Here is a 54,948-nt window from a genome sequence, read left to right as displayed (position 1 = left end):
CGGCAGCAGCATGGTGCGGGCCAGCCGCAGCCCGCCCGCCGTCCGTACCCGCGCGAGCAGCTTCAGGCCGGCGCGGACCGGAGGGAAGGGCGCGAACAGCGAGCCGAGCAGGGGCTCGCCCACCTGCTCCCACAGTCCGTACAGCTCCCGCCATGCCGCCCCGTCACCGGGCGCGAAGGCGTCCAGGTTCTCCGCGGTGTCGTCGAGGTCGCGGCTCAGCACCGCGCAGCGGCCGTCCGGCAGCGGGTGGGCGAGCACGGCCGGCGCGTGGCTCCAGCGCAGCCCCTCGTCCTCCAGGTGGAGCGCGGCCAGCGCGGGGGAGGCGGCGGCCAGCGGGTAGAAGGAGCTGAAGAGGTCGCTGACGAAGTCCGGGTCGACGCCCCGGTCGCTGCGCACCGCCCCGCCCGGCTCCGGCTGCTCCTCGATGACCTCCACGCTCCAGCCCGCGTCGGCCAGCACGTTCGCCGCGACCAGGCCGTTGGGCCCCGCTCCGATGACGACGGCGTCCGCCATCAGCCGGCCCCGCCGGGCTTCCTGGGGGTCGACTTCTCCACGACGTCGGCCAGCCGGTCGAGCATGCTGCGGTGCCGCAGCTGGAGGAAGGCGTCGACGGCGAGGTTGTGCAGCGACCCCGCGGCGCCGCGCAGCGGGTGCTCGTCGATGAGGACGAGGCTGTCCAGCTCGCCCCAGGGCCGGACCTCGATGGCGATCCTGGCCGTGCCGAGCGGACCGCTGTCCGCCTCCAGCTCCAGCAGGTGCGGCGGCTCGCAGCGCCGGACGATGGTGCGGCCACCGCCCCGCCACGGACCGAGTGCCACCTGGTATTCGAGATCCGCGCCCACCGCGGGCCAGCTGCCACGGCCGGGCTCGGAGCCGTCCACGCCGACCACCCAGTCGCTGAAGTGCGCAGGATCGGCCAGCAGGGACCAGACCTGCTGCGGGGACCGCTCGATGAGGTGGTGCCGTACCGCCATCGTTCCTCCAGGGAACTCCGTCCCGGTCAGAAGGGATGGCCGGGCCACGCTTCGGGCTTGCGCCCAGCCTAGGAAGGCTCGCCGGGCACCGCTCGCCGGGCCGATCGGCTCTCGCCCGGACGGGTGAGCCGGGGCGCACCGGTGCCGCGTGCGGCCTGTGCGGCAGACGGATGGCGGGTGCCCCCGACCACCAGGTCGGGGGCACCCGCCATCCGTCTGCGGGACCGCCGGTACTACCAGCGGTACCAGCGGCCGCGACTGCCGCTGGAGTGGGTGCCGCGCACCACGAATCCGAGCAGCCATACGACGAGTACGACCACCGCGATCCACCACAGGAGGTGGAGAGCGAAGCCCGCGCCGAACAGCAGCAGCGCGAGCAGAAGAACGATGAGCAACGGTCCCATGAGTATCAGCCTCCGAGGAGCCGCCTGCCCCCGAACCGAACACTCACGCGAGGTATTTTCCGCCGCCCTGGTCCCGGTCCGCCCGCCGCCCCTGCCGGCCCGGCGATCTCACCGGCCGGAGCGGCGAAGGGCCGCCCGCCGGCGGCGGACGGCCCTTCGCCCGGGTGCTGTCCCGGAGGGTCAGCCGTGGTGCTGCTGCCTCGGCAGGGACTGGGTGGCGCCGGGACGCGGCGGCATCGGCTGCGTCGCCGCCGTGGCCTGCGCAGCCAGGTTGGCCGCCGCGGTGGAGGCCTCGAACTGGGTGTTGGCCGGGGCCGGCTTGCGGTCGTGCAGGCGCAGGGCGCCGGTGAAGTCACCGAACGTCCGCCGCCGCCAGGTGCTGATCGGCGAGAACGTGACCGGTCCGTGGCCGGACAGGCCGCCGGCCGCGGTGATCGTCTCGATGAACTGCAGCCCGGAGGTGTGGTCGGAGACCTCGGAGAAGATCTTGCCGCCCACGGTCCACGGGGAGACGATGATACACGGCACCCGGAAGCCCGCGCCGACCGGCAGCCCGCCGCCCGGGGTGCCCTTCGGCGAGGGCAGGTCGATGAACTCCTCGGGGTACCTGGAGTGTTGCGGGACGGGCGGCGGGACGTGGTCGAAGAACCCGTCGTTCTCGTCGTAGTTGAGCACGAAGACTGTCGAGTTCCACAGGTCCTCGTTGGCGGCGAGCGCCTCCAGCTTGGACGCCACGTACTGCGCGCCGGCCGCGGGGAGGTTCGGCGGGTGCTCGTCGGCCTCGCTCGGCATGAACAGCCAGGACACGTCCGCGAGGACGCCGTTGGCGCAGTCCTCCTCGAAGCCGAGCGCCGGGTCCGCGGCCGGCGTCGGGCTGACCGGGTTGCCGACGCCGCCGGGCGCCCCGTCGCCGTACAGGGTGCCGCCGGTCATCACGGAGTTGTACAGCGAGACCGGCAGCGTCGTGGTGTCCTGGAAGTTCGCGAACCAGGAGAAGACGTTGAAGCCGCTGGTGGCGCCGGAGAAGTACGTCTTGACGCTGTATCCGGCGTCGTGGAGGATCTCCGCGGCCGAGGGGTAGGTCAGCGGGTTCGGCGTGACGGTCTCCAGCACCGGGCCGCCGTGCTTGCCCTGCGGGTCGTTGGTGCCGGACATCCACACCAGCCGGTTCGGGTCCGTCGGGCCCAGGACCGAGCAGTGGTAGTTGTCCAGCAGGGTGAAGGACTCGGCGAGCGCCCAGTGGAACGGGATGTCCTCGCGGGTGAAGTACCCCATTGTGTAGGACCCGTTGACCTCGCCGTCCGAGGCGAGGTGGGTGGACAGCCAGCCGTCCATCGCGCCCTGGTTCCACGAGGCGTGCTGGTCGCGCCAGTCGTGGGACAGCGAGGGGACCGCGGCGGCACCGGTGGTGATGGTGGACATGTGGAACGGTTCGAGATAGCCGTCGGGGTTGGCCGGATCGGGCTGCTGGAAGACCGAGTTGCCGTTCGGCAGCTTGACGGCGGTGCGGTCGCTGAAGCCGCGGGCACCGGGGAAGGTGCCGAAGTAGTGGTCGAAGGAGCGGTTCTCCATCATCACGTACACGACGTGCTTGATCTCGGACAGGCCGCCCTTGACCGGGCCGGCGGTCGCGGCCCGCGCGAGGTTCTCCGGCAGCACGCCGGCCATGCCCGCGGCACCGGCCAGCGCGGCCGCGGTGGTGACGAACCGGCGGCGGGATATGCCCGGGCGGGAGGATTCGGTGGTGCTCATCGTCTCTCTTCTTGGTCTCGTGGGCCGGGTCAGGACGTGCTGGGGGCCACCGGCCCCGCCGCGGCGCCGGACCGCGCGACGCCGAGCACCTGCGCCACGGCGTTGTTGTGCGTGTCGGCGAGGTAGAGGAAGTTCGTGGACGGGTCGACCGCCACCGCGTAGGGGGTGTTGAGCTTCGAGGCGGCGGGCGCCGCACCGCTGCTCTCCCCGCCGGGCGCGGCCGAGGAGTTCACCACGGTGGTGATGGTCCCGGCCGGGGTGATCCGGCGGATCGCGTTGTTCACGGTGTCGGCGACGAAGAGGTCGCCGGCGCCGTCCACGGCCACCCCCTGCGGGTCGTTGAGCCGCGCCGAGGTCGCCGGGCCGCCGTCGCCGGCGAAGGCGCCGAGGCCGTCGGACGCAATGCCCGCGGCGTAGTTGCCGGCCACCGTGGTGATGACCCCGGTCCTGGCGTCGACCCGGCGGATCACGTTGTTGGCCGAGTCGGCGATGTAGAGGTTGCCCCTGGCGTCCAGCGCCAGCCCGGTCGGCTGGTTCAGCCGCGCGTGCGAGGCCGCCTTGCCGTCCCCGGCGTAACCCGCGCTGCCGGTGCCGATCACGGCGATGACCAGCTTCCGCGGGGACACCTCGATCACCCGGTTGTTGCGGGTGTCGGCGATGTAGACGTCCTTGGCCGCGTCGACCGCCACCGCCGCGGGGCCGTCCAGCTGGACGGACCGGGCGATCAGGGACAGCCCGTGCCCCGCGGTGCCCGTTCCGGCGAACCGCTCGATCACGCCGTTCTGGGTGACCTCGCGGACGGCGTTGTCGCCGCTGTCCGCGATGAACAGGTCGCCGCCGGCGTCCGCCGCGGTGCCGGCGGGCTGGTACATCGTCGCCTCGTCGGCCTTGCCGTGGTCGCCCTTCTCGCCGGAGCCCTCCAGCGACCCGGCCAGGATCGAGGTGCCGCCGTTCCGCAGCTCGGCGACCACGTTGTCGCCGGTGTTCGACACGTAGACCGCGCCGCCGCCGACCGAGAGGCCGGCCGGGCGGTAGAGCGAGCCGGGGGTGACGTTGGGGACGACGGCGCCGGAGCCCGGGTCCACGTGGGTGCCCGTGTCGTCGCCCACCGACGCGTAGGGCATCGTCTGCAGGATCGGGCCGGCCGGTGCCGCGCTGGATCCGATCGTCAGGCTGACGTTGTCCGCCGCGCCGTCGCTGTTCGCGCCGCTGCTGACGCCGACCGTGGCGATCTTGACGACGATCCTGCCGGTGCCGGCCGGGACCGTGCCGTGCCAGGCCTGGTGGACCAGGCTTGAGACGTTGTTGCGCTGGCCCGCGGTGACCGGGCCGATGACGGCGGAGCCGAGGGTGGCGCCCTTGGCGTCCTGGAACGCGGCGGTGACCGTCGCGTAGTCGCCCTGGGTCGCGTAGCCGCCGAGGTCACCGGAGAGCAGGAACGGCTGGCCGCCGGTGGCCAGCGAGCCGACGTCGATCGACTGGGTGCCGGTGGTGGTGATGCCCGGGATCGAGACGGTGCTGGGGTTGGTGCCGCCGTAGAAGTCCCGGCTGCCGGTCACGCCGGGGTAGGTCGACGGCCGCGACTCCTGGGTGCCGTCCGGCGGGTTGAGCGGGGAGGCGCTGGTCCAGCAGTCGGCGACGGTCTGGTCGTCGCCCAGTGGGGCGCCGAGCGCGGTGGCCGCGGTGTAGTCCTCGGCGCCGGGGTTCTCGATCAGGTTGGCGTTCAGCGCCGGGGTGACCTGGTCGGCGGCCGGGCAGGGCGCGGTGTAGGACTGGCCGGCGGCCTGCCGGCCGATGGTCAGGTTCAGGTTGTCGGCGGTGCCGTCGCTGTCGGCGCCGCTGCTGACGGCCGCCGTGATGATCGTGACGAGGACCTTCCTGGTGCCGGCCGGGATCACCCCGTACGTACCGTCAGGAAGCAGCTCGGAGGCGCTGCCGCGCTGGGCGGCGGTGGCCGGGCCGATGCCCGCGGAGCCGAGGCCCGCGCCCTTGTCGTCCTCGAAGGTGGCGACGACCTGGGCGTAGTCGCCCTGTGCCGCGTAGCCGCCCACCTCACCGGTCAGCTTGAACGGCTGGCCGTCGGCGTTCAGCGAGCTGACGTCGATGAGCTGGGAACCCGTGGTGACCACGCCCGCGACCTGGACGGTGCCGGGGTTGGTGCCGCCGTAGAAGACCCGGCCGCCGGTCACGCCGGGGTAGGTCGACGGCCGCGACTCCTGGGTGCTGTCCGGCGCGCTCAGCGGGGAGGCGCTGGTCCAGCAGTCGGCGACGGTCTGGTCGTCGCCCGCCGGGGCGCCGAGCGCGGTGGCCGCGGCGTAGTCCTCGGCGCCGGGGTTCTCGATCAGGTTGGCGTTCAGCGCCGGGCTGACCTGGTCGGCGGCCGGGCAGGGCGCGCTGTAGCGCTGGCCCGTTCCGCTCGCGGCGATCGTCAGGTTCAGGTCGTCGGCGCGGCCGTCGATGCCGTAGCCGGCGCTGACGCCGGTCGACGCGACGGTGACGAGGATCCGCGCGGTGCCCGCCGGGACCGTGCCGACCGCGGCCTCGGGGACGAGGCTGGTGACGTTGCCGCGCTGGGCGGCGTTGACCGGGCCGATCACCGCGGAGCCGAGGGTGCCGCCGTCGGCGTCCTCGAAAGCGGCGGTGACCGTCGCGTAGTCGGTCTGGGTGGTGTAGCCGCCGATCGCGCCGGTCAGCGTGTACGACTTGCCGCCCGCGTCCAGCGAGCTGACGTCGATCATCTGGGTGGCGGTGGTGGTGACGCCCACGATCGAGACCTGCGGGGACTCGTAGTCGTAGCCGCCGTAGAAGCCCCGGCTGCCGGTCTGGCCGGGGACCTAGGAGGCGTACGACTCCAGGACGGCGCCCGGCGCGTCCATCGGGGAGCTCGCCTCCCAGCAGTCCGGTACGTACTGCGGGTCGCCGTCCGGCGCGCCGAGCGCGGTGGCCGCGGTGTAGTCCTCGGCGCCGGGGTTCCCGATCAGGTTGGTGTCCAGGGCCGGGCTCACCACGTCCGCCGCGGGGCATTCGGCGGCGTACCGCTGGCCGGTGCTGGCCGCCGCGGCGCTGCCGCCCCCGGTCTCGGCCCCCACCAGGCCGGCCACCGTGGCGGCCGCGGCGATCGCCGCCACGGCCGCCCAGCGGGCCTTCTTGTGAAGTTTCATGATCCTCATTGATGTACAGGGCAACGGATGCCATGAGGACCGCTACTGTCCGGCTGTCGACCGTCATGTGAACACTCGTCACATGGCCTGGCGCGGCCCGGGCGTTCGGTACGAATGCGGGGCGTATCAGCGGGCGGCGCCGCCGGCCCGGTGGAGTCTGCCGCTGGCCAGGTCGCGTTCGAGGCGCTGGCCCTCGATGTCCGGGTCGGGGATGTGCCGGTCGAACCACTGCGGGTGGTACCAGAGTCTGGCGCGGACGATCGCCATGACGGCCGGCACCAGGGTGAGGCGGACGACGAAGGCGTCAAGGAAGACGCCCGCCGCGAAGCTGAACCCGATCGCCTTGATGGTCGGGTCGTCGGTGAACATGAAGGCCACGAAGATGAAGAACATGATCAGTGCCGCGGCGGTGACCACCCGGGCCGACACCCCGGTGCCGCGCTCGACGGCACGCCGGGCGTCGCCGTTCTTGGTGTAGTCCTCCTTGACCCGGGAGACGACGAAGACCTCGTAGTCGCTGGACAGTCCGAAGATGATCGCCAGCATGATGATCGGCAGGAAGCTGATCGTCTCGGACGGGGTGATCCCGAAGACGTGGCGGCCCCAGCCCCACTGGAAGACCGCCACCTGCGCGCCGAGGGCCGCGGCCATCGACAGCAGGAAGCCCAGGATCGACTTGATCGGCACCAGGATGGTCCGGAAGGCGAAGGTCAGCAGGACGAAGGCGAGGCCGACCACCACGACGAGGAAGACCGGCAGCGCGCCGGAGAGCTTGGAGGAGACGTCGATGTTGGACGCGGTGGTGCCGCCGACCAGGATCGACGTGCCGGTGCCGTCCTCGATCGACGCCCGGTCGTGGCGCAGCCGGTGCACGAGCGAGGCGGTGGAGGGGTCGTTCGGCGCGGACCGTGGGATCAGCCGGATCAGCGACGTGGCGTTCTGCGCGGTCACCGGCGTCACCTGCTGGACGTCGGGCTCCTTCTTCAGCGCCGCCGCGACGCGCAGGGTGTCCGAGGGCTGCCTGACGTCCTGGACGACGATCAGCAGCGCACCGTTGAAGCCGGCGCCGAAGCCCTCGGTCGTCAGGTCGTACGCCTTGCGCTGGGTGTTGCTCGTCGGCTTCGAGGCGCCGCTGGGCAGGCCGAGCCTGATGCTGAGGGCCGGGATCGCCAGCACGCAGAGCAGCGCCACCCCGCCGACGAGCACGAGGATCCGGTGCCGCACGACGAAGCGGGCCCAGCGGGCGCCGGCCGGGCTGCCCGGATCGGCGGCGGACCTGCGGGCGACCCGCTCGACGTGCGAGCCGAGCAGCGGTACGCGGGTGAAGGTGGCCACCTTCATCCCGGCGAAGCCGAGCACCGCGGGCAGGAACGTCAGGGCGATGAGCAGCGCGACGGTGACCGAGGCCGCGGCGGCCAGGCCCATCACCGTCAGGAACGGGATGCCCACCACGGTCAGCCCGATCAGGGCGATGATGACCGTGAGCGCGGCGAAGACCACGGAGCTGCCCGCCGTGCCCATGGCCAGCGGCACCGACTCCTCCGGCGTCATGCCGTTGAGCAGGTTGGTGCGGTGGCGGTAGAGGATGAAGACGCCGTAGTCGATACCGCAGGACAGGCCGAGCATCAGGGCGACCGTGGTCGACGCGGAGGCGATCGTCACCACGGACGCGACGGCCGTGACGCCCATCAGCGTGGTGATCACGCCGATGATCGCGCCCAGGATGGGCATGCCGGCCGCCGCGAAGGCACCGAAGGTGATCATCAGGATGATGAACGCGACGATCAGCCCGGCCAGTTCGGGCAGCTCGGAGACCTCCAGCCGCCAGCCGGGAAAGACGCTGCCGTTGTACTCCACCTCGACGCCGGCGGCCTGCACCGGTTTCATGGCGTCCTTGACCTTGTCGAGATTCGCGTCCTTGACGTCGGCCGGCTGCGCCGTCCACTGCACCTGCCCGAGGGCGACCTGCCCGCTCTGCGAGACCAGACCGCTGCGGTACGGATCCACCACGGTGGAGACCTGCGGCACCGATCGCAGCCTGCTCAGGCCCTGGTCGATCACCGCCTTGAGCGGCGGGTCGGTGACTTTCGCGCTGCCGTGGGTGGCGAAGACGATCGTGCTCTGACCGCCGCCGAAGGCCGGCAGCTCGGCCTTGAGGACGTTGGAGGCGTTCTGCGACTCGGTGCCGGGGATGGTGAAGTTGTCGTTCGTCTTGCCCCCGCTGGCCTGGGCGATGGCGATCGCGGCCACGGCAGCTGCGAGCCATAGCGACAGGACCAGCCTCCGCCTCCGGAAGGCGAACTGGGCAAGTCGGTAGAGATAGCTCGACATGGGACATTTTTATACCGGGCCAGCGGCGGGCGGCCGCCCGCCGCCCCGGTCAGTGCCAGTCGCTGATCTTGACGTCCCGCGGGTCGGGGGCGCCTTCGCCGGTTTCCAGCAGCTGCTTGAGGCTCAGCAGGAAGGCCGCCCACTTGGTGCTGCAGTGATTCATGAACTCGACCGGCTCGCGCCAGCCTTCGTGCGTGAACAGCACGATCGTGTAGTCGCCGTCCTGCCTGAGGTCCCACTGCACGTGGGTGCCGATCCACTCCTGCGGACCCGCCACGACCTCCCAGCGGACCTGCCGTCCCGGGTCGAGGTCGACGACCTTCATGTCGAAGCCGCCGGGCCGGAAGCGGAGTTCGATCACGCCGCCCGGCTCGGTCGAGCCGGCCGTCTTCTCCGTCCACCAGCCGGCCAGGCCGTCCAGGGTGGTGAGCGCGTCGTAGACCTGCTCGGGTGAGACGTTCTCGACGCCGATGCGGTGCAGGATGTCTGCCATGGTCGGGATCCCTTCTGCAACATTTGGTTGCATGTCGGCCTAGCCCGATCAGGTTCTAAGTGCAACCTTTGAGTTGCGTCACCCTCCGTACCGGGCCGTCGCCGACCGGATCAGGGGATCCGCAGGGCCAGCAGGGCGATGTCGTCGTCGGCGTCGGCGCCCATGCTCCGCATCAGGTGGCCGACGACGTCCTCGGCCCGCGCCCCGGCCAGCGAGACCATGTCGCGCCGCAGCCGCGTCATGCCGCGGTCCAGGTGCTCGCCACGGCGTTCGACCAGCCCGTCGGTGTACAGCAGCAGCGTGGAGCCCGCGGGCAGCGGCGTCTCTGCGTCGCCGCGCGGGATCTCCTCGCCCACCCCCAGCAGCAGGCCGCCGGCCTCGTCCAGATAGCGGCTGTCGCCGTCGGCGGTCACCAGCAGCGGCGGCAGGTGGCCCGCCCGGGACCACTCCAGCGTCCACGGACCGTCCCCCTCGCCCTTGAGCAGGGCGTAGATGCAGGTCGCCGTGGCCGCCGGGTGGAGGGTGAAGTTGGCGCGGTCGAGCCGGGAGAGGATCTTGCCCGGCGGTTCCTGCCGGTCGCAGGCGATACCTCGGAGCATGTTCCGCAGCTGGCTCATCGTGACCGTGGCCTGCAGGTCGTGCCCCGAGACGTCGCCGATGATCAGCGCGATGTCGCCCTTCGGCAGGACGAACGAGTCGTACCAGTCACCGCCCACCTGGGCGGTGATCTGCGAGGGCTGGTAGCCCGAGGCGATCCCCACCGGCCCGAGGTCGGGCAGCACCGGCAGCAGCGAGCGCTGGAGGTGCTCGGCGATGCGCTGCGTCTGCCAGTGCAGCCGGGAGCTCTCCAGACCCAGGCCCAGGCGGTGGGCCAGGTCCTCCACGAGGGGCAGCTGGCCGGAGCTGAAGGCCGCGCGAGCGGCGCCGCGCCCGAGGGTCAGTGCCCCGAGCACCTCGCCGCCGGCCCGCAGTGGTGCCACCAGCAGCGAGTCGGTGTCGAACCGGGAGTACGGCGCCAGGTCGCCCGCGGCGGGGGAGGGGAGCTCGGCCCGCGCCACCAGCAGCGGGCCCTCGCCTCGCAGGGCCTGCGGCAGCGGACCCGTGCCCGAGGGGGGCACGGTCGGCAGCGCGCCGGCCTGGTCCTGGCCCGTGACGCGGTGCACCACGGAGACCTCACGGACGCCCCCGTCCTCCTCCACGGTGTGGATGGCGCACCAGTCCGCGAGCTGCGGCACCAGGGTGCGGCTGACCCTCCGCATTCCGGTGTCCGCGTCCAGGGTGCTGGCCAGCGCCGAGGTGGCCGCCGACAGCAGCGCCAGGCGGTCGAGCGCGTCTTGGAGGGCGCGCTGCGTGTCGCCGTCCGTGGGCTGTGGCCTGTCAGTTGCCATACCGTGCCTCCTGGCGCCCCGCGGCTCATCCGGCGGGGCCCTGCCGGGCCGGTCGGGGACGCTCTGCCGCGGGTCGCCGTCGCCGCTCGGGCGGTCGACAGCGGGCGGTCGGAGGCGGTCGGCGATCCCGACGCGCCTCCCCATCAATGGCTAACCGCCGCATGGCGAGGCAAACATGTATCCGCCGTTTCGGGATGATTTCTGCCCCGTGGGCAGGGTGCCGTACTCCGCGGGAGCGGTCAGGTGGCGTCGCCGTCGCGGCGCGGGCGCCGGGGCGCGGGTCCCGGGTCGGAAGCCGACCGGGGCGTACCGTCACGGTCGGGCCGCTCGGGCGTGGTGCCGGCGACCGGCAGGTCGGGCACCTCCACCACGGGCGGGAGGTCGGGGGTCATGGGTGTGTCGGACATGTCGCTTTTCCTACGAACACTCATGTCCTTACGCCTGCCCGTTCAGCCCGGTTCAATCAGTTCCGGGCCGGCTTTCGGGCACTTTCGGACAGCGGCGGGCGTGTCACTCCATCTGCCGTCGGTCCTCCTCGCTCCAGGCCCGGGTGTCGCGCGGCTGGACGTACGGCTCCTTGCCTCGCGGGTAGCCGCCGGCGACCGCCCGCTCGCGGGCCAGCTCCGCGTCGAACTCCAGCCCGAGGGTGATGGCCAGATTGGTGATCCACAGCCACACCAGGAAGACCGCCGCGCCGGCGAGCGTCCCGTACGTCTTGTTGTAGGACGCGAAATTCGCCACGTAGACGGCGAAGCCGGCCGACGCGGCCATCCAGATCACCAGGGCCAGCACGCTCCCCGGGGTGATCCAGCGGAAACCGCGCCCCTTGGCGTTGGGCGCCGCCCAGTACAGCAGGGCGATCATCAGCGTGGCGAGCACCACCAGCGCCGGCCACTTGGCGATCGACCAGACGGTCAGCGCGGTGTCCCCGAGCCCCACCCAGCCGCCGACCCGGCGGGCGAGACCGCCGGTGAAGACCGCGATGACGGTGCTCGCGATGGCCAGCACCAGCAGCAGCACGGTCACGCCGAGCCGGACCGGCAGCACCTTCCAGATCGGGCGCCCCTCGGGCATGTCGTAGACGACGTTGGCGGTACGGATGAAGGCCGCGACGTAGCTCGACGCCGACCAGAGCGCGACCAGCACGCCGACCACCGCGAGCAGCGAGCCGAGACCTGACCTGCCCTGGAGCTGGCGCACCGCCTGGATGAGGGTGTCCCGGGTCGGGCCCGGGGCGAGTTCCTGCAGGTCGACGATCGCCTTGTCGATGACCGACTGTCCGGCGAGGCCCAGCACCGAGACCATCACCAGCAGCGCGGGGAAGACGGACAGCACGCTGTAGTACGTGAGCGCGGCGGCCCGGTCGCTGAGCTCGTCGAGCTGGAACTCCCGGAACGTGCCGCGCACCGCCCGGAACCACGAGCGCGCCGGAAGCCTGGTCGGGCCTGCGGGCTGCTGCTCCACCACCCGTGCGCCGGGGCCGGGCTCCTCGTCGTCACGGGACCGCCGGCGGGCGCGGGTGTTCTCGGGATCGTGGGGTGCCATGGCATGCGGCTAACCGCGTACCGCCGGTCCATGCACCCGCCACCCCCGCCGCCTGCGGCAAGCGCCGCGGGTCACTTCCTGCGGTGCAGCAGGACGGCCGCGTCGGCGGCCGCGACGAGGAAGAGGAACGCGCACACCCCGGACAGCACGGCCAGTGCCGTCCTGCCGGGCGAGTCCCCCGGCCCGGATTCCGCCGCCCACCAGGCCAGCAGGCCGGTGCCCGCGAGGAAGAGCGGCGCGAAGAACAGCGAGAGCGTCAGCCGCAGGCCGAGCGCCGAGCGGGCACGGACCGGCTCGGTTCCTGAGCGGCGCCCACCAGGTGTGGTCACGGGGTACCTCCTCCGCTCCGGCGCCGGGACTCGTGCGGCGCCACGACCTTCGGCTTACCGCCAGGAAGGGCCGCAAAACGCCCGTATCACTGTTTTCCTCGTCTTCCGGTGGGCCGGTTGATCCCGTTAGGCACGAAATGCGGTGGGTAGGGGTGTGGACAGGTGGACAAGCGGGCTTGATGACCGCGGGTCGCCGCGCAGCTCCGTACCGAGGAGGCGTCTGATGCACGCAGCAGCTCGGCAGGCCGTCGATCTGGCGTCCTCGGCCGGCGAGGCCTGGGCCGTGATCTTCGGGCTCATCGTGCTCGCCGTGATCATCACCGCATTCTGGTGGGGCGGCAGGCTGGCCCGCCGCCGGCGGATGCCGCCGCGGTCGCCGCAGCGGCGGGCCGACTCGTGGCACCGGCCCGACAGGAGCGAGACCCGTCATTCGGCTCGCGCCGCCCGCCGCCGGTCGCAGCGCTGACCGGGCCACTCCCGCCGATCCGGCCGCGGTGCCGGGCGCTGACGCGCATGAGCGCCGGGAATCCGGAAAGAGGAGGGGCGGCAGTCGAGACGAAGTCGAGAGGAAGGGGACGACCATGGCGAAGGACGACCTGCGAGGTCGCCGGGTCCTGGCGGTGGTGACCAACTACGGGGTGGAACAGGACGAACTCGTCGTCCCCGTCGACCATCTCCGGGACAACGGCGCGGACGTCGACGTGGCGGCCGCCTCGGCCGACCCCGTCCAGACACTGGTCGGTGACAAGGACCCAGGCAAGAAGGTGCGGCCCACCCTGACGCTCGACGAGGTGGACCTGTCCCAGTACGACCTGCTGCTCGTGCCCGGCGGCACGCTGAACGCCGACACGCTGCGCCAGAACGCCACCGCGGTCGGCGCCGTCCAGGCCTTCGCGTCGTCGGAGCGGCCGGTGGCGGCGATCTGCCACGGCCCGTGGCTGCTGGTCGACGCGGACATCCTGCGCGGCAAGACGCTGACCTCCTACCCGTCCCTCAGGACCGACATCCGCAACGCGGGCGGCACCTGGGTGGACCGGCCGGTGGTCAGCGACAACGCGAACGGCTGGCGGCTGGTCACCTCGCGGACGCCGGACGACCTGGACGACTTCCTGCGCGAGGTCGAGGCGGCCCTCGTCACCTCGCCCTGACCGCGCGCCGCCAGGGCCGTCCCCGGAGTCGCGGCCATGGGCCCGGCCGGCGCGCCGCGCCGGCCGGGCCCTAGTTGGCCGCCGGGTGCGGATGTCCGAGGTAGGGGAACTCGGTCAGGACGTCCGAGTGCGGTGACAGGCCGGTGGGCGGGATGTCGCCCTTCGAGAGGAACGCGAGCCGGTGGTCGATGACGTCGTCGGTGAAGACGCGGCCGTTGGGATACCGGGCCGGCTTCGCGGGGTCGTAGGTCAGCATGTCCGGCAGCAGGCCGTCCGCGTCGATCGCCGCGATGGCCTCCTCCCGGCTGTAACCGCCGGTGTGGCCCATGATGTGGACGAACTGATCGGTCCACCGCGCGCGGTCGTTCACCGGCTCGCTCGCGTTGTACTCCTCCTTCGTCTCGTCGGTGTTGAAGAAGCTGCACACCGACGGGTGTCCGGCGCGGTCGACATGGACGAGCCGGCCGTCCTTGCGCACGCTGCACCGGCCCCACACGCGGATCGTGGGGTTGGCGCCGAGCTCGCTCGTCGGCAGTTCGAGCACCGTGGACATCACGTTGGCGCCGACGTTGGAGTCCACGCCGGTCCAGGGCGCCTTGCCGCCCATGTGCGGTGCGGTGAAGTTCCTCCCGCCGCTGGTGTCGAAGAGCTTGCTGACGCCGTCGAAGTCGAAGAAGAAGGCGTCACTGCGCGCGCCGGCGAAGAAGGTGTGGGAACCGGCGGTGACCCGGCCCGGCTCGGCGCCGAACGACACCTCGGCGTCGGTGACGACCTGCTCCCCGACGGCCTCGGCCGAACCGGCCGCCTCGTCGCCCCTGGCGACGAAGACGTTGAACGTCTGCCGGCCGTCCTGGGGCGGCGAGAAGACGTAGCTGATCGCGATGTCGGTGAGACCGTCGTCGTCGTTGTCGATGTTCAGCCGGTAGACGGCGTCGGGGTGCAGGGCGTCGGCGTTCGGGTTCGCATTGAGGATGAGCACCGTGCGCGACGGGTCGGCGGGGGCCTGGAAGGCGTAGAGGTCGCAGAGGTCGAGCCTCTGGTCCCCCATCGGTGCGCCCAGGTTGAGCCCGGTGAAGTGGTTCGACATCCTGCGTGTCCTTTCGCTGGCGGGGAGGGGGACCGTCCGCTCGCGGCCAGGGGATGGCGCCGGGGAGCGCGGGTGGCCCCGCCTGCGCCGCGAGGGTGCCGTCCCGCCGGACACTGAATCACAAATGCCAACAAACCGGCCGGAGGCGCGGCTTGGGGGGCACCGGGTCGGCCGGGCGAGCCGCCGGGGCGGCACCGCGGAGGGGCGGTCCGGCCGGACCGCCCCTCCACCACGGCCCCGCCGTCAGACGGTGCCGTCCTCCCACCACCAGGCGCGGCCCAGGTCCGCCCTGCTGTCGACGTGCTGGTGGTCCTCTGCGTAGGTCTCCAGGCCGGAGAAGCCGCAGGTCTCCGCCTTCTGGTAGACGGTCCTGTTGGCCACGCCGGGGACGTCGAGGTCGGCGGCGGTGCCGTACAGGTGCATGCTGTCGCTCGCGCCGCCCACGTCGGCGTTGTGCGCGATGCTGCGGAAGCCGGAGTTGACGGTGATGGGGACGTTGCCCAGCTTCTTGCGGAGTGCTTCGAGCTTGTACATCGCGCGCCGGGCGTTCTCCTTGGCGGCGGCCGCGCTGACCTTGCCGCCGGCGAACGTGCCGCTCACCCGGTCGGTGAACTCACTGAAGTCGAAGTGCACGGTCGAGCCGTCCGACTGCTGCAGGGCGTTGAGCTGGCTCTGCGTGGCGGGACCGGCGACGGCGTCGGACGACAGGCCGTAGGCGGACTGGAACAGCCGGACCGCGGTGGCGGTGCCGGGACCGAAGTCCCCGTCGACGGCCACCCGGGTGTGCCCGGCGCTGCCCGTCGCCCAGCCGCCGACCCTGATCTGCAGCTCGGTGACGTCGGCGCCGGTCATCCCCTGGGTGAGGGTCCGCGACCACGAGTACGCGTACGCAGACCCGGACAGCAGGAGCGGCCCGAGCGCGGCGCCGGTACCTGCGGCCAGCGTGCCGCGCAGCACGGTGCGGCGGTTGAAGGGGGACGAGGACGAAGTCATCGTTGTCCTTTCGGTTGCCGGCCGGGTCGGTGTCGGCCGCCGGTGCGGGGTCCCAGCATGCCGCCGTTACGGAAGGTGCTCAAGAGGCGGGGGAGTACCGACTCCACTCCCAAGTCCCGCCGTTTCCGGCCGTGTTGGGACGCTCGCCGGGCTCCTGTCCTGCGTACGCGGAGGTCCTGCCGGTGCGGTGTACTGCCACAACTCGGGGACGGCCCGGGCGATCACGGCCACCGTCACCGCGGTGAGCAGGCCGCCCGCGGCGATCACCGCACGCGGGCCGAAGGCCGACCCGGCCGACCCGTGCAGCAGATTCCCCACCTGCGGGCCGCCGATGGTCACTACGGTGAGGGAGCCCTGGATCCGGCCGCGCAGGGCGTCGTCGGTGAGCGCCTGGGTGATGACGTTGCGGAAGGTGCTCAGCACGAAGTTGACCGCTCCGCCGAGGGCGAGCGCCGTCAGCGCGAGCCACAGCCGGGAGGCCAGACCGAAGACCACGACGGTCGCGCCCCACGCCCCGGCGGCGGCCGCCAGCAGGGCGCCGTGCCGCCGGACGCGGGTGAAGGTGCCGGAGACCAGGCCGACCGCGAACACGCCGGCCGGGTAGGCGGCGTAGAGCAGCCCGAGCACCGGCCCGCCGCCCGCCGTACCGCCGTAGGTGCGCGCCGCCAACTCCGGGAGGAGGGCGGCCGGCATGCCGAACACCATCGCCGCGAGGTCCACCGCCACCACCGCCACCAGCAGCCGGCTGGCGGCCAGGTAACGGAAGCCGCCCAGCGCCCGGCGGAACGGGGACCCGCCGAGGGGCGACGGCGGCACCCGGGACGGGCGCGGCGGCAGCGGCGGCAGCCTGACGACCGCCCACAGCACCGCCAGTAGTGCGACGGAGTCCAGGAGGTACAGCGAGCCGAGCCCCACCACCGGGATCAGGACGCCGGCCAGCAGCGGCCCCAGGATCGACCCGGCGTACCGGACCAGCGAGCTGAGGCTGGTGGCCGCGGGAAGCAGGTCGGCGGGGACGAGCCGGGGCACCGCCGCGCCCATCGTCGTCATGACGGCGCCGAAGGACAGGCCCTGGCAGGCCACCAGCACCAGCAGGACCGGCACCGAGCGCCCGCCCAGCGCCGCCTGCGCCCACAGACCCGCGTAGGTCAGTGCGAGACCGCAGTAGCCGGCCAGCAGCACCGTCCGCCGGTCCCTGGCGTCGGCGGCCGCCCCCGTCCACAGCGCCGCGACGATCAGCGCGGCCAGCGACACCGCGGCGGACCCGCCCACGGCCGCCGACGAGCCGGTCACCGCGTACAGCTGCGCCGGGATCGCCACCACGCTGAAGGAACCGCCCACCGCGCCGACCACCGAGGCGATCCACAGCCGCCGGTACGCCGCGATGGCCAGCGGACGCCGGTCGAGGGTGTAGGCGCCCAGCGACCGCAGGCCCGGCCCGCTCACCGTCGCCCGCCGTCCTCGCGGCCGCCGGCCGGCACGGCGGGTGCTTCGAGAGCGACCACCTCGGCGACCACGCAGGCGATGTTGTCCGGTGCGCCGGCGGCGTACGCCCGGGCCAGCAGGGAGTCGAGCACCCGCTGCGGGCCGTCAGGCCTCGACAGCGCTTCGCGCAGCGCCTCGTCGGGGACGACGGTGGACAGGCCGTCGGAGCACAGCAGATAGCGGTCGCCGGCCGCCGCCGCGTGCAGCGACAGCTCCGGCCGGGCCCCGCCCGCCCCGCTCAGTGCCCGTACCAGCAGGGCGCGCTGCGGGTGCGAGGCCGCCTCCGCCACGGTCAGCCGGCCCTCGTCGACCAGCGACTGGACGTAGGTGTGGTCATGGGTGATACGGAACAGCTCACCGCCGCGCACCAGATACGCCCGGGTGTCACCGATGTGCACCAGCGCCAGCCGGGAACCCGACCACACCAGCGCGGTCAAGGTGGTCGCCGCCCCGCCCTCGGGTGTCGACGCGGCGATGTCCGCGATCGTCCGGTCCGCCGCGTCGACCGCGTCGGCGAGCACGCCTAGCAGGTCCCCGGCCGGCACGGCCAGCGTCTCCAGCGGCCTGAGCGCGGCGACGGCGGCCGCACTCGCCCGGTCACCGCCCGGGCCGCGGACCCCGTCGGCCACCGCGAGCAGCCGCGGGCCGGCGTAGGCGGTGTCCTCGTTGCTGGTGCGCACCAGCCCCGACTCGGCGCGGGCGGCGTAGCGGATCCCGAGCAGGGCCTCGGGCGCCTCCACCGAACTGCCGCTTCCCGTCAGGTAGTCGACGAGGAAGGTGGCCAGCCGCCCGCGCGCGGCGGTCTCGGCCTGCACCTGCTCCCAGTAACCGCCGATCTCCGCGGCCGCCGCGGCCGCCGGCAGGTCGCACACGCGCCGGATACGGGCCAGCGGCATGCCCAGCCGCCGCAGCCAGGCGATCAGCCGCGCCCGCTCCAGCTGCGCGGGATCGTAGTAGCGGTACCCCGACTCGCCGTCCACCACGGCCGGCTGCAACACGCCGAGCTCGTCGTAGTGGCGCAAGGCCTTCGGTGACAGCCGCGCGGCCCGCGCGAACGCCCCGATCGTCAGCAGCTGCCGCACCGGTCCTCCTCGTCCCGGCCCCCGTGGCCGGCCCGGCCCAGGCTGCCGCTTCCCCCAGGGGCAAGGTCAACCCGGGGGCCGGCCGGCGGCGCCCCCTCGCCGCGGGCGCGGGCGGCCACCCGTACGGACGCGCTGCGTGCGACGGGGTGGCGGGCCCCCGCCAAGCTGGGCGTGGCGGGCATTCCCCGGCGGACCCGGCCGCCGGCGCCCGCCCGCGCGTCCGGCTGCCGGAAGCGCCGTGCCGATGGCCAGCGATCGACGGAGGACCGATGACCGACACCCAGTCCCCTGGGGACGCCACCGGTATCGCGGCGCCGGAGGGCGTCCGCTCCCTGGACCCCCGCCCCGACGGTCCCGCCGACCTGCGCAGGGTCGGCGCGAACCCGGACTTCTGGTACCCCGTCGCGGTGGCGGCGCGCGTACGGCGCAAGAAGCCGCTGGCGGCGTCGTTCGCCGGCCGGCGCATCGCCCTCTACCGCGGCGAGAGCGGCACCGTCTACGCGCTGGAGGACCGGTGCGCGCACCGCCAGGTGCCGCTGAGCATGGGAGTGGTCGAGGGTGAGGCGTTGCGCTGCTGCTACCACGCGTGGGCCTACCGCGGCGACGGCCGCATCTCCCAGATCCCCTATCTGCCCAAGGGCGTGGGCCGGCCGCCGCGGGGCGTGCGCGCCTACCCGGTGCGCGAGGCCTACGGTCTGGTGTTCGTCTTCCCCGGCGACCCGGCGAAGGCGGAGACCACCGCGCTGCCCGGGCTTCCGGCCTTCGGCTCGCCGCGCCACCAGACGATGACCTACTCCCGCACGGTGCGCTGCCACTACTCCTTCATGCACGAGAACCTGCTCGACATGAACCACCAGTTCCTGCACCGGGGCGTCGTCGGCCGGCTGCGGCCGGAACTCCTCGGCTACGACACCGGTGCGCGGTCGGTGGAGGCCCGCTACCTGTTCACCCACGCCGGCGGCAAGAAGAACCGCGGTGCGGGGCTGCTGGCGGCCGAGGGGATCGGTGGCTCCGACAGCTCGGACGTCATGACCATCCGCACCGAATACCCGTACCAGACGCTGGAGCTGGTCCCGGAGAAGGGCGACCACCCGGTCTTCTCCCTCTGGGTCGCCTACGTGCCCGAGGACGCCGAGCAGCGGACCTGCCACGTCTTCGGCCTGCTCATGATCGAGAAGCCGCGGATCCCGGGCGCCATGCGGCTGGCGGCGCCCTTCATCCGGCGCTTCACCGAGCGGGTGTTCGCCGAGGACCGGATGGCGGTGGAGGCCGAGCAGCGGGCCTGGGACGAGCAGGGCAGGGACCTCAATCACGAGGTGTTCCCGCTGATCCTCGACGTGCGCGAGGTGCTGCGGGCCAACGGCGTCCCGCTCCCCGCGGTGCCCTCCGGCTGCGGTTCGGCGCCTGACGCGGGCTGCGCGTCCGGCTGACGGCCTCCCGGCTGAAGCGGCTCCCGGGAGGTGGGCAGGTCCCGGGCGCGCCGCACGGGGGAGAAGACCAGGATCAGCGCGGCCAGCGGGATACCCGCCGTGCTGATCGCCATCGCGGCGCGCAGGCCGAGCGCGGTGCCCAGCGCGCCGCCGAGCAGCGCTCCCAGCGGGATCGTCCCGTAGCTGAGGAAGGCGGTGCTCGCGGTGAGGCGGCCGAGCAGTTCAGCCGGGCAGTAGCGCTGCTGGAAGCTGGCCTTGATGATGTTGCCCGCCACCACCCCGGCGGAGACGCAGAAGCCACCGGCCACGAAGAGCAGCACGCCCGCACCGCTGACGGTCAGCGGGATGAGCAGCCCCGGCAGCGCGAGACCCAGTTCGAACAGCAGCGTCGCGCGGGCCGTGCCGATCCGCCCGGCCACCCGGCGTGCCGCGAGTGCCCCGGCGACGCCGCCGGCGCTGGTGGCCGCGATGAGCGAGCCGACCGCGCCGGGGGTCAGGCCCACCGTCCTGACCAGGAAGACCACCTGGATGGACTGATAGCCCATCAGGGCCAGGTTGGAGGCCGCGCCGAACAGCGTCAGCGCGCGGAACCAGGGGTCGCCGGCGATCAGCCGCAGGCCCTCGCCGACCTCGCCGGCCAGCGCCCTGGGGCGCTCCCGCGCGCCGCCGGCGGGCGGCTCGCGGTGCCGGATGCCCGCCAGGCACAGCAGGGAGACCAGGAACGTCGCCGCGTTGGCGAACATCCCGTTCACGGCCCCTGCGACCTGCACGATCAGGCCGCCGGAGCCCAGCCCGGCGATCTGCGCGGCCGACGCGCTGCCGTGCAGCTTCGCGTTGCCCTCGGGCTGGTCGTCGGGTTCCAGGATGCCGGGCAGGTAGGCGCTGTAGGCGGTCTGGAAGAAGACCGCCGCGGTGCCGGTCAGGAGCGCGACTGCCAGCAGCAGCCCCATGCTCAGCCGGCCGAGCGACGCCGCGACCGGCAGGCCGGCGAAGAGCGCGAGGGACACCCCGGCGGCGCCCAGCATGATCGGCCTGCGCGGCAGCCGGTCGACCCAGACGCCGACCGGCAGACCGATCACCAGCCACGGGGCCCAGGTGGCGGCGCTCAGCAGGCCCACCTCGAACGTACCGGCGTGCAGGGTGGAGACGGCGACCAGCGGCATCGCGACCCCGGTGACCGAGGCACCGAACTTGCCGGCCGTCTCGCCGCACCAGAGCAGGCGGAAGTCGCGGTGGCGGCGCAGCAGGCCGCCGCCCCCCTCCCGGCTCATCCGGTGACACGTTCCTTGCGGGGAAAGGACTGGAGCTGCACCACGACCGGGAGCGCGTCCGGGCCGGGCTCGGCGCCCGGGTCGGGGGTGTGGCGGGCGACGACGGCCATCAGCTCCGCGTTCAGCGCCGCCAGCTGATCCGGCGTCAACCGCAGATCGCTCCAGTCCGCGAGGGTGCCGGCGCCCCGCCACCGGTCGTCCCAGTCCTCGCCGACGTAGGTGATGACCCGGCTGAAGTAGAGCTGCACCAGCTCGTGCAGGTAGACCGACAGCGCCCCCCGGGTGTCGGGGTCGTCGCGGAAGTCGGCGGTGTTCAGCTCGTTCGTCACACCCGTCCGCCGCCACCACCGCTCGCGCTTCGTGCCCCGGCCGGTCTCCTCCTCGATGAAGCCGTGCTCGGCGAGGTGTCGCAGGTGCCAGCTGACGGTGCCGGTGCTCTCGCCGAGGCGTTCGGCGAGCCCGGTGGCGGTGGCCGGGCCGTCGAGACCGAGCAGTTCGAAGATGCTCATCCGCAGCGGATGGGCCAGCCCTCGCAGGCTGCGCGCGTCGATGCGCCGGGTGGGCCTGGCGGCCTGCGGTGCCGGTGTGCCTTCTGATGCGTCGGACATGGCGACAGCGTAGCGTGCAGAGAGTCCTCTGCAAAGGACTCTTTGCAGAGGACTCTCTGCATTACGGGGCGGCGGTCACAGGCTGCCGAGGAGGGCGTCCAGCGGGGCGGGGGCGTGCTCGCGGTCGAGGGCCTGGACGAGGACGCGGCCGTAATGGATCTTGCGACCCTTCTTCGTGCCGAGGAAGCGCCGCAGCCGCTGCTGCGCGGGGCGGTCCCGCTGCGCCGGCTGGCCGAGGAAGGTGCGCAGGGCGCGCAGGTCGCCCTCGGCCTCGATGAGTGCTTCCACCCGCGCCACGCCCAGCGCGCGGATCAGCTCGTCCTCCAGGTCCGCCGCGCAGACGAAGAACTCCCGCCGCGCAGCGCCCGCCTGCTCCCACGCGCGGGAGTAGTAGCGGCGCTCCGCCTCGTCGCACAGCCCCGTCAGGCGCAGGCCCAGGCCGGGCGACCCGAGCAGGCGGGCGAAGCGGCCGACGCTCATCGCGCCGCCCATCGGCAGCACGCAGACCCCCTCGCCCGCCAGGTCCCGGCCGCGGTCCGCGGCCAGCGCACCGACCGCGGCGGCGTCGCTCGGCCCTTCGAGCAGGACCACCGTCCTGACGGCCGACTGCACCGCCAGCTCGCGGGCCGGCTCGCCGGGGCCGCCGGCCGCCCACGCTGTGACCGCCTGCCGGAATGCCTCCATGTCAGCCATACGAGGAGTCTCCGCCCCCGCACGGCCACCGGGGTAGCGAATTCCCAAGCGGCGAGCCGCGGTGAACGCGCGGGCCGCGTGCCCCGCGCCGAACCGGCCTCAGCCGCCGAGGGAAACCGCGGCCCGGGGCGTGGCCGGGAAAAACGCTTGGACTCCGCGGCGGCCGTCGCGGGACACTGCCCTTTCCGGCCTCTCCGAAATGCGCTCAGGCGCATCGCTGCGCGCCGCCCGGGGGGCCGGCAGGTCGCGGCCCGTGCACGACGACCCGGGGGTGGGGATGGGATCGCCTGACAACGGCGGGAGTACACCGCGAAGGGGCGCCGCGCGCCTCGCACTTCGCTACTACGGGCGGGAGCTGTCCCGGCTGCGGCGGCTGACGGTGCCCGGGATGCTGCTGCCCGCGCTGGGCAACATCGGGCTCAACTACGTGGCGCCGCTGGTCGTCGCGAAGCTCGTCGCCCGGATCGCCGGCGACTCCGCGATCTCCGTCGGATCGACGCTGCCCTACGTCCTGGCGTTCGCCGGCGTCCTGCTGCTGGCGGAGACCCTGTGGCGTATCGGCTACCACTGCCTGAACCGGCTCGACGCCCGCGGCGTGGAGCACCTGTACGTGATCGGCATGGACGAGCTGTTCGCCAAGGACGCCGCCTTCTTCCACAACAACTTCGCCGGCTCGCTGACCAAGCGGGTGCTGAGCTTCGCCTCCCGCTTCGAGGAGTTCGTCGACACCATGACCTTCTCGGTCATCGGCAGCCTGGTGCCGCTGGTGTTCGGGTCGGTCGTGCTGTGGCTCTACCAACCGCTGCTCGTCGTCGGCCTGCTGGCGATGATCGCGCTGACCGCGCTGTGCGTGGCGCCGCTCATCCACCGCCGCCAGGCGCTCGTCGACCAGCGCGAGGAGGCGATCGCCCGGGTGGCCGGCCATGTCGCCGACAGCCTGATGAACATGGAGACCGTCCAGGCCTTCGCGGCGCAGGAGAGCGAGGCGGCCGAACACCGGTCCCGCGTCGCGGAGTCCAAACGGCTCGCGCTGCGCTCGTGGGACTACGGCAACCTGCGCATCGACACCCTGGTGGCACCGCTGTCCGTGCTGACCAACGCGCTCGGCCTGCTGCTCGCGGTCGCGCTCGGCGGCGGCAGCCACGGTGTGGAGGCCATCGTGGTCGCCTTCACCTACTACAGCAACGCCACCCGGATCATGTTCGAGTTCAACCAGATCTACCGGCGCCTGGAGAGCGCCACCACCGAGGCGGCGCAGTTCACCGAACTGCTGCTGATCCCGCCGACGGTGCTCGACCCCGCCTCGCCCGAGCCGCTGCGGCCCCGCGCCGCCGACGTCCGCTTCGAGCAGGTGACCTTCGCGCACGCCGGCGGGGAGCCGCTCTTCGAAGGCCTCGACCTGGCGGTGCCCGGCGGTTCGAAGATCGGCCTGGTCGGCCGGTCGGGCGGCGGCAAGACCACCCTGACCCGGCTGCTGCTGCGGATGGCGGACATCGACGCAGGCCGGATCCTGATCGGCGGCCAGGACATCAGCCGGCTGCGGCAGGCCGACCTGCGCAGCCTGCTGGCGTACGTGCCGCAGGCCCCGGCGATGTTCCACCGCACGCTGCGGGACAACATCGCGTTCGCCCGGCCGGACGCCACCGACGCGGAGATCCGCCGCGCGGCGGAGGCCGCGCACGTCACGGAGTTCGCCGACGCGCTGCCCGACGGGTTCGACACCATGGTCGGCGAACGCGGCGTCAAGCTCTCCGGCGGGCAGCGCCAGCGGGTGGCCCTGGCCCGGGCGATCCTGCGGGACGCGCCGATCCTGCTGCTCGACGAGGCGACCAGCGCGCTGGACTCCGAGAGCGAGATCCTGGTCCAGGAGGCGCTGTGGCGGCTCATGGACGGGCGGACGGCGCTGGTGGTGGCGCACCGGCTGAGCACCGTCGCCACCATGGACCGCCTGGTGGTCCTGGACCGCGGGCGGATCCTGGAGCAGGGGACGCACCAGGAACTGCTCGCGTCGGACGGCGCCTACGCGAAGCTCTGGCAGCACCAGTCGGGCGGCTTCCTCGACGACACCCCCGCGCGGGCCGACCTGCACTGACAGCCGGTGCACGCCGGCGCGGTCCGCCGCGCCGCCGGCGTCAGTCGCCCGCGGTGCCGGGGCGGAGGGGCGGGCCAGCGGGGAGCAGTTCCCGGGTGAGCAGCGTCGCGCCGGCGACCGCGCCGGGCATCAGCACGACCGCCACGAAAGGTATGAGGAAGGCCAGCACCAGCGGCACCCCGAAGCCGAGTATCAGCATCAGCCGGCCCCGCATCAGCCGCAGTTGCTTGCGCAGCCCGACGTCGCGCCGCTGCATCGGGACCGAGGCGAGCTCCACGGCGAGGAAGAAGCCCGACACGCAGAAGCCGATCACCGGCACCACGGTCTGCCCGACGACGGGCACGAAACCCAGCGCGAAAAGGACCACGCCGAAGGCCGCGACGCGCAGCAGCACCCGCAGGCTGTCCCGCAGGCCGACCCACAACTCCCGCAGCAGTGAGCGGTGCGGCGGCTCCGGGGCGTTCCCCTCGGCGACGTCCACCCGCTGGGCGAGCGACTCGTAGAAGGGCTGGCCCACCAGCAGCGTCACCGCGGTGAAGGAGATCACCGCGACCAGCAGCCCGCCGCCGACCAGCACCGCGGTCAGCAGCTCGCGGAAGAGGTCCCGCCACGCCGACGCCCAGCCGTCGGCGAACGGTGTCGCCCAACGCGCCAGATCGTCCGACCAGATCACCAGCGCGGCCAGCGCGGCGGCGTAGCCGACGAAGGTGATCAGCGCGGGCAGCATCCCGAACCGCCAGTCCCGCCCGTGCCGCAGCGCCCAGCGCTGCCCCTGTGCCAGCAGCACAAGGCCTCTCCCCAGATCGCCCATGCCGCGGATCCTACGGCCACCGCCGGACCGGAGCGCCAGGGGCGGCCGCACCCCCCGCTCGGCACCAACTCCTTGGGACAGCGCACGCGGAGCCGGACCGGAGCGACGCCGCGGTCCGGCTCCGGGCGACCGGCGACCGCACCGGCGGCGCCCACCGCGTTCACCGGCCCTGCCCGTACGCCATGATGGCGGTCATGGACTTCGAGCCGTACCGGGGCGAGCTGGTGGCGTACTGCTACCGGATGGTCGGCTCGTTCCACGAGGCCGAGGACCTGGTGCAGGAGACGATGCTGCGGGCGTGGCAGGCGCGGGCCCGCTACGACGGCACGCGCGCCTCGGTGCGGACCTGGCTCTACCGCATCGCGACCAACGTGTGCCTGACGGCGCTGGAGCGCGGCACGCGGCGCCCGCTGCCGTCCGGTCTCGGCGCGCCGAGCGACGACGTCGGGGCGCCGCTCACACCGGCCCTCGACATCCCCTGGCTCCAGCCGTTCCCCGACGCCCGGTTCGACGCCGAGCAGCGGGCCGGCCTGCGGCTCGCGCTGGTCGCGGCGATGCAGGTGCTACCGCCCCGGCAGCGGGCCGTCCTGGTCCTGCGCGAGGTCCTGGCGTTCAGCGCCGCCGAGGTCGCCGAGCAGCTGGGGACCACGGTCCCGGCCGTCAACAGCGCCCTGCAGCGCGCTCGCGCGACCCTCGCCGACGTGGGCGACCCGCACGAGGTAGCCGAGCCGGACGACCCCGGGGTGCGGGCGGTGGTCCGGCAGTACGTGCGGGCCTTCGAGGCGGCCGACGTCCCCGCTCTGGTGCGGCTGCTCACCGACCAGGCGGTGCTGGAGATGCCGCCGGTGCCGCTGTGGTACCGGGGGAGCCGGGACTACGGCCTGTTCATGGACCGGGTGTTCGCGATGTGGGGGACGGGCTGGAGCGTGCGGCAGCTCACCGCCAACGGGCAGCCCGCACTGGCCGCGTACGTCCCGGAGACCCGCGGCGGCCGCCTGCACACCCTCCAGGTCCTCACGGTCACCGGCGGCCGGGTCGCCCGCAACGTCGTCTTCACCGACCCGCGGGTGCTCGGGGCCTTCGGGCTGCCCGAACGGATGCCGCCGCAGAAGTCACCCGCGCAGCGATGAGTCCGGCCGGCGCCGCTGGTACGTACCGGCGAGCACCGATCGAAAGGGACATCAGCGTGAGCGTCATCGTCATCGAGTTCATCACCCTGGACGGCATCGTGACCGACCCGGACGGGTCAGGGGGCACGCCGGCCGGCGGCTGGGCCTTCCGGCACGGCCCCGAGACCGTCGCCGGGGACAAATTCCGCCTCGGGAGTGTGCTGGACGACGGGGTCCTGCTGCTCGGACGCGCGACCTGGCAGCTGTTCTCGCAGCTCTGGCCGCCTCGCGACGACCCCTTCTCCGCGCGGATGAACGCGATGCCCAAACGGGTCGCGTCCCGCAGCGTGACCGACGTCTCGGCGTGGGCGAACTCGCAGGTCGTCCAGGGCGACCTGGTCGATGCCGTCAAGCGGGAGGACCGCGATGTGATCATCACCGGCAGCCTCAGCGTCGTGCGCGCCCTGATGGCCGCCGACCTCGTCGACGAGTACCGGCTCATGACCTTCCCGACGATCCTCCGTACCGGGGAACGGCTCTTCCCGGCCGGCGGCCCGCCCGTCCATCTGGAGTGCCGGTCGGCGCAACGGGTCGGCGCCGCCGTCCTCGCGCGGTACGCCAGGGCGGCGGGCTGACGGGTCGCGGGTCGTGCCGGTGCGTCGTCGGGGGGCTCAGCGGCTGCGGGCGGCGGCGCACCGGACGCAGGTGGTCGCCGCGGGGAGCACGTCGAGGCGTTCGCGCGGGATCGGCTCGCCGCAGACCTCGCACCGGCCGTACTCGCCCCGTTCAAGGCGTTCCAGTGCCATGTCCAGGGTGTCCAGGTGGTCGCGCGCCTGGCCCAGCAGGGAGCCGATGTGCGCGCGCTCGAACGCGGTGCTCGACCCCTCGGGGTCGTGCTCGTCGTCGACCGCCACCAGCGCGTTCGCCGCGACGATCCCGTCGTAGTCGCTGCTCAGGGCCGCGATCTGCGCGCCGGTGGCCGCGCGGGCGGCGGTCAGGCGCTCGCGGGTCGCGGCGGCGTCCTCGTACGAATCGCTCATTACCGTCACAACACCGGCATCCGCGCCGCCATTCCGGGCGCGAACTGGCGCACGGCTCACCGGGGACGGGCGGGCAGCGCGCGACCGGGGGCACTCGCGCCGGAGTGAGCGGCGCACACCAGCTCAGTGCTTCCGGGCGCCGTTTTCCCGGTCGCCGCGCCGTGGGACGTTGTCACTCCGGACGGACGTGGTCGCTCGGGGGCCTGCGCAAGGGGGAGGGACCATGGCACGTCGGTGGTTGGTGACAGGATGCTCGTCGGGCCTGGGGTGGGCGGTGGCGGCCGCAGCGGCGGCAGCGGGCGACTCGGTGCTGGCGACCGCGCGCAAGCCGGACGCCGTGCAGGAACTCCAGCGCCGCTACCCCGACCGGGTCACCACCGCCGCGCTCGACGTCTGCGACCCGCGGCAGTGCGAGGACGCCGTCGCCCGCGCGGTCGACCGGCTCGGCGGCGTGGACGTGCTGGTGAACAACGCGGGCGCCGGGTTGTTCGGCGCCGTGGAGGAGGTCTCCGACCGGGAGCTGCGGGACCAGCTGGAGATCGCGGCCGTCGGGCCGTGGCGGCTGGCCCGGCTGGTCCTCCCCCTGATGCGGGCCCAGGGCGCGGGCCACATCGTCAACGTCTCCTCGGTCGTCGGCCGGATGGCGCTGCCCGGTCTGTCCGCGTACGTCGCCGCCAAATACGCGCTCGAAGGCCTCAGCCAGGCGCTCGCCGCCGAGGTCGGCGGGCTCGGCATCCGGGTCACCGTCCTCGAACCCGGCCAGTTCGCCACCCGCTACGACAGCTCCCTGGCCGAGACCGTCACGCGGCTCGCCGCGTACGACCCGGTGACCGGGCCGGTGCGCGAGGGGATCCGCACCATGCGGGCCAACGCCGACATCGGCAGCCCGGCGGAGTTCGCCGAGGTCGTCCTGCGGATCGTCGCCTCCGATCAGGCCCCGCTGCGGGTCCCGGTCGGCCCCGACGCCTACGCCTACCTCGCCGCCGCCGACGAGGCGCACCGGCAGGACTTCGCGGCGGCACGGGAGTTCACCCGCGGCCCGTCCTGAGCCGGCGCGCCGGGCGGGGTACCCCCGGTGCGCCCGCCCCGGGGTGCGGGCGGGCGCGGACCGCCGCAGGCTGGGGCCATGGCTCCCCGTTCCCGCCGTGCCGCCGAGGCCGCCGACCGGTTCGACGCCGAGGCCGCCGTGGACGAGCTGTACGCGGCAGCGCCCGGTGACTTCGTGGCCCGCAGGCAGGAACTGGCCGCCGCCGCCCGCACGGCCGGCGACTCCGGCGCGGCGCGGCGCCTGCGCGAGGCCCGGGCGGCCCAGGCGGCCGCCTCCTGGGAGCTGGACGAACGCCGGGCAGCCGAGCAGGCGGCGGCCGCGGCCGAGGACGACGCCTCCGCCGGGGAGGAGCGGGCCCGTACGCGCGCCGAGGAGGCTCAGCGCGCCCTCAAGGACGCCCGCGACGCGCTGGCCGAGGTCACCCGCGGCCACCGTCAGGCCACCCGGGACAGGAAGGCCGCCGCGCGCGAGCGCGAGCACGCGGAGGGCGCGGCGGCGGGCGCCGCGGACGCCGTCACCCGCCTGGAGACCGGCCGGGGGTAGCCCCCCTCCGCCGGAAGAGGCAGCAGGCCGGGGGAGCGGGGCCGTGCCAGCCCCCAGGCCCGCGGCCGCCCGTCCGTGACTCCCCGGCGCGGCGGGAGCGGCATCAGGCCCGCGCCCGTCGGTCCGTGGCTCCCTGGTGTTCGCCGGGACATCCGACCTCGGCACCGCGCGTATCGTGGTCGCCCTGTCCGGCGGGAGGCGACGATGGGTGCTCCCCTTGCGGCACGTCCCCCAGAGGTTCCTTGATGACGCTCAGCACCGCCGAGCCCGCGCCCGCCGGGAGTCCCACGCCCGCCGGGAGTCCCACGAACGAACTCCGCGTCACCCGGCGCAGAGCGCTCCAGGCGGCGGTCGGCGCCCTGGGCGTGATCGCGGTCGGCGGCACGGGCGACGGGGCCGGCGCCGCGGACCCCGGCCCGGCCGCGTACGTCCTGCCGGCGGGCTACGAGGGCGACATGTCCGACCTGAAGCACGTGGTGATCCTCATGCAGGAGAACCGGTCCTTCGACCACTACCTCGGCCAACTGCCGGGCGTGCGCGGCCGGCACGACAAGCAGGTCCTGAGGTTCCAGGACGGCACCGACGTCTTCCAGCAGCGCGACGCGAGCGGCGCCGTCGTGACGCCGACCGCCTCGACCGCCACCTGGGGCGACAACCACGACTTCTACGGTGCCAACGGCGGACGGTGGAACACCTGGGTGCGGGACAAGGGCGCCGACTGCATGCGGTTCTACGCCCCCGACCACATGCCGTGGATGTACGCGCTCGCCTCCCGTTACACCGTCTGCGACATGAACTTCTGCTCGCTGCACGGGCCGACCGTCCCGAACCGCTACTACCTCATGACCGGCATGTCGAACGGCGAGACCACGAACGCCGGCCAGAACGACTACAGCCGGAGCTGGACGACGGTGCCCGAGCAGCTGGAGGAGGCCGGCATCAGCTGGCGGGTCTACTCCGACAACAGCGGCAACGGCGTCGAGGGCAGCCTGCAGAGCGGCTTCGTCGGCGAGTACGGCTGCAACGTGACCAACGGCTTCGCGGCCTTCGACCCGCGCACGGCGAGCGCCGACGACCTCGCCCCGGGCACCGGCAGGGTGTGGAAGGCGAATGCGTTCCTCTACTGTGGCGCCACCACGCCGGACGACGACTCCGAGCAGAACCTCGACGCCGTGCTGCGGGACTTCACCGCCGCCTGCCGGCCGGACGCGGAGCACCCGCTCCCCGAGGTCTCCTGGATCGTGATGCCGGCGGGCTGGAGCGAGCACCCCGACTTCGACACCGTCCACGGCGAGCGCTACATGGACAGGGTGCTCAGGACGCTCCAGGACAACCCGGAGATCTGGAACCACACCCTGGTGATCATCACCTACGACGAGAACGACGGGAAGTTCGACCATGTGCTGCCGCCGCGCCCCGAGCCAGGCACGGCGGGGGAGTTCTCCGGCAGCACCCCGTACGGATTCGGCCCGCGGGTGCCGATGCTGCTGGTCTCGCCGTGGACGCGCGGCGGTCACGTCGCCTCGGAGGTCTTCGACCACACCTCGACGGTGACCTTCCTCGAAACCTGGGCGGCCCACCTCGGCAAGCCGTTCACCTGCCAGAACATCACCGGCTGGCGCCGCTCGATCGCCGGCGACCTGACCAGCGCGATCGACTTCGCCCACCCGCGGCCCGGACCCGTGGACCTCCCCGACCCGGTCGACGCGACGCCGCCGCGGCCGGAGGGGGACGCGATGACGCCGCGCGGACTGTCCTTCCACCCGCACGCCACGCTCGCCGAGGACCGCGCCGCCGGCACGGTCACCGCGTCGATGACACTGACCGGCGGCCCGGCCGGCAAGGCGGTGAGCCTCCAGGTCTTCCCCGACCGCTACCTCGCCTTCTCCAACACGCCCTACACGGTGACCGCCTCGACCCCGCGCCACCACAGCTGGGACGTGCGGCAGACCGGCGGCAACTACGCCTTCTCCGTCTACGGACCCGACGGCTTCCTCCGCTCCTTCGCCGGACAGGTCGTCCCGGCCGGCCGCGACGACGTCGGGGTCCCGCGGGTCGACGTGGAACTGCTGGCCGGCGGCGACCCGGCCGTCCGGCTGACGCTGCGCAACGACGGCGGCCTGCCGGTCCGCTACACGCTGGCGGCCAACGACCATCTCGGCGGCCGCCGGACCCGCACCGTCGCCGCCGGCACGGCGGCCGTGCTGGACTGGCCGACCCGGCTGGGCTACTACGACGTCGTGATCAGCGCCGACACCGGCACCGGCTGGACGCAGCGGTACGCCGGCCGCGTCGCGACGATCCGCCCGGCGGTGACCGGACCGGTGGCCGGGTGACCCGAACGGGCCATCGGCGGCGATCCGGCCGGCCACCGCCGCGGCGGGTGGCCGGCCGCCGGGCGGGGCCGGGCCCGCGCGGGGGACCCGGCCCCGTCGCACGCGTGTGCTGGGTTGCCGGTCCCCCACGCAGCCCGCAGCATGAGGTGGGGACAGGAGGTCGCGGCCATGAGCCTGTACTTCGCCAACGGACTGCACGGCCTGGTGGACGACGCACTGGCCGGCTTTGCCCTCGCACACCCGGAGACGGTCCGCTGGGACGAGCGCGACGGGTATCTGCTCGCGCTGCACCCCGCGACGTCACGCCGTGTCGGACTGGTCTCCGGCGGCGGCTCCGGGCACGAACCGCTGCACCTCGGATACGTCGGCGCCGGCATGCTGGACGCCGCGTGCCCCGGACGGATCTTCGCCTCGCCGCACAACCGCCAGGTGTTCGCGGCGGCCCGCGCCGCCGCTCGCGAGGACGGCGTGCTGCTGCTGGTCAAGAACTACACCGGGGACCGGATCAACTTCGGCATAGCCGCCGAGCGGCTCGCCCATGAGGGCATCAGCTGCGGGCGGGTGCTCATCGATGACGACGTGGCGTCGGAGTCAGCGGAATCGGCCACCGGCCGCCGCGGCACCGGCGCCGCCGTGCTGGTCGAGAAGATACTCGGCGCCGCGGCCGACACCGGCCGCGGCCTCGCCGACCTGGAGTCCTTCGGCGCCGCGCTGGTGGCCCGCTGCCGGAGCCTGGCCGTCGCCTCGGCGTCGCACACCTCGCCGTCGACCGGACAGCCCGCCTTCGCGCTGGAGCCGGGCACGCTGGAGTACGGCGTCGGCATCCACGGCGAGCGGGCCCGCCGTACGCTGCCGGCACGCTCGCTGCGCGAGCTGGCCGAGGAGATGGTCGCCACCCTGGCCGACGCGCTGCGGCTGGACGGCAGGTCCCGGCTGATCGTGCTGGTCAACGGGCTCGGCGGCGTCACCCGCCTGGAGCTCTACGCGGTGCTGCGCGAGGTCACCCGGCTGCTGGACAAGCGCGGCGCCGCCACGGTCCGCACGCTCGTCGGCGACTTCGTCACCGCCCTGGACATGCGCGGCTTCTCCGTCACGCTGCTGGACGCCGACGACGAACTGCTCCGGCTCTACGACGCGCCGGCCGCCACCCCCGCCTGGCCCGCACGTCCTGGGCCGCCCTGAGCTGCCCGTCTCCCCGCATGCTGCGCCGGCCGACCGGTGCCAGGGCGCGCGGGGTTCCCGCCCCCCCGGGCAGCCGGACCCGTCGCACCGGCCCCGGCACCGGGGGCACGCTGCCGCCGACCACGGGAGACGCATCATGCGTGACACGAGCACCCGACCCGAGCACACCGCCGAAGCGGCCTTCGCCGAGCTCACCCACAGCTGGGTGCACGGCTTCGCCGCCACGGCCGAGGCCACCGAGGCGGAGCTGACCGCGCTTGACCAGCAGGTGGGCGACGGCGACTTCGGTGCGAATCTGGTCGCGGGGCTCCAGGCGACGCTGCGGCTGCTCGCCGCGCCGCCGCCTCCCGCTCCCCCCGCCCCGGCCGCCGACTGCGGCACCCGCCCGCGCCCGACGGACCTGCGCGCGGGCGCGAGCGGGGCCGACGCCGGGGCGGCCGGCATTCGGCAGGCCGAGGCGCTGAAGGACGGCTCGGCGGGTCCCGCCGCCGAGGCGGCCCCGCCACGCGCGACCGCCGCTCCCGCGTCGGCCGGCGGCACCGCCCAGGGCGGCTCGACCGGGCCCACCGCCGCGGCCGCGTCCAGCGGCATGGTGCCCGGGCGCGTACCGCGCGGGACCGCACCGACCGCCGTCCCGGCGCCTGCGGGCCCCGCGGAGGCGGCCGCCAGGCCGCTGGAGGCCGCGGCCGGCGCCTTCCTCGACGAGGTCGGCGGCACCAGCGGGCCACTGTTCGGGCTGCTCTTCCAGGAGATCGCCGCCGCCGTCCGGGCGGGCGGCGCCACGTCCCCCACCGCCGCCCTGGCGGCCGGGGTCCGCAACGGCCTCGCGGCGATACAGCGGGTCGGCGAGGCGGAGGTGGGCGACAAGACGCTGGTGGACGCGCTCGCGCCGGCCGCGGCCGCACTGGCCTCGTCCACCGCCCGCGATCCCCGCCAGGCCCTCGCCGACGCCGCCCGGGCGGCCTGGCGGGGCGTCCACGACACCGCCCGGATGACCGCGCGCCGCGGCCGGGCGAGCTATCTCGGCGACCGCGCGGCGGGCGTCCCCGACCCGGGCGCGGTCGGCATAGGCCTCCTCTTCACCGCCGCGAGCGGCCCGGTCACCACGCTGGGGCCGCTGCTGCGATAGAGCCTGCGTTGCACATGGCGCCCGGCCGGCGATGCCTGGCACGCACGCGACGCGGAGGGCGGGGCACCTCCCGGGCCGTCGAGCCCGGGGAAGCAGGTCGCGGCCTCCGGCCACGTGGGGAGGGTGGGTGCCTGGCGCCGGGTCGGCCCCGGCGGGTCGGGCCGGTATCCGGCGACGTGGCGAGGGCGGGTGCCGGGACGCCGGCCGGGCGTGGTGGGTCGGACTGGCCCTGGGGCGGCTGACGGACCGCCTCCGGTCCCGGGTCAGCGGGCCAGCGCCTGTGCCACGCGGCGGCCCGCCCACGCGAAGACGTCCGGGTCGTCGAGCCTGGCCACCCACAGGTCGACCCGGGCGGCGACCTCCTCGCCGGGCCACGGGCCGACGCCCATGATCCGCAGCCCGGCGCGCTGCGCTGCCTCGACCCCGCAGGCCGAGTCCTCGACCGCGAGGCACTGCGCCGGGTCGGCGCCGCACAGGCGGGCCGCGGTGAGGTAGACGTCGGGCGCGGGCTTGGGGCGCACGGCACCGTCCGGGACCACGATGTGGTCGAAGTACGCCAGCAGCCCGGCCCCTTCGAGGCAGGTCTCCACCACGTCGGCGGGGCAGTTGCTTGCGACCGCCAGCGGCGCGAACTTCGCCGCGTGGGCGACCAGTTCCGGCGCGCCCGGCATCGTGGTGGGCTGGGCGGCGACCAGCGTGCGGAAGCCCGCGAGCAGCGCGTCGGTCAGCTCGTCGCCCAGTTCGGGCCGCCGCGCCTCGTCGGCCATGAGCTGCCCGCACTCGGTGTAGTGCAGGCCCTTGGCGCGCTCGGCGAAGCCGGGTGCCGCGCGCAGACCGAACTCGCGCAGCGTCAGGTCGCGAGCGTCCTGCCAGTGCCGTTCGGTGTCCATGAGGGTGCCGTCGCAGTCGAAGACGACCGCGGCGGGCGTCCAGGACAGCAGCGGCGCGGAGCCGCGCGCCGGCCCGGCCGGGAATGCGGACGCCTCAGGGGACGGCGCGGAAATCGACCGCCCGCTCGAAAAGGCTGGCGGGGGCGCGTCCGCGGAAAGCGCGGGAGCGGGGGACGGCGGGGATACAGAAAGGGGGGATCGGGTCACTGGCAGGAATTCCGTTCGGGAATGCCGGAGGAACAGCGGAGATCCGTACGTCCGCTCCGGCGACGAGGTGTTCCGCACACCGCCGCCATGCCGCGATACGCGGCAAAGCGCGTGGCGGAGAGCCCCCGGCGGCCATCGGCACCACCGAGAACATAACGTTCATTACGTTATGCCCCGACGGAAGGTAGTCAAGTAAGCGCGCTGTGTCACATGTCGTGTCGGCCGTAGCCGAGGACGCCGTACGCGGTCGCTCCGGCGCCCTGCCGGACCCGGAAGACGCAGGTGCGGTGGTGTGTGACGGTGTCCACCAGGGCCGGCGGCTGGTACTCGGTGAAACGCACCGCGGCCAGCCGGCCGCTGACCGGCCGGAGCAGCACCCCGCCGCTGGCCTCGGCGGCACCCTGGCGCGCCGCCTCCAGCAGCAGCATGCCGGGCACATGGTCGCCGGCGTGGTCGAAGTAGAACGGGTGGCCGGGGTCGGCCGGCTCGACCGCCAGCCCGTCAGCGCGGCGCGCGACGACGACGTCAGCGGTTCGGGCGACACCGAGCAGCGCCGGATCGGGGCGGCCGCCGGGTGCGGGCGGCGGCTGCCGGGCGGCCATCAGGTCGCCGCGGACGGCGGCGTACCGCTCGGCGGACAGGAACCGCGCACCGCCGCCTGCGCGGGCGAAGAGCCGCCCGCCGGCCTGGTAGCCGACGGTCAGCCGTACGGCGGCGAGCCCGCCGTCGGAGCGCCGCCGCGGGTGCGTCACCTCGACGGTGCAGGTGATCTCGGTACAGCCCAGGTCGACGCGCGGTTCGCGGTCCGGGCGCAGCGCGAAGTACAGGTCGTCGATGAGCATCCGGGCGGTCGCGGGCACGCCGTACCACCGCAGGGGGAGGTAGATGCCCAGCTGGCGCAGCGTCTCCACGACCAGCAGCGGGCTGTGCCGGTCGCTGCCGTCGGGGGGGAAGGTCGGGTGCGAGCGCGGCCAGCAGGCCGCGGCCAGGAAGCCGCCCGCCCGGTCGGGTCTGACATCGGTCAGCAGCACCTCGGCCACCGACGTGCGGTGCACCAGCTCGCGGGGGACGGTGGACGACCAGCTCAGGTTCGGGGCGCGCGGCTCGCCGAGCAGATTCCTCATATGACAAGAGAAACGCGCGTTCGGTCAATTCGCACCCGCATTGCTTCCGGTATGTAACGGAGAGAAGTCGCACAGGCGCTACATTGCTGCCCATTGATGGCAGGCCTTTGGTGCGGCCCCGCAGACGCGGGGCCGTTGCCGGGCCGCGAGCTGACCATGTGGAGTGGATGTGCAGGAACGTGCCGAGGCGACGCGCAGGTATCTGGTGGAGGCCGCGGCGCACCTTTTCGAGGAACGCGGATTCGCCGGTACCAGTATCAGCGACATCAGCGCCCGGTCAGGCCGTACCAGCGGTGCCATCTACTTCCACTTCACCAACAAGGAGAAGCTGGCGCTGGCGGTGGTCGAGGCGACCCTGGCGACCTGGCCCGCGCTGATCGCCCGGGTCCGCGCCTCGTCCGCTCCGGCGCTGGACAAGCTGGTCTCGCTGAGTTTCACGGTGGCGCGCTCGTTCCGGGACGACGTGGTGGTGCGGGCCGGGTCGCGGCTGTGGATGGAGCGCAAGGCGATCGAGGCGCCGGTGCCGACACCCTTCGTGGCCTGGATCGAGACGGTGACCGAGCTGCTGCGGGACGCCAGGGCCGAGGGCGAGCTGTCATCCGCCGTGGAGCCGGAGACCGCCGCGCTCGCGGTGGTCTACGCGTTCTTCGGCCTGCACACCGTGTCCGACGCGCTGGATGGGCGGGCCCGCATCGAGGAGCGGCTGCGGGAGCTGTGGGAAGTGCTCCTCCTGGCCATCCAGGCCGCCCCCGACGCTCCCGCGCTGCTCGCCCGCGCCTGCGGTCCCGCCCCGGCCGCGCTGCCGGCCTGACCCGGCCGGCAGCGCGGCCGCGGCGCTACGCGCGGACCGCCGTCCGGCGGCCGTGCGCGGCGGCGTGGTGCAGCGAGCGCCAGGCCACCAGGGCCCACGCGGCGGCCAGCAGGGCGTAGAGGACGACCGCGGGCCAGACGAAGAGGTCGGAGCCGGTGCGGGCGGCCAGCGCGCCGGTCCCGGTGACCAGGGCGCCGAGCGGGAAGATGAAGGACCACCAGGTGGGCGCGAAGGGCAGGCCCGCCCGCAGCTCCCGCACGGTCAGCGCCGCTGCGAGCGCCAGCCACAGCAGGGCGAATCCCCACAGCGCGACCCCGCCGAGCAGCGCCAGGCTCGCCGTGCCCCGCGCGTACGACGCGTCCAGCGCGCTCGGCGCGGCGGTGGCCAGCGTGCCCAGCGCGGTGACCGCCTGCCCCAGCGCCCCCAGGCCGATCCACACCGTGGGCACCACCGGGCCGCTGGGCGCGTCCTGGTGCACCAGGCGGCTGTAGAGCATGGCCAGCACCAGCAGGACCGCCACCAGGCCGAGCCCGAGCATCGCGTAGCACCCCAGCAGCAGGGCCAGCCGTGGCTGCCCCGCCGGTGCGTGCCGGACCAGCAGCGCGCCCGTCGCGGCCGAGACCAGCGGCGGTACCACCGGCATCAGCCAGCCGCCGGACGCCGCCTCGGCGGCGAAGCGGTGCCGGGTGATCATCAGATACGGCACCGCGCAGGCGGTGCCGAGGCCGAGCACCGTGCCCGCCGACCAGAGGACCCAGTCCGCGTCCACTGCCGCCCGGGCGCCGATCACCCGCGGGCCGAGCAGCAGCGCTCCGGCGCCCACCGTGAGCAGCGCCATCGGCGGCGCTCCGAAGAAGGGGGCCAGCAGCGGGTCGGCGGCGTGCTGCCGCAACGCACGCTGCCGTGCGTAAGCTGCGGCCAGCGCGACGAGCAGCAGGGCGGCTCCCGCCCAGACCACCGTGGCGGCGCCCTGCAGGCCGCGGAAGCTCCGCGGCAGCGTGACCGCCGCGTTGGCGACGATGCCGGTGCCCATCACGGCCGCGAACCAGCCGGGGACGAGCAGCGGACGCCCGGCGTGCACGGCGGGGCGCGGTGGGGGTCTGCCGGGCAGGGCGGGTCCGGTGCCCCGGCCCTCTCCGGTCGGCACGGCTCGGACACTGCTGGGGCGGGGCGACACGCCTGGAACGCCTGCTTTCCTCGTTCGGGACCCGCCCTGGGCGGATCGGTCGGCCGAGCAGCCCGGCTCTCCCACGGATCGCAGGTCGCGGCCGAGACCGTCGGCCCGCTGGCGCCCTCCACCGTAGGGCTGCCCGCCGCCCCCGCCGCATAGCAGCGCGTGCCGCAACGCCCTCGTATGCGGACATGCCGTGCGCGCCCGTGCCAGGACGCCGGGCGTCCGGGCACGGGCGCCCGGTCCGCGGACGGCGGGAGGGTGGGGGTCCGGCTCAGGACTGCTTGAGCTGCCCCGCGGTGACCGGCGGGAAGAGCACGTCGGCGCCGGTGAGTTCCAGCAGCCGCCGGACCGTGGAGCTGGCGGCCAGCAGGCGCACGCTGCCGTCCTTCTCCAGGGCACTGCTGCGGGCGTTGATCAGGGCGGTGAGGAAGGTGGAGTCGGCGAAGGTGATGTCCGCCAGGTCGAGCACCAGATGGGGGTGGTGGGCCAGCGCGGCCTCGACCGCCTCGCTGAGCGGATCGATGTTGTCGAGGTCCGACTCTCCGGCCGCGGTGATGACACTGGGCTCACCGAGCTCGGTGGACACCCTCAGGCGGGGTGCTCCGTCCGACGTTGGGTCGGGCGTGGCGTCCATGAACCGCTCCAGGACTCGACGATTTTCACTCGCACAATCGTTCCACACAACTTCCGGCGTCAGCTATGAGAACGGTAACGAACCGGCCAACCTTCGGACCCGGGCGCGGGGTTCCCGGCGCCCGTCGCGAGCGGTGCGACCCGGTGCGGCCCGCTGCGCCGAGAGCGGCGATTCCGCCGGCACGCAACCGAGCGCCGCCCGGCCCCTTCAGGGCGGGCGGCGCTCGGTGTTCCGGGCTGAGTGCCTCGGCTACCAGCGATACCAGCGGCCGCGACCGCCTCCGGCGGAAGTGCCGCGTGCGACAAAGCCGAGAAGCCACAGCACGAGCACCACGACGGCGATCCACCACAGCAGGTGGAGTGCGAATCCCGCACCGAAAAGAAGCAGTGCGAGCAGAAGAACTACGAGCAACGGTCCCATGATTGTCAACCTCCGAGAAGCCGTGTGCCCCCGGTCGGGGCGCCTATGCGGAATTCGTCACGTCAGCCGACGTGCCAGCTGAAGCCCCCGTTGCTGCTGGCCACGGCCAGCAGGACGACGAACAGCAGGATGTCGAAGACGCCCAGGATCACCGCTGCGAGCGCCATCCCGTGGTGCCCCGCGCCACGGCGGGCATTGCGCATGCCGATTCCGCCGAAGATCAGTGCCAGCGGGCCGAGGATCACGTTGAACAGGAAGATCCCGACGATGCCGCAGACCATTCCCGCGATGGCCAGTCCGTTGCCGCGCGCCCTGATCTGGGACTGGGTGGTATTGCCGTAGCCGGTCGTCATTTTCGCTCTCCTCGTCTCCCGGTCGATTGCCTCCACAGGAGTGCTTTCCGGTAAAGGGACTTCTGCCCCGTTCCCGTGAAGTACGCCTGCGACATCGGGAGTTGTGCGGCCGGCCGGTGCGTGCTCAGTGCAGGATGCTCACGGCGCGGGCCACCACCAGCAGCGACGTCATCAGCGCGGTCACGCTCTCCACGCTCATCAGGATCTTGGCGCGCGTGGACAGCGGCATGGTGTCCGTGGGGCTGAAGGCCGTGGAGTTCGTGACCGACACGTAGAGGTAGTCGACCAGGCTGGGGACCCAGTCGGAGGTGACGCTCGCGCCGTCAGCGACCTCCTGGACGGCGTCGTGGTTCTCGTCCTGGGAGAAGCGGAAGTCGGCCAGCGGCAACTGCGAGCGTGCCAGCTGCGTACGCGCCACCGGGCCGCCGCGGTCCAACTCCCAGTAGGCGAGGCCGAAAGCGATGATGTTGGTGAGCCACACCTGGAGGGCCGCCAGCAGCAGCGAACGGCCGTCCTTCACCCCGGAGTCGACGAGGTCGCGGACCAGCAGCCCCAGCGCCAGCAGGTTGCCGGCGGCGATCAGCGCCACCAGGCAGAGGGAGAGCACCCGTGAGACGCGGGTCTCGCGGGTCAGCCGGCGGGGGTTCACGGCCACCAGCGAGGCGAGCAGCAGCACCTCGAACGAGGGGAGCACCCACCGGGGGACGACCATCAGCCGCTGCGGAAGTATCACGTACAGCGCGATGGCCGTCAGCACGGCTATCGCCGCGGGCAGCCTGGCCTCGCCGCGCCGCTCGTGCCGGGGGTGCCGGACACGGGCCTCGGCCCGGTTGCGGGTCACCGGCCCTGTCCTTCCCGCCGGGCGCGGCAGCGCCGCACCGGCGCCGTCGCCGACCGCCCGCCGGGCCGGCATCGGTGTGGGCCGTCAGTGGTGACCGTGGGCGCTGTCCGAGGCGCCGCCGAAGAGCCGGGCGACGGCGCGGAAGGGCAGGCTGACGACGGTGGCGATGGCACTGCCGATCTTCGCAAGGACGTCTCCGATTGCCTTGAGCATGGCTGAACCTCTTTCTGGTGGGGGTGGCGGGCCGGGAGCCGCCGTGCGACCGCCGGCCTGGTCCTTGCTGCTCGCCTACCCCCGCAGCGCGCGCGTACCGCCCGCACCGGCGGCGCCCGCCGGCCGCGGACGCGGATCCGGCGCGCTGCCGGTGCGGAGCGCAAGCGTGGGCCGGCAGTGCGCATGCCCCGGAAACGCGCCCGCACGCCCCCACCGGCCAGGACGCGCGCCCCCACGGGCCAGGACGCCTCGGCCGGCCCGCGGAACCGGTGGTCACCCGACCTGATCACGACCGCGCGTTCGGGGTATGCGGCGGTCATGACCTGCCGCTCGCCTGCCCGCACCCACCCGATGCCCCCGGGGCCCGCCCATGGACAGGTGGCGTTGTCGTCCCGGGCCGAAGGGGGTGAAAGACTGTGCTCAGTTTTTTCACCCGGGGTCGAGGCAGGGAGGGCTGTGTGAGGATCGCTCGCAGTGTCGCGAGCCTCGGCCCGGTCGACGTCGGTGACCACGTGTGCTGGGTGGTGCCGCGGCCGGACGACTTCCAGCGGACGGCCCGGGGGTATCTCTCCGACGGCACCCACCTGGGCGACAAGGTCATGGTCGTGGGGTCCTCGTCGCCGGCCTGGCTGGAGTTCCACGCCCCGCAGGGTGTGCTGGTCGATCCCGTCGTCGCGCGCGGCGGCGTAGGCTGGGACGCGGACGCCCTGGTGTCCCTCGTGCGGCAGGAAGCGGAGACGGCCGGCCGCGAGGGCTTCCGGGCGTTGCGGGTACTGGCGCAGATGGACCGCATATGGCCCGCCGGCATCACCGCCGAGCAGGTCGCCGACCAGGAGCTGCGGCTTGACGCCGTGACCGGCGGCACCGCTGCGATGGTCGTGTGTGCGTATGCGAGTCCTGGCTTCGCACCGAAGGTGCTGGAACAGGCGGCGAGCGTGCATCCTCATTTCACGGGTCACCCCGCGATGGCGCCTTCCTTCCAGATGTTCAACGACGCGATGGACTGCTGGAGCGTGAGCGGCGTGGTCGACGCGGACGGCGCCGGCGCCTTCCGTACCGCCGTCACGGGGCTGCTGCGGACCACCGCGACCCTGCGGCTGCGCTGCGACGGCCTGCAGCTGATGGACGCCGTCGGCATGCAGACCCTCGCCGAGGTCGCCGCGACGCTGCCCGGCCGCAAAGTCCTGCTCGAACGTGCCAACCCCACCGTGCGAAGGTGCTGGGAATTGCTCGGCTTCGACGACCCCGCCGTCCCCGCGGAGCTGGTGCCGTGACCCCGCCCCGCACCATCTCGCCCGGCGTCTCCGGGACGCCCGGCTTCCGCCATGAGCTCTACGCCTACCACGGCGACTCCGGCTTCCTGCGGGGAGCGGTGTCCTTCATCCAGGACGCGCTGGCCGCCGACGAGACAGTGCTCGTCGCGGTCGGTGACGACAAGCAGGGCATGCTGCGTGACGCGCTCGACAGCGGGGACATGGAGCGCCAGGTGTCGTTCGTGGACACCGGCGCCCTGGGACGCAATCCCGCGCGGCTCATCCCCGCCTGGCAGGACTGGATCGCCAAGAGCGTCAGCGACGGCCTGCCCGTACGCGGCATCAGCGAGTCCCCGTGGGACAAGGCCACACCGGCCGAGCGCGGCGAGCTGCGCTACCACGAGTGGCTGCTGAACCTGACCTTCGCCCAGTCGCCGGCGTGGTGGCTGCTGTGTCCCTACGACCTCAGCACCGTCGAGGCCGGCGAGCTGGAGGCGGCCCGGATGTGCCACCCCTTCCAGCTGGCCGACGGCCTGCACGGCGACAACCCGGCCTTCTCCGACGAGCCCTTCCGCTTCGACGAGCTCAGCCCGGCCTGCGATCCCAACCAGACCATGGTCTACGGCGCCGGCGCGCTCGCGGCCGTCCGCGGCATGGTCTCGGAATGCGCCACCTCGTGCGGTCTGCGGGGCGCGCGGTTGCAGGAGCTGCTGGTGGCGGTGACCGAGGTCGCCGCCAACAGCATCCGGCACGGCGGCGGCTCCGGCACCCTGCGGACCTGGGGCGAGGGCGATCTGCTCGTCTGCGAGTTCCACGACAGCGGCCACATCAGCGACCCGCTGGTGGGCCGCTCGCGCCCGACCCCCGACCAGAACGGCGGCCGGGGCCTGTGGCTGGTGCACCAGCTCTGCGACCTGGTCCAGATCCGCTCCACCCGAGAGCGCGGCACCACGGTCCGGCTGACCATGGTGCTGCGCTGACCACGGCTCGGCGCTGACGCCGGCTCCGCGCTGATCACGGTTCGGGGCCGGCCACGGCTCGCGGTGACCGGGCCGCCGCACGTCACAGGGCCGTGGCGTGGACCCGGACCGGCAGGCCCGAGCGGGAGACCGCCTCGCGTTCGAAGGGCAGGCCGATCTTCTCCGCGACCCGCTGCGACGGCAGGTTGGCCGGCCGGATGATCGCGATGAGGCGCCGCATGCCGAGGACGTTGCGGGCGTGGTCGCGGCACGCGGCGGCGGCCTCGGTGGCGTAGCCCTGCCCCTGCAGGCCGGCCCGTACGTGATAGCCGACCTCGACGTCGGTGACCCCCTCGATCTCCTGCGGCGTCAGCCCGCAGTCGCCGACGAACTCGCCGGTGTCGCGTCGGGTGACCAGCCAGAGGCCGAACCCCTCGTCCCGGTAGTTGCGCCGGTTCCAGTCGATCCAGCCCAGCGCTTCCTCGCGGGTCTTCGGACGGGGGTAGTAGCGCATCACGTCCGGATCGCCCAGCAGCGCGGCCATGTCGTCGAGGTCGTCCTCGGTCATCTGCCGGAAGGCAAGTCGCGGGGTGGGCGGCGGAGTTCGCGGGAGGTCGCTCATGACGCCCAGTGTCCACGGGCCCGCGAGCCGACGGTACCGAGCGCCGCCCGGGCGCCGGGCGGCCGGGCCGGGACAGGGCGACTCCCCGCGTCCCGGGGGTCGCGGGGAGTCTCTGGTGCGGGCCGGTGAGCGCGGCGTCAGTCCTTGTGGATCCGCTTCACCGCGTCCTTGACCTTCTCGCCCGCCTGGCGCAGGTCGCCCTTGGCCTGGTCGCCGCGGCCCTCAGCTTCGAGGTCCTCGTCTCCGGCGGCTCGGCCGACCGTTTCCTTGATCTTGCCGGTGGCCTGCTCGGTCTTGGCCCGGGTCTTGTCGCTGTCGCTCATGACCTCACTCCTCTCGCTCGCTCTCGGAAGTCGGCTGCCCCGCGGCGGGCGCCTTATGTGTGCCGGTTGCGATCCGCAGTGCGTACGAGGCCCCGAGGGCGGCCGGAAGCCGCCGCGTACGGGCCGTTCCGGCGGGTATCCGCACCGCGGGAGGTGGCGGGGCATGGCCGGAAGGGAGGGCCGGGTCACGGCGGCCTGGCGGCGGTCGGTACCGGGCCGGATCTGGCAGCAGGGCGCGGAGATGGAGCTGATGCACCGGTCGATGGGCTTCGCGGCGCTCGGCCTGGTGACGCTGATGCCGTTGCTGATCGTGGTGGCGGCGGCGGTGCCGTACGAGCGCGGCGGCTTCGCGCAGTGGATCGTGGACGGCATGGGGCTGTCGGCGGGGCCGGCGCAGACCGTGCGGCGGCTCTTTTCCACCCCCGGCAAGGTGCTGAGCACCACCAGCGCGCTGAGCCTGGCGGCGCTCGCGGTGTTCGGGCTGTCCTTCGCGGCGAGCGTGGCGACCGGCTACGAGCGGATCTGGGACCTGCCGGCCGACCGCTGGCACGCCGCCTGGCGGCGGGCGGTGTGGCTCGCGGTGCTGACCGGCTACCTCTTCGTGGAAGCGCGCAGCGGCACGGTGCTGGACGGCGGCACGGTGCCCACCGCCCTGCGGATCGCCTTCACCCTCGCCTGTGGGGTGCTCTTCTTCTGGTGGGGCCAGCGCTTCCTGCTCGGCAACCGGGTGCCGGCGCGACCCGCCCTCACCGGGGCGGTGTGCACCATGGTGGGCCTGGTGGGCCTGCGGATCTTCTCGGTGCTCGTGCTGTCGCCGCTGATACTGACCAGCGCGGTGACGTACGGCCCGGTCGGCACCGTGCTGATGGTGCAGAGCTGGCTGATCGGGGTGGGGTTCGTCATCTTCGGCGGCGCGCTGGTCGGGCGGCAGCTCCACCACGGCGTCAGCCCGGAAGGCGTGCGGGCGCCGGAGGCGGCGACTGCGGGGGAGCGGCCGCCGGGGGCGAGCGGTGACGGCGGGCCGGTGGACCCGGTGGAGGCGGCCGCCAGGATCGGCCCGCGCTGGTGGCCGGCCCATCGCGCCGACCGCCGCTGACGACCGGGGGCTCCTACCGGGCCCGGCGGCTCAGCCGCGGGGCGCCCCGTACAGCCAGTCGACCAGCGCGGTCGTCACCAGCGCGTAGGCAAGGTGGGGGACCACGTCGGAGATCCAGTCCGAGACCGACCAGGTCCGCGGATCGGTGACGCCAAGGACCGTCATCGGGCCGTTCGTGCCGATCATGGCGCCGACCACGGCCACCGTGTACTCGCCGGCCACCGACGGGCGCCAGCCGGCGCTGCGGGCCAGCGCGAGCGCCGCCCCCATGGCCAGACCGCTGGCGTATCCGGTCATCGGAGCCAGGCCGGCGATCCGGTTGTCCAGGGCCTTCCCCTCACCGGGGATCCGCACATGCAGCTTCTCGGCGAGTTTGCGCACGGTGACCTCGGGCGTGGTGCTCGCGGGCCTGGCCCGCAGCGCGATGTCGGCGTAGCTGACGATGTTGAGCGCGGTCGTACCAGCGGCTCCGGCCGCGGCGCCGTGCAGAAGCGGACGCATCACACAGATCATGACCCTTCCTCCTGCCGTGCGGATGGACCGGGCCGGGTCCTGCGATACGCGCCTCGGCCCACAGGGCACTGTGCAAGCGTCCCATCGCGCGGACCGCCTCGCACACCGTGCGGCCCGCGGACGGCTGGTGCCTCCCGGCTGACCTCCGACTTCCCGGCGCGCTCCGCCTGCCGGGTCACGGATGTCGGAGCGGGGCAGCCGTCGGCGTGCACCCGGCGGACGGCGTGCCTACGGTGAGGTGACGGATTCCTGCACGCTCGCCCGCACGGCGCGGAGCCGATCCCGGCTGCCCGCCCGGTCGTGCCGGCAGGCCATCGAGACGCGGGAGGCACACACACCCATGGATATGAAACTCGAAGTCGTCGTGGTCCCGGTGTCCGATGTCGACCGGGCGAAGAACTTCTACACGGCGCTGGGCTGGCGGCTCGACGCGGACGTGGCCCCCGACGAGAACTTCCGCGTCGTGCAGCTCACCCCGCCGGGCTCGCCGGCCTCGGTCATCTTCGGCACCGCGATCGCCTCCCAGGCGCCGGGTACGGCGCAGGGCCTGCACCTGGTGGTCGACGACATCGAGGCCGCCCACGAGGAGCTGAAGCAGCGCGGCGCGGAGCCGAGCGACGTCTTCCACGACGCCGGGGGCGTCTTCCACCACGCCGGGACCGACGCCCGGGTGCCGGGCGTCGATCCGGACCGCGGCAGCTACGGCTCCTTCCTGTCGTTCAGCGACCCGGACGGCAACGGCTGGGTGCTGCAGGAGATCACCGCCCGGCTCCCCGGACGGCTGGACAGCGCGACCACGGCCTTCGCCTCCGCGGAGGACCTGGCGGGCGCGATGCGCCGCGCGGCGGCGGCCCACGGCAAGCACGAGGCGCGCACCGGCAAGGAGGACCCGGACTGGCCCGACTGGTACGCGCGCTTCATGGTGAGCGAGCAGGCGGGCACCGAGCCGCCCGTGTGAGCGGGGGCGGGGGCGTCCGGGGGCCGCGCACGGCGGCCCGGCGGGCAGGTAGTCGATCGGTCGTATAGTGGACCCGTGGGACGTACCAGCAATGCCAGGGAGAACATCCTCGGGGCCGCGCGCTCGCTGATGGAGCAGCGCGGCTACTCCGCGCTGGGCACCGCCGAGATCTGCAAGGCCGCGGGCGTGCCGAAAGGCAGCTTCTACTACTTCTTCGAGTCGAAGGAGGCGCTCGGCCTGGCCGTGCTCGACGAGCACTGGGCCCTGCAGGGCCGGGAGTGGACCCGCATCCTGCACAGCGACGCCGACCCGCTCCAGCGGCTGCGCCGGCTGTTCGAGGAGACCGAGGCCGAGCAGCGCGCCGGGCAGCAGAGCTGCGGCACCGTCTCGGGGTGCGTGTTCGGGAATCTGACCCTGGAGCTGAGCAACCAGACCGAAGCGGTCCGCGGGCGCCTGCAGCAGATCTTCGACGCCCAGGTCGACCTGCTCGCCGAGGTCATCGCCGAGGCCGGGCAGCGCGGGGAGGTCGCCGTCGCCGACCCCCGGGACGCCGCCCGGGCGGTCGTCGCGCAACTGGAGGGCCAGGTGCTCTTCGCCAAGCTGTACAACGACAGCAGCCAGCTCACGGTGCTGTGGCGGAACTGCCTCGCCATCCTGGGCGCCCGGATTCCGGAAGAGACCCCGGCGGCGCTCTGAGCCATCGGCTCGGCGCCACGACCTGCCGCCTGTCCGCCGGGCGGATCCGCCCGGCGGCGACATAGCATGCGGGCGTGGAGCTGCGCCAACTTCGTTACTTCGTCGCGGTGGCCGAGGAGCTGAACTTCGGCCGGGCCGCGGCACGGCTCCTGATCGCGGGACCGTCGCTGTCCCAGCAGATCAAGGCGCTCGAACGCGACCTGGGGGTCCGGCTGTTCGACCGCGACCGCCGTTCCGTGGCGCTCACCCCGGCCGGTTCCGACCTGCTGTCCCACACCCGCGCCCTGCTGGAGCAGGCCGACGACCTGCGGCGCCGCGCACGTCGCCTCGCGGGCTCCGAGCCGGTCCGGCTCGGCTACGTCAACTGGGTCCCCGCCGACCTCGGCGCGCGGACGTCCGCGGTGGCCGACGTCCACACCGACGCCTGGATCGCCCCTTCGCACGCCCAGGCCGCCCGGGTCGCCGACGGCGGTCTCGACCTGGCGGTCTGCTGGGTGCGGACCGGCGACCTGGAGCGGCTGGGTTTGAGCGCCGGGCTGCTCGGCGCCGACCGGCTGCACGCCGTCGCCACCGGCGCCGACACCGGCGAGGTGGCCGCCCGGGACACCGCGGTGCTGCTGGACGCCGACACCACGTCGTGGTCGTCGTGGAACGCCTACGCGGAAGAGCTGGCCCGCAGCACCGGTGCCCGCGCCGTCCGTATCTCCGACGGCGGCATCACCGGCCCCGCCTTCTTCGACCACGTCCGTCGCAGCGGCCGCCCGGTCATCAACTCGCCCAAGGGGCAGACCGCCCCGCTGCCGCCCGACCTGGTCCGGCGCCCGGTTGTCGCGCCGCGGGTGGTGTGGACCTGGTCCCTGGTCCGCCGTCGCGACGAGCAGCGGGCCGCGGTGCTGGCCGCCGCCGACGCGCTGTGCGACGGCGTCGGTGACCTCGGGATCCACCACCAGGACGTCTGGCTGCCTGCCGCCGACCCGCACCGCTGATGTGACCGGCTGGGAGGTTCTGCCTCCCAGTCGGGAGCCAGCCGGTCCCGGCCCCAGGCCCCTCTCGGCTTGGAATCGCGCCCCGCCGTCTCGCATAATCAAATAGTCGACCGGTCGGCTAGTCACCTCGGACGACACCTCCTCGCCCCTCCCAACGAAGGTCGCCATGAACTCCCAGAACCAGAAGGTCGCAGTCGTCACCGGTGCTTCGCAGGGCCTCGGCGCTGCGATAACCGACGCCTACCGCAAGCTCGGCTACGCCGTCGTCGCCACCTCGCGCACCATCGCCCCCTCCGACGACCCGGACCTGCTCACCGTCCGGGGCGACATCGCCGACCCCGCCACCGCCGAGCGCGTCATCGCCGCCGGCCTGGAGCGCTTCGGCCGCATCGACACCCTGGTCAACAACGCCGGTCTCTTCGTCGCCAAGCCCTACACCGACTACACCCCGGACGACTACGCCGCCGTGATCGGTGTGAACCTCGGCGGCTTCTTCCGCATCACCCAGCTGGCCATCGAGCAGATGCTCACCCAGGGCGCCGGCCACATCGTGAACATCACCACCAGCCTGGTCGACAACGCCGACACCCGGGCCCCCTCCGTGCTGGCCTCGCTGACCAAGGGCGGGATCCAGTCCGCCACCAAGTCCCTGGCCATCGAGTACGCCACCCGCGGCATCCGCAGCAACGCCGTCTCGCCGGGCACCATCAGGACGCCCATGCACCCCGAGGAGACGCATGAACACCTCGCCGCACTCCAGCCGGTCGGCCGGCTCGGGGAGGAGAGCGACGTCGCGGAAGCGGTGATCTACCTGGAGAACGCCCCGTTCGTCACCGGCGCGATCCTGCACGTCGACGGCGGTGTGAGCGCGGGCCACTGACCCCCGCGGGCGACCGGCCCGCGGCCGGCCGGCCGGGTGGCCGGCGTCCCCTGCGGCCACCCGGTACCCGCACCGGGTGGTCCGCCCGTCCGGCTTCCCACCGGACCTACCAGACCCACCGGACCCACCGGACAGGAGAAGTGTGATGAACGGCAGTACCGAGACCGAGGCGATCCTGCGCGGCGTGCTCGACCGATGGAAGGCAGCCGTCGACGCGCACGAGCCGGGACAGGTCGCGTCCCTCTTCACCGAGGACGCGGTCTTCCAGGGACTGCACCCCTTCAGCGTGGGCCGGCGAGGCGTCGCCGACTACTACGAGTCCCAGCCGCGCGGGATGTCCGCCGCGTATCGCGTCCGGGAGACCAGGCGCCTCGCCGACGACATCGTGCTCGGCTATCTGGACGTCGACTTCTCCTTCACCGACCGGGACACGCTGAGCGTCAGCCTCGGCGTGGTGCTGACGCGCTCGAAGGGCGAGTGGTATCTCCGGCACTACCAGGTCTCCCGCCTGCCGTAGCCCGCCGGGCGGCACCGCGGCGCCGGTGGGAGGGTGTCGGGTGGTGCGGCAGCCGGCCGTGCCCCTTCCGCAGAGGAGTGACCCGCTCATGACCGAGGACGTCTTCGCGGACCCCGAGGCACTCAGGCGGCTGACCGCCTACGGCCGGGACGGCAGGCCGATCGGCGCCGTCAGCGACGTCTACGTGGACGACATGGGGCGCCGCCCCGAGTGGGTGACGGTGCGGACCGTCGAGCACGGCGAGGGCAGCGGCGACACGTTCGTCCCGCTGGAGGGCGCCACCCACACCCGGGAGGGCGTACTGGACCTGGCGTGCACGACCGAGGCCGTGCGCACCGCGCCCCGGATGGAGGCGGAACAGCACCTCGACCTCGTCCAGGAGCAGGAGCTGTATCTGCACTACGGGCTCAGCACGCCCGCGCAGGAGGCGTCCGGCGCCCCCGGCGTCGGCGGCCGGCGGCCGAAGACACCGGTCTTCGAGGGGGAGACGGACCTGGAGGAGGTCAAGGAGCTCGCCGACGAGCCCCCGGCGCCGGCTGCCGCCCCGACCCCGCGGCTGCGCAAGTACGAGCCGGGCACGTCCGGGCCGGGTCGGGCGGCGGACACCCCCGCGGCCGGGGGCGCCCACAGAGCATCCGGGGCCGAGGAGGGCGAGGGCCGCGACTGACCGTCAGCGGGGCACGGGACCGTCCGCCGCGGCTTCCGCCCGCCGGTCGCGTCCCTCGCGGCGGTGGGGATGGGCCGGGTAGACCCCCAGCAGCCGCACCTCGGAGGAGAAGAAGTTCAGCTCCTCCAGAGCCAGGGCGACCCGGGGCTCGTCGGGGTGCCCCTCGATCTCCACGTAGAAGCGGCTGGGGTGCAGTCCCGCGCCGATCTGGTAGCTCTCGATCTTGGTGATGTTCACGGCGTTGCTCGCGAAGCCGCCCAGGGCCTTGTAGAGGGCGCTGGGGATGTTGCGCACGCAGAAGAACAGGCTGGACATCGTCGGCGCCCCGGTGTCCTGGGGGAGCACGGCGTCCCGGGACAGGACGACGAAGCGGGTGGTGTTGTCGGGGTCGTCCTCGACGCCGGGCCGCAGCACCCGCAGCCCGTACTCGCGGGCCGCGGCCGGCGGGGCCAGCGCCGCGTGCCGGGGGTCGCCGAGTTCGGCCAACTCGCGTGCGGCGCCCGCCGTGTCCTGCGTGACCAGCGTCCGCCAGCCGCCCTCGCGCAGGACCTTGCGGCACTGGCTCAGGGCGTGCACATGGCTGCGGACGCACTCGATCTGCTCCCACGTCCCGTGCGGGACGGCGACCAGGTCGAAGCGGATCGGCAGGAAGTACTCGGCGATGATCGACAGGGCCGACTCCGGCAGCAGGTGGTGCACGTCGGCGACACGTCCCGCAGCCGAGTTGTCCACCGGGATCACCGCGAGGTCCGCGGTGCCCAGCGTCACCGCCTCCAGTGCCTGCTCGAAGCTGGTGCACGGCAGGCCGGTGCTGCCGGGGTAGAGGTCGGCGGTCGCGGCGGCGGAGTTGGACCCCGGCTCCCCCTGGTAGGCGATCGTGATCACTCGAACCTCAGCTTCCCATCCGTACGGGTGCCCCCTCGGCCGCCCGCCGGGCGGACCTCCGGGATCGGACGGCGGCCGCGTGACACGGCCGCTCGTCGACCGGGCGCCTCGGTTGCGGCGCCTGCCCACCGATAGTCGGATGGGAACGTGACACGTCCTTCACCGTACCGCCTGACGCCCAACCTGTTCAGCATCAGCTTCGGCACCGCCGGGCTGGCGCAGGCCTGGGGTCTCGCGGCCGAAACCGTGCACACCGCGTCCTGGCCCTCCGACGCCCTGTGGATCCTCGCCGCGCTGGTGTGGCTGGTGACCCTGGTCACCTACGCCCGCAACATCGTCGCGCAGGGCCGGCTGTCCACCGAGTTGGGCGACCCGACCCTGGGCCCGTTCACGGCGGTGGCGGTCATCGTCCCCATGCTGCTCGGGGTGGCGCTGGCGCCGCACGCGCGGACCGCCGGCGAGGTCGTCTACTCGATCGGCCTGGTCCTGACCGTGCTGCTGGGCGGCTGGCTGACGGGTCTGTGGATCCGGGCCGACATCCAGCTGCCGCAGTGGCATCCCGGCTACTTCCTGCCGACGGTGGCCGGCGGGCTGATCGCGGCGGGCGGCAGCGCGGCACTCGGATGGGCGACGTTGTCGCGGGTGATGTTCGGCTACGGGCTGATCTGCTGGTTCGTCCTCGGCTCGATCATGCTCGTCCGGCTGTTCACGCAGCCAGCGCTGCCGCCGCCGCTGCTGCCGACCATCGCCATCGAGGTGGCCCCGCCGGTCGTGGCGGGCAACGCCTTCTTCGTCATCAACGGCGGCCGGCTCGACTTCGGCGCGGAACTCCTCGGCGGCTATGCCGCCTTGATGGTCCTGGTCCAGATCTGCATGATCAGCACCTACCGCCGCGCCCCCTTCGGCCCCGGTTACTGGGCCTTCGCCTTCTCCTACGCGGCCGCCGTCACCAACGGCGTCTGGTGGCTTGAGGTCGAGCACGTGCACGGCCAGCAGGGGCTCACCTACCTGCTGCTGAGCCTGGCCACCCTCGCCCTCGCCGCGCTGGCCGCACGTACCGTCCTCGGCCTGGTCCGGCGCACCTTCCTTCCCCGGCTGCCCGCGCCCGCGGCGGCTCCGGCCCCTTGACGCGGGAGGCGCCGGGCCCGGAGGCCACGGTCAACAACCCGCCCTCGCTCCCGCGCCGGCTGCCGCTGGCCCGGGCGGCGGACGAGTTCGCGCTCACCACCGTCGTGCTGTTCGTCGCGGTGTCCGTGGTCCGCTGGCTGCGCGCCACCGACTCGCCGCTCTACATCGCCGACCTGGACGTCGCGCTCGCCGTCATCGGGGTGCTGAGCGGCGCCACCCTCACCGCGCTGATCTTCACCCCGCCCGGCAGGCGCAGCGGCGGCCACATGAATCCCGCCGTGACGGTCTCCCTGTGGCTGATGGACGCCTTCCCCGGCCGCAGCGTCGTGCCCTACGCGATCGCCCAGCTCGCCGGTTCCGCCGCGGGGGTGGGCCTGGCGCGGCTGGTGTGGGGTTCCGTGGTCTCCCGCCCGACGATCGCCCATGGCGCGATCAGGCCGGCGCCGGACTGGGAGCCGTCCGCGGTCTTCCTGGCCGAGGGGGGCGCGATGATGGCCCTGATCCTGGTGGTCGGCTACTTCCTGGCCCATCCCCGCTTCACCTTCCTGCTGCCCTACGTCATCGGGCTGTGCCTCGCGACGGTGATCGCGCTCCTCGGCCCGCTCAGCGGAGGCTCCATCAACCCCGCCCGCCAGTTCGGCCCCGCCGCGATCTCCGGCCAGACCACCGACCTGTGGATCTACCTGGTGGTCCCGGTGTTCGGCGCGGTCGTCGGAGCGGCGATCTTCCACCTCTTCATCTGGCGGTTCAACGCGTGCCGGCCGCTGACGTACAAGCTGACGGGCCACGCCGTCGACAACCCGGGCACCTGACGCGGGGGCACCCGGCGCGGCCGGGCGCTGCGGCAACCGAGCTCCTTCCCGTAATGTCGCTATTGTTCAGATTCGGCGACTCCGGCGGGCCATGCCCGGATTCGCCCGTCCGCGGGATTCCGGACCGAGCAGAGGACTGAACCGATGCACGTCTTCGTTGCGGGTGCCACCGGCGCGGTCGGCCGGCTGGTCGTCCCCCTGCTGCTGGACGGGGGACACCAGGTCACCGGGATCTCCCGGTCGGCCGCGGGGGTGGAGCGCGTACGCCGGCAGGGCGCAGCGGCCGTTCAGGCGGACGCCTTCGACCCCGAGGCGCTGGCCGAGGTCGTGGCGGGCGCCGCGCCGGACGCGGTGATCCAGCAGCTCACCGACCTGGGCGACGCCGACGCCGAGGCGACCGACCGGCTGCGCCGTGAGGGGACGCGGAACCTGGTGGCCGCGGCCAAGGCGGCCGGCGTGCCGCGGATCGTCGTGCAGTCCCTCTGCTGGGCGTACATGCCCGGAGACGATCCGGCCGACGAGACCGTCCCGCTGGACACCGGGGCGGCGCCGCCGCGCGCCGGGCTGGTGGACGGTGTCGAGGCGATGGAGGCGGCGGCGGCCGACCTGGAGACGGGGGTGCTGCTGCGGTACGGCATCCTCTACGGCCCCGGCACCTGGTACGCGCCGGGCGGCCAGGCGGCCGCGGCGCTGGCCGGGGATCCGGGCGCCCGCTTCATCGGGACCGTCCAGGCGGATGAGTCGGTGATCTCGTTCCTCCATGTCGCCGACGCCGCACGGGCGGCCGTGGCCGCCCTCGACTGGCCGTCGGGGCCGGTGAACATCGTGGACGACGAGCCCGCGCGGTCCCGCGAATGGGTTCCGGTCCTCGCCGCCGCCCTCGGCGTGCCCGCCCCGGAACCGACGGCGGGCCGGCAGACCTGGGCCCGCGGCGCCTCCAACGCCCTGGCCCGCTCGCGCGGCTGGCGGCCCGAGTACCCGACCTGGCGCACCGGCTTCGCGGCCCAGGGCGCCTGACGGCGGGCGCGGCACCCGCGCGCTGACGCGGAAGGTCCCGGGGTCCTGACCTGGGCGGGACGGCCGGGCCGCGCGGGTGCGGCCCGGCCGTCCCGGGTGTCCTACCTGGTCAGGATGGTGCCGTTGGCGAAGGTGTCGCCCTCGTCGCTGGAGACGTAGTGCCAGCCGCCCACCGTGAGATGGGCGCCCGAGGAGGCCACCGAGCTGGCGCCCAGGGGGAGCTGCGGGTCGTTCTCCGGCAGGCCGAGGGACTGCCAGCCGGCCGCGGGGGTCCAGCTCAGCCCCACCGCCCCGTCGTCGTTGCCGCCCACGACAGCCAACCCGCCGTGCGGACGCAGAGCCGCGGCCTGCAGCGAGAAGGTCCCCCTGGGCAGCGGCACCTGGGTCCAGGTCGTGCCGTCCCAGTGCAGCGCCAGCCCCGCCGGGCGCTGCTTGTCGGTGTCGCGTGACCAGCCCACCGCCCACACGTCCTGCGGGGTGCGGGCGGCGATGTCGAAGAGGATCGCCGAGTCGGCGAACACCGGGGTCGGGGTCCGCGTCCACCGGTGCCCGTTCCAGTGCACCGCGACGGACTGGCCGGTGCCCTCGTCCACGCCGACCGCCCAGACGTCGTCGGGTGCCAGCTCGGAGACCTGGTTCAGGGTCCAGCCCGCCGATCCCGGGATCTGCACCGAGCGCCACCGCTTCCCGTTCCAGTGCTGCACGACCGGCACCGGGGCGTAGGTGTCCTGGTCGTAGCCCTGGCCCACCGCCCAGGCGTCGCTGCCGGAGGCGGCGCTGACCGACAGCAGGCTCGCCTCGAAGACCCCCGCGGGCAGGCCCTTGTCGGCCGCCAGCTTCCAGGCACCGGAGACGTAGCGCCCGACCAGGATGCCCTGCCCGTCCTGCCCCTCGTCGCCGACGAAGAACGCCGAGCCGTCCGCGGCCGTGGCGATGTCGTTGATCCTGCTGTTCCACTTGTCCGCGCCGCGCAGCGGCAGCTGCCGCCACCCGCCGCTCCCGCCGAGGTCGCGCTCGTAGACCGTGGGCGTGAACCCGGTGGTCCCCTCGTCCGGGTCGGTGTGCACCTCGGCGCCCGCAGCCCAGGTGACCGTGGAGGTCGGCTGGGCCACGGTCATCACCGACACCTGCCCCGTCGACGTCTCCAGCCACGTCCCGCCCCCGCCGGACGCCGCCGCGGCCTGCCCGCTCAGCGCCATCGCGCCGACCCCGACTCCCGCCAGCGTCCCGGCGAGCCCCCGTACTACCGTCATCGTGATCTCCCCCATCTCCGGCAACTCCCTGGCTCGTGCGACGAATCCGGAGAGGCGCAGGCCCGCCCGATCCCGCCCCAGGTACCGGCACGACCGCATCCCCCCGAGGCCCGGTCGGCGTTGGACGCCGCGCCGGGCCCGCACACCAGGGAACACGCGAATCCCTCCAGATGCGGTTCCGCGAAAGTGGACGAAGACTGGGAAGTGGAGCGAGCAGGTGAAATGTCCACGTGGTCCCCGACGCGCGACGCG

General features: G+C 73.6%; 57 protein-coding genes and 2 pseudogenes (1 of these 59 running past the window's edge). 25 read left to right on the top strand and 34 right to left on the bottom strand.

What is annotated here, in order from left to right; genetic code table 11:
• From OG702_RS02815 to OG702_RS02760, 12 genes are all read right to left on the bottom strand, one after another.
• Positions 1-513, bottom strand: partial view of a phytoene desaturase family protein gene (locus tag OG702_RS02815; RefSeq protein WP_327287265.1) — the start only. It extends 1,104 nt beyond the left edge of the window; 513 of the gene's 1,617 nt are visible here — the first part of the coding sequence; it begins with the start codon at positions 511-513; the stop codon falls past the left edge of the window.
• On the bottom strand, positions 513-974 hold the full coding sequence (locus OG702_RS02810; RefSeq protein WP_327287264.1) for an SRPBCC family protein: 462 nt from the start codon (positions 972-974) through the stop codon (positions 513-515). The genes OG702_RS02815 and OG702_RS02810 overlap by 1 nt, the downstream gene beginning before the upstream one ends.
• Before the next feature lie 233 nt (positions 975-1,207).
• Positions 1,208-1,378: a DUF5670 family protein gene (locus OG702_RS02805; protein ID WP_327287263.1), complete on the bottom strand. Its 171-nt coding sequence runs from the start codon at positions 1,376-1,378 to the stop codon at positions 1,208-1,210.
• A 180-nt stretch (positions 1,379-1,558) separates the two neighbouring features.
• Complete coding sequence (locus tag OG702_RS02800) at positions 1,559-3,130, bottom strand: phospholipase C (protein ID WP_327287262.1); 1,572 nt, start codon at positions 3,128-3,130, stop codon at positions 1,559-1,561.
• 29 nt (positions 3,131-3,159) lie between these two features.
• Positions 3,160-5,895 carry an NHL domain-containing protein gene (locus OG702_RS02795; RefSeq protein ID WP_327287261.1) on the bottom strand — a complete coding sequence of 912 codons (2,736 nt, stop codon included), beginning with the start codon at positions 5,893-5,895 and terminating at the stop codon, positions 3,160-3,162.
• A 69-nt stretch (positions 5,896-5,964) separates the two neighbouring features.
• Complete coding sequence (locus OG702_RS02790; RefSeq protein WP_327287260.1) at positions 5,965-6,291, bottom strand: hypothetical protein; 327 nt, start codon at positions 6,289-6,291, stop codon at positions 5,965-5,967.
• Positions 6,292-6,417: 126 nt separating this feature from the next.
• Entirely contained in the window at positions 6,418-8,622 is a 2,205-nt protein-coding gene (locus OG702_RS02785) for an MMPL family transporter (RefSeq protein ID WP_327287259.1), read from the bottom strand.
• Positions 8,623-8,671: 49 nt separating this feature from the next.
• Positions 8,672-9,115 (bottom strand): SRPBCC family protein, encoded by a 444-nt coding sequence (locus OG702_RS02780; RefSeq protein ID WP_327287258.1) that lies wholly within the window; start codon positions 9,113-9,115, stop codon positions 8,672-8,674.
• 110 nt (positions 9,116-9,225) lie between these two features.
• Positions 9,226-10,503 carry a PP2C family protein-serine/threonine phosphatase gene (locus tag OG702_RS02775; RefSeq protein ID WP_327287257.1) on the bottom strand — a complete coding sequence of 426 codons (1,278 nt, stop codon included), beginning with the start codon at positions 10,501-10,503 and terminating at the stop codon, positions 9,226-9,228.
• A gap of 239 nt (positions 10,504-10,742) precedes the next feature.
• Entirely contained in the window at positions 10,743-10,910 is a 168-nt protein-coding gene (locus tag OG702_RS02770) for a hypothetical protein (RefSeq protein WP_327287256.1), read from the bottom strand.
• A 103-nt stretch (positions 10,911-11,013) separates the two neighbouring features.
• Positions 11,014-12,048 (bottom strand): YihY/virulence factor BrkB family protein, encoded by a 1,035-nt coding sequence (locus tag OG702_RS02765; RefSeq protein WP_327287255.1) that lies wholly within the window; start codon positions 12,046-12,048, stop codon positions 11,014-11,016.
• Positions 12,049-12,119: 71 nt separating this feature from the next.
• Complete coding sequence (locus OG702_RS02760; RefSeq protein WP_327287254.1) at positions 12,120-12,377, bottom strand: DUF6343 family protein; 258 nt, start codon at positions 12,375-12,377, stop codon at positions 12,120-12,122.
• 223 nt (positions 12,378-12,600) lie between these two features.
• Between OG702_RS02760 and OG702_RS02755 the strand changes: the two genes are divergently transcribed.
• A complete protein-coding gene (locus OG702_RS02755; protein WP_327287253.1) occupies positions 12,601-12,843 on the top strand; it encodes a DUF6479 family protein in 243 nt (80 codons plus the stop codon).
• A 115-nt stretch (positions 12,844-12,958) separates the two neighbouring features.
• Positions 12,959-13,525, top strand: a complete 567-nt coding sequence (locus tag OG702_RS02750; RefSeq protein ID WP_327287252.1) for a DJ-1/PfpI/YhbO family deglycase/protease — start codon at positions 12,959-12,961, stop codon at positions 13,523-13,525.
• Positions 13,526-13,595: 70 nt separating this feature from the next.
• Here OG702_RS02750 and OG702_RS02745 read toward each other — a convergent pair whose 3' ends face one another.
• The 4 genes from OG702_RS02745 to OG702_RS02730 form a co-directional block, all read right to left on the bottom strand.
• Positions 13,596-14,612 (bottom strand): DUF4331 family protein, encoded by a 1,017-nt coding sequence (locus OG702_RS02745; RefSeq protein WP_327287251.1) that lies wholly within the window; start codon positions 14,610-14,612, stop codon positions 13,596-13,598.
• Positions 14,613-14,855: 243 nt separating this feature from the next.
• Positions 14,856-15,605 carry a D-Ala-D-Ala carboxypeptidase family metallohydrolase gene (locus OG702_RS02740; RefSeq protein ID WP_327287250.1) on the bottom strand — a complete coding sequence of 250 codons (750 nt, stop codon included), beginning with the start codon at positions 15,603-15,605 and terminating at the stop codon, positions 14,856-14,858.
• Between the two features lie 66 nt (positions 15,606-15,671).
• A complete protein-coding gene (locus tag OG702_RS02735; protein WP_327287249.1) occupies positions 15,672-17,051 on the bottom strand; it encodes an MFS transporter in 1,380 nt (459 codons plus the stop codon).
• Positions 17,048-18,172 carry a MerR family transcriptional regulator gene (locus OG702_RS02730; protein WP_327287248.1) on the bottom strand — a complete coding sequence of 375 codons (1,125 nt, stop codon included), beginning with the start codon at positions 18,170-18,172 and terminating at the stop codon, positions 17,048-17,050. The genes OG702_RS02735 and OG702_RS02730 overlap by 4 nt, the downstream gene beginning before the upstream one ends.
• A 269-nt stretch (positions 18,173-18,441) precedes the next feature.
• Between OG702_RS02730 and OG702_RS02725 the strand changes: the two are divergent.
• Positions 18,442-19,590: pseudogene (locus OG702_RS02725) on the top strand (Rieske 2Fe-2S domain-containing protein); the annotation flags it as partial.
• On the opposite strand, the gene OG702_RS02720 reads toward OG702_RS02725, so the two are convergent.
• The 3 genes from OG702_RS02720 to OG702_RS02710 form a co-directional block, all read right to left on the bottom strand.
• Positions 19,482-20,873: an MFS transporter gene (locus OG702_RS02720; protein ID WP_327287247.1), complete on the bottom strand. Its 1,392-nt coding sequence runs from the start codon at positions 20,871-20,873 to the stop codon at positions 19,482-19,484. The pseudogene OG702_RS02725 and the gene OG702_RS02720 overlap by 109 nt on opposite strands.
• Positions 20,870-21,481 carry an ArsR/SmtB family transcription factor gene (locus OG702_RS02715; RefSeq protein WP_327287246.1) on the bottom strand — a complete coding sequence of 204 codons (612 nt, stop codon included), beginning with the start codon at positions 21,479-21,481 and terminating at the stop codon, positions 20,870-20,872. Before OG702_RS02715 ends, OG702_RS02720 begins: the two co-directional genes overlap by 4 nt.
• Positions 21,482-21,556: 75 nt before the next feature.
• Positions 21,557-22,174, bottom strand: a complete 618-nt coding sequence (locus tag OG702_RS02710; RefSeq protein WP_327287245.1) for a TOPRIM nucleotidyl transferase/hydrolase domain-containing protein — start codon at positions 22,172-22,174, stop codon at positions 21,557-21,559.
• Between the two features lie 277 nt (positions 22,175-22,451).
• Between OG702_RS02710 and OG702_RS02705 the strand changes: the two genes are divergently transcribed.
• Entirely contained in the window at positions 22,452-24,266 is a 1,815-nt protein-coding gene (locus tag OG702_RS02705; protein ID WP_327293062.1) for an ABC transporter ATP-binding protein, read from the top strand.
• A gap of 40 nt (positions 24,267-24,306) precedes the next feature.
• Here the strand turns inward: OG702_RS02705 and OG702_RS02700 are convergent, their stop codons facing one another.
• Positions 24,307-25,077: an EI24 domain-containing protein gene (locus tag OG702_RS02700; RefSeq protein WP_327287244.1), complete on the bottom strand. Its 771-nt coding sequence runs from the start codon at positions 25,075-25,077 to the stop codon at positions 24,307-24,309.
• A gap of 194 nt (positions 25,078-25,271) precedes the next feature.
• Here OG702_RS02700 and OG702_RS02695 point away from each other — a divergent pair, with 194 nt between their 5' ends.
• Positions 25,272-26,207, top strand: coding sequence for a sigma-70 family RNA polymerase sigma factor (locus tag OG702_RS02695; protein WP_327287243.1), 936 nt, complete (start codon positions 25,272-25,274; stop codon positions 26,205-26,207).
• Positions 26,208-26,263: 56 nt separating this feature from the next.
• Entirely contained in the window at positions 26,264-26,821 is a 558-nt protein-coding gene (locus OG702_RS02690) for a dihydrofolate reductase family protein (protein ID WP_327287242.1), read from the top strand.
• Positions 26,822-26,857: 36 nt separating this feature from the next.
• Here OG702_RS02690 and OG702_RS02685 read toward each other — a convergent pair whose 3' ends face one another.
• Positions 26,858-27,226: a TraR/DksA family transcriptional regulator gene (locus OG702_RS02685; RefSeq protein WP_327287241.1), complete on the bottom strand. Its 369-nt coding sequence runs from the start codon at positions 27,224-27,226 to the stop codon at positions 26,858-26,860.
• 223 nt (positions 27,227-27,449) lie between these two features.
• On the opposite strand from OG702_RS02685, the gene OG702_RS02680 reads away from it, so the two are divergent.
• From OG702_RS02680 to OG702_RS02660, 6 genes and pseudogenes are all read left to right on the top strand, one after another.
• Complete coding sequence (locus OG702_RS02680) at positions 27,450-28,274, top strand: SDR family oxidoreductase (RefSeq protein WP_327287240.1); 825 nt, start codon at positions 27,450-27,452, stop codon at positions 28,272-28,274.
• Between the two features lie 78 nt (positions 28,275-28,352).
• Positions 28,353-28,817 carry a hypothetical protein gene (locus OG702_RS02675; protein WP_327287239.1) on the top strand — a complete coding sequence of 155 codons (465 nt, stop codon included), beginning with the start codon at positions 28,353-28,355 and terminating at the stop codon, positions 28,815-28,817.
• Positions 28,818-29,062: 245 nt separating this feature from the next.
• Positions 29,063-31,153 (top strand): alkaline phosphatase family protein, encoded by a 2,091-nt coding sequence (locus OG702_RS02670; RefSeq protein ID WP_327287238.1) that lies wholly within the window; start codon positions 29,063-29,065, stop codon positions 31,151-31,153.
• 168 nt (positions 31,154-31,321) lie between these two features.
• A complete protein-coding gene (locus OG702_RS02665) occupies positions 31,322-32,335 on the top strand; it encodes a dihydroxyacetone kinase subunit DhaK (protein ID WP_327287237.1) in 1,014 nt (337 codons plus the stop codon).
• 136 nt (positions 32,336-32,471) lie between these two features.
• A pseudogene (locus tag OG702_RS35355) lies at positions 32,472-32,651 on the top strand (hypothetical protein); the annotation flags it as partial.
• A gap of 273 nt (positions 32,652-32,924) precedes the next feature.
• The gene (locus OG702_RS02660) at positions 32,925-33,464 is read left to right on the top strand and encodes a DAK2 domain-containing protein (RefSeq protein ID WP_327293061.1); all 540 of its coding nucleotides are present in this window, start codon (positions 32,925-32,927) and stop codon (positions 33,462-33,464) included.
• Positions 33,465-33,727: 263 nt separating this feature from the next.
• On the opposite strand, the gene OG702_RS02655 is transcribed toward OG702_RS02660, so the two are convergent.
• A complete protein-coding gene (locus tag OG702_RS02655; RefSeq protein WP_442814284.1) occupies positions 33,728-34,354 on the bottom strand; it encodes an HAD family hydrolase in 627 nt (208 codons plus the stop codon).
• 413 nt (positions 34,355-34,767) lie between these two features.
• Positions 34,768-35,685, bottom strand: coding sequence for a ScbA/BarX family gamma-butyrolactone biosynthesis protein (locus OG702_RS02650; protein ID WP_327287236.1), 918 nt, complete (start codon positions 35,683-35,685; stop codon positions 34,768-34,770).
• Positions 35,686-35,854: 169 nt separating this feature from the next.
• On the opposite strand from OG702_RS02650, the gene OG702_RS02645 reads away from it, so the two are divergent.
• Positions 35,855-36,496: a ScbR family autoregulator-binding transcription factor gene (locus OG702_RS02645; protein ID WP_327287235.1), complete on the top strand. Its 642-nt coding sequence runs from the start codon at positions 35,855-35,857 to the stop codon at positions 36,494-36,496.
• Between the two features lie 25 nt (positions 36,497-36,521).
• Here OG702_RS02645 and OG702_RS02640 read toward each other — a convergent pair whose 3' ends face one another.
• The 6 genes from OG702_RS02640 to OG702_RS02615 all read right to left on the bottom strand — a co-directional run bounded on the left by OG702_RS02640 (position 36,522) and on the right by OG702_RS02615 (position 40,131).
• Positions 36,522-37,643, bottom strand: coding sequence for a C4-dicarboxylate ABC transporter (locus tag OG702_RS02640; protein ID WP_327287234.1), 1,122 nt, complete (start codon positions 37,641-37,643; stop codon positions 36,522-36,524).
• A 298-nt stretch (positions 37,644-37,941) separates the two neighbouring features.
• Positions 37,942-38,256, bottom strand: a complete 315-nt coding sequence (locus OG702_RS02635; RefSeq protein WP_327287233.1) for an STAS domain-containing protein — start codon at positions 38,254-38,256, stop codon at positions 37,942-37,944.
• Positions 38,257-38,553: 297 nt separating this feature from the next.
• Positions 38,554-38,724 (bottom strand): hydrophobic protein, encoded by a 171-nt coding sequence (locus tag OG702_RS02630; protein WP_327287232.1) that lies wholly within the window; start codon positions 38,722-38,724, stop codon positions 38,554-38,556.
• Between the two features lie 62 nt (positions 38,725-38,786).
• On the bottom strand, positions 38,787-39,077 hold the full coding sequence (locus OG702_RS02625; RefSeq protein WP_327287231.1) for a DUF4190 domain-containing protein: 291 nt from the start codon (positions 39,075-39,077) through the stop codon (positions 38,787-38,789).
• A gap of 124 nt (positions 39,078-39,201) precedes the next feature.
• A complete protein-coding gene (locus tag OG702_RS02620; RefSeq protein WP_327287230.1) occupies positions 39,202-39,918 on the bottom strand; it encodes a hypothetical protein in 717 nt (238 codons plus the stop codon).
• An 84-nt stretch (positions 39,919-40,002) separates the two neighbouring features.
• Positions 40,003-40,131 (bottom strand): LPFR motif small protein, encoded by a 129-nt coding sequence (locus OG702_RS02615; RefSeq protein WP_327287229.1) that lies wholly within the window; start codon positions 40,129-40,131, stop codon positions 40,003-40,005.
• A gap of 458 nt (positions 40,132-40,589) precedes the next feature.
• Between OG702_RS02615 and OG702_RS02610 the strand changes: the two genes are divergently transcribed.
• A complete protein-coding gene (locus tag OG702_RS02610) occupies positions 40,590-41,405 on the top strand; it encodes an MEDS domain-containing protein (RefSeq protein WP_327287228.1) in 816 nt (271 codons plus the stop codon).
• Positions 41,402-42,364, top strand: coding sequence for a sensor histidine kinase (locus OG702_RS02605; RefSeq protein ID WP_327287227.1), 963 nt, complete (start codon positions 41,402-41,404; stop codon positions 42,362-42,364). Before OG702_RS02610 ends, OG702_RS02605 begins: the two co-directional genes overlap by 4 nt.
• 82 nt (positions 42,365-42,446) lie before the next feature.
• Here OG702_RS02605 and OG702_RS02600 read toward each other — a convergent pair whose 3' ends face one another.
• Positions 42,447-42,965: a GNAT family N-acetyltransferase gene (locus tag OG702_RS02600; protein ID WP_327287226.1), complete on the bottom strand. Its 519-nt coding sequence runs from the start codon at positions 42,963-42,965 to the stop codon at positions 42,447-42,449.
• Positions 42,966-43,102: 137 nt separating this feature from the next.
• Positions 43,103-43,288 carry a CsbD family protein gene (locus OG702_RS02595; protein ID WP_327287225.1) on the bottom strand — a complete coding sequence of 62 codons (186 nt, stop codon included), beginning with the start codon at positions 43,286-43,288 and terminating at the stop codon, positions 43,103-43,105.
• Positions 43,289-43,451: 163 nt separating this feature from the next.
• Between OG702_RS02595 and OG702_RS02590 the strand changes: the two genes are divergently transcribed.
• A complete protein-coding gene (locus OG702_RS02590; protein WP_327287224.1) occupies positions 43,452-44,384 on the top strand; it encodes a ribonuclease BN in 933 nt (310 codons plus the stop codon).
• Between the two features lie 30 nt (positions 44,385-44,414).
• On the opposite strand, the gene OG702_RS02585 is transcribed toward OG702_RS02590, so the two are convergent.
• Complete coding sequence (locus tag OG702_RS02585) at positions 44,415-44,885, bottom strand: hypothetical protein (protein ID WP_327287223.1); 471 nt, start codon at positions 44,883-44,885, stop codon at positions 44,415-44,417.
• 358 nt (positions 44,886-45,243) lie between these two features.
• Here OG702_RS02585 and OG702_RS02580 point away from each other — a divergent pair, with 358 nt between their 5' ends.
• The 6 genes from OG702_RS02580 (at position 45,244) to OG702_RS02555 (ending at position 49,601) form a co-directional block, all read left to right on the top strand.
• Positions 45,244-45,855 (top strand): VOC family protein, encoded by a 612-nt coding sequence (locus OG702_RS02580; protein ID WP_327287222.1) that lies wholly within the window; start codon positions 45,244-45,246, stop codon positions 45,853-45,855.
• Between the two features lie 75 nt (positions 45,856-45,930).
• Positions 45,931-46,551, top strand: a complete 621-nt coding sequence (locus OG702_RS02575) for a TetR/AcrR family transcriptional regulator (protein WP_327287221.1) — start codon at positions 45,931-45,933, stop codon at positions 46,549-46,551.
• A 74-nt stretch (positions 46,552-46,625) separates the two neighbouring features.
• Positions 46,626-47,537 (top strand): LysR family transcriptional regulator, encoded by a 912-nt coding sequence (locus OG702_RS02570; protein WP_327287220.1) that lies wholly within the window; start codon positions 46,626-46,628, stop codon positions 47,535-47,537.
• A gap of 166 nt (positions 47,538-47,703) precedes the next feature.
• Positions 47,704-48,417 (top strand): SDR family NAD(P)-dependent oxidoreductase, encoded by a 714-nt coding sequence (locus OG702_RS02565; RefSeq protein ID WP_327287219.1) that lies wholly within the window; start codon positions 47,704-47,706, stop codon positions 48,415-48,417.
• Positions 48,418-48,562: 145 nt separating this feature from the next.
• On the top strand, positions 48,563-48,934 hold the full coding sequence (locus OG702_RS02560) for an SgcJ/EcaC family oxidoreductase (protein WP_327287218.1): 372 nt from the start codon (positions 48,563-48,565) through the stop codon (positions 48,932-48,934).
• Between the two features lie 88 nt (positions 48,935-49,022).
• Positions 49,023-49,601 carry a PRC-barrel domain-containing protein gene (locus OG702_RS02555; protein ID WP_327287217.1) on the top strand — a complete coding sequence of 193 codons (579 nt, stop codon included), beginning with the start codon at positions 49,023-49,025 and terminating at the stop codon, positions 49,599-49,601.
• A gap of 3 nt (positions 49,602-49,604) precedes the next feature.
• Here the strand turns inward: OG702_RS02555 and OG702_RS02550 are convergent, their stop codons facing one another.
• The gene (locus OG702_RS02550) at positions 49,605-50,486 is read right to left on the bottom strand and encodes a prephenate dehydratase (RefSeq protein ID WP_327287216.1); all 882 of its coding nucleotides are present in this window, start codon (positions 50,484-50,486) and stop codon (positions 49,605-49,607) included.
• 147 nt (positions 50,487-50,633) lie between these two features.
• Here OG702_RS02550 and OG702_RS02545 point away from each other — a divergent pair, with 147 nt between their 5' ends.
• The 3 genes from OG702_RS02545 to OG702_RS02535 all read left to right on the top strand — a co-directional run bounded on the left by OG702_RS02545 (position 50,634) and on the right by OG702_RS02535 (position 53,443).
• Entirely contained in the window at positions 50,634-51,614 is a 981-nt protein-coding gene (locus OG702_RS02545) for a TDT family transporter (RefSeq protein WP_327287215.1), read from the top strand.
• On the top strand, positions 51,611-52,426 hold the full coding sequence (locus tag OG702_RS02540) for an MIP/aquaporin family protein (protein WP_327287214.1): 816 nt from the start codon (positions 51,611-51,613) through the stop codon (positions 52,424-52,426). The genes OG702_RS02545 and OG702_RS02540 overlap by 4 nt, the downstream gene beginning before the upstream one ends.
• 144 nt (positions 52,427-52,570) lie before the next feature.
• Positions 52,571-53,443 carry an NAD-dependent epimerase/dehydratase family protein gene (locus OG702_RS02535; protein WP_327287213.1) on the top strand — a complete coding sequence of 291 codons (873 nt, stop codon included), beginning with the start codon at positions 52,571-52,573 and terminating at the stop codon, positions 53,441-53,443.
• Between the two features lie 101 nt (positions 53,444-53,544).
• Here OG702_RS02535 and OG702_RS02530 read toward each other — a convergent pair whose 3' ends face one another.
• Entirely contained in the window at positions 53,545-54,696 is a 1,152-nt protein-coding gene (locus tag OG702_RS02530) for a hypothetical protein (RefSeq protein WP_327287212.1), read from the bottom strand.
• Between the last annotated feature and the right edge of the window lie 252 nt (positions 54,697-54,948).

Origin of the sequence: Streptomyces sp. NBC_01198, from assembly GCF_036010485.1 — a bacterium.
Taxonomy (GTDB): Bacteria; Actinomycetota; Actinomycetes; order Streptomycetales; family Streptomycetaceae; genus Actinacidiphila.
Note: the sequence above shows the minus strand (reverse complement) of the source record. Positions and strands in the feature narration are given on the sequence as shown.

Bases quoted from the DNA above. Each gene is read 5' to 3' on its own strand.
- OG702_RS02705 (WP_327293062.1), top strand. From the start codon at position 22,452: ATGGGATCGCCTGACAACGGCGGGAGTACACCGCGAAGGGGCGCCGCG.
- OG702_RS02660 (WP_327293061.1), top strand. From the start codon at position 32,925: ATGGTGCCCGGGCGCGTACCGCGCGGGACCGCACCGACCGCCGTCCCG.
- OG702_RS02590 (WP_327287224.1), top strand. From the start codon at position 43,452: ATGGCCGGAAGGGAGGGCCGGGTCACGGCGGCCTGGCGGCGGTCGGTA.
- OG702_RS02680 (WP_327287240.1), top strand. From the start codon at position 27,450: ATGGCACGTCGGTGGTTGGTGACAGGATGCTCGTCGGGCCTGGGGTGG.
- OG702_RS02615 (WP_327287229.1), bottom strand. From the start codon at position 40,131: ATGCTCAAGGCAATCGGAGACGTCCTTGCGAAGATCGGCAGTGCCATC.
- OG702_RS02560 (WP_327287218.1), top strand. From the start codon at position 48,563: ATGAACGGCAGTACCGAGACCGAGGCGATCCTGCGCGGCGTGCTCGAC.
- OG702_RS02805 (WP_327287263.1), bottom strand. From the start codon at position 1,378: ATGGGACCGTTGCTCATCGTTCTTCTGCTCGCGCTGCTGCTGTTCGGC.
- OG702_RS02790 (WP_327287260.1), bottom strand. From the start codon at position 6,291: ATGAAACTTCACAAGAAGGCCCGCTGGGCGGCCGTGGCGGCGATCGCC.
- OG702_RS02780 (WP_327287258.1), bottom strand. From the start codon at position 9,115: ATGGCAGACATCCTGCACCGCATCGGCGTCGAGAACGTCTCACCCGAG.
- OG702_RS02650 (WP_327287236.1), bottom strand. From the start codon at position 35,685: ATGAGGAATCTGCTCGGCGAGCCGCGCGCCCCGAACCTGAGCTGGTCG.
- OG702_RS02630 (WP_327287232.1), bottom strand. From the start codon at position 38,724: ATGGGACCGTTGCTCGTAGTTCTTCTGCTCGCACTGCTTCTTTTCGGT.
- OG702_RS02770 (WP_327287256.1), bottom strand. From the start codon at position 10,910: ATGTCCGACACACCCATGACCCCCGACCTCCCGCCCGTGGTGGAGGTG.
- OG702_RS02750 (WP_327287252.1), top strand. From the start codon at position 12,959: ATGGCGAAGGACGACCTGCGAGGTCGCCGGGTCCTGGCGGTGGTGACC.
- OG702_RS02710 (WP_327287245.1), bottom strand. From the start codon at position 22,174: ATGGCTGACATGGAGGCATTCCGGCAGGCGGTCACAGCGTGGGCGGCC.
- OG702_RS02625 (WP_327287231.1), bottom strand. From the start codon at position 39,077: ATGACGACCGGCTACGGCAATACCACCCAGTCCCAGATCAGGGCGCGC.
- OG702_RS02745 (WP_327287251.1), bottom strand. From the start codon at position 14,612: ATGTCGAACCACTTCACCGGGCTCAACCTGGGCGCACCGATGGGGGAC.
- OG702_RS02700 (WP_327287244.1), bottom strand. From the start codon at position 25,077: ATGGGCGATCTGGGGAGAGGCCTTGTGCTGCTGGCACAGGGGCAGCGC.
- OG702_RS02555 (WP_327287217.1), top strand. From the start codon at position 49,023: ATGACCGAGGACGTCTTCGCGGACCCCGAGGCACTCAGGCGGCTGACC.
- OG702_RS02665 (WP_327287237.1), top strand. From the start codon at position 31,322: ATGAGCCTGTACTTCGCCAACGGACTGCACGGCCTGGTGGACGACGCA.
- OG702_RS02740 (WP_327287250.1), bottom strand. From the start codon at position 15,605: ATGACTTCGTCCTCGTCCCCCTTCAACCGCCGCACCGTGCTGCGCGGC.
- OG702_RS02785 (WP_327287259.1), bottom strand. From the start codon at position 8,622: ATGTCGAGCTATCTCTACCGACTTGCCCAGTTCGCCTTCCGGAGGCGG.
- OG702_RS02675 (WP_327287239.1), top strand. From the start codon at position 28,353: ATGGCTCCCCGTTCCCGCCGTGCCGCCGAGGCCGCCGACCGGTTCGAC.
- OG702_RS02580 (WP_327287222.1), top strand. From the start codon at position 45,244: ATGAAACTCGAAGTCGTCGTGGTCCCGGTGTCCGATGTCGACCGGGCG.
- OG702_RS02715 (WP_327287246.1), bottom strand. From the start codon at position 21,481: ATGTCCGACGCATCAGAAGGCACACCGGCACCGCAGGCCGCCAGGCCC.
- OG702_RS02565 (WP_327287219.1), top strand. From the start codon at position 47,704: ATGAACTCCCAGAACCAGAAGGTCGCAGTCGTCACCGGTGCTTCGCAG.
- OG702_RS02655 (WP_442814284.1), bottom strand. From the start codon at position 34,354: ATGGACACCGAACGGCACTGGCAGGACGCTCGCGACCTGACGCTGCGC.
- OG702_RS02775 (WP_327287257.1), bottom strand. From the start codon at position 10,503: ATGGCAACTGACAGGCCACAGCCCACGGACGGCGACACGCAGCGCGCC.
- OG702_RS02600 (WP_327287226.1), bottom strand. From the start codon at position 42,965: ATGAGCGACCTCCCGCGAACTCCGCCGCCCACCCCGCGACTTGCCTTC.
- OG702_RS02685 (WP_327287241.1), bottom strand. From the start codon at position 27,226: ATGAGCGATTCGTACGAGGACGCCGCCGCGACCCGCGAGCGCCTGACC.
- OG702_RS02535 (WP_327287213.1), top strand. From the start codon at position 52,571: ATGCACGTCTTCGTTGCGGGTGCCACCGGCGCGGTCGGCCGGCTGGTC.
- OG702_RS02695 (WP_327287243.1), top strand. From the start codon at position 25,272: ATGGACTTCGAGCCGTACCGGGGCGAGCTGGTGGCGTACTGCTACCGG.
- OG702_RS02765 (WP_327287255.1), bottom strand. From the start codon at position 12,048: ATGGCACCCCACGATCCCGAGAACACCCGCGCCCGCCGGCGGTCCCGT.
- OG702_RS02670 (WP_327287238.1), top strand. From the start codon at position 29,063: ATGACGCTCAGCACCGCCGAGCCCGCGCCCGCCGGGAGTCCCACGCCC.
- OG702_RS02595 (WP_327287225.1), bottom strand. From the start codon at position 43,288: ATGAGCGACAGCGACAAGACCCGGGCCAAGACCGAGCAGGCCACCGGC.
- OG702_RS02585 (WP_327287223.1), bottom strand. From the start codon at position 44,885: ATGCGTCCGCTTCTGCACGGCGCCGCGGCCGGAGCCGCTGGTACGACC.
- OG702_RS02800 (WP_327287262.1), bottom strand. From the start codon at position 3,130: ATGAGCACCACCGAATCCTCCCGCCCGGGCATATCCCGCCGCCGGTTC.
- OG702_RS02530 (WP_327287212.1), bottom strand. From the start codon at position 54,696: ATGACGGTAGTACGGGGGCTCGCCGGGACGCTGGCGGGAGTCGGGGTC.
- OG702_RS02720 (WP_327287247.1), bottom strand. From the start codon at position 20,873: ATGAGCCGGGAGGGGGGCGGCGGCCTGCTGCGCCGCCACCGCGACTTC.
- OG702_RS02810 (WP_327287264.1), bottom strand. From the start codon at position 974: ATGGCGGTACGGCACCACCTCATCGAGCGGTCCCCGCAGCAGGTCTGG.
- OG702_RS02755 (WP_327287253.1), top strand. From the start codon at position 12,601: ATGCACGCAGCAGCTCGGCAGGCCGTCGATCTGGCGTCCTCGGCCGGC.